The 49,240-nt window shown below is 70.9% G+C and carries 55 protein-coding genes; 24 read left to right on the top strand and 31 right to left on the bottom strand.

Features of this window, described 5'->3' with window-relative positions; genetic code table 11:
* Positions 1-212: 212 nt before the first annotated feature.
* From dnaN to AB0C21_RS10040, 3 genes are all read right to left on the bottom strand, one after another.
* A complete protein-coding gene (gene dnaN / locus AB0C21_RS10050) occupies positions 213-1,367 on the bottom strand; it encodes a DNA polymerase III subunit beta (RefSeq protein ID WP_500203660.1) in 1,155 nt (384 codons plus the stop codon).
* A 73-nt stretch (positions 1,368-1,440) separates the two neighbouring features.
* Positions 1,441-1,950, bottom strand: coding sequence for a methylated-DNA--[protein]-cysteine S-methyltransferase (locus tag AB0C21_RS10045; protein WP_500203659.1), 510 nt, complete (start codon positions 1,948-1,950; stop codon positions 1,441-1,443).
* A gap of 10 nt (positions 1,951-1,960) precedes the next feature.
* Entirely contained in the window at positions 1,961-3,433 is a 1,473-nt protein-coding gene (locus AB0C21_RS10040; protein WP_500203658.1) for an AlkA N-terminal domain-containing protein, read from the bottom strand.
* A 178-nt stretch (positions 3,434-3,611) separates the two neighbouring features.
* Between AB0C21_RS10040 and AB0C21_RS10035 the strand changes: the two genes are divergently transcribed.
* Positions 3,612-3,974 (top strand): nuclear transport factor 2 family protein, encoded by a 363-nt coding sequence (locus AB0C21_RS10035; protein WP_149262848.1) that lies wholly within the window; start codon positions 3,612-3,614, stop codon positions 3,972-3,974.
* Between the two features lie 59 nt (positions 3,975-4,033).
* Here AB0C21_RS10035 and AB0C21_RS10030 read toward each other — a convergent pair whose 3' ends face one another.
* Together AB0C21_RS10030 and AB0C21_RS10025 are read right to left on the bottom strand one after the other, a co-directional pair.
* Positions 4,034-4,789, bottom strand: coding sequence for an SDR family NAD(P)-dependent oxidoreductase (locus tag AB0C21_RS10030; RefSeq protein WP_149262847.1), 756 nt, complete (start codon positions 4,787-4,789; stop codon positions 4,034-4,036).
* 9 nt (positions 4,790-4,798) lie between these two features.
* Complete coding sequence (locus AB0C21_RS10025) at positions 4,799-6,187, bottom strand: MFS transporter (protein WP_500203657.1); 1,389 nt, start codon at positions 6,185-6,187, stop codon at positions 4,799-4,801.
* Between the two features lie 245 nt (positions 6,188-6,432).
* On the opposite strand from AB0C21_RS10025, the gene AB0C21_RS10020 reads away from it, so the two are divergent.
* Together AB0C21_RS10020 and AB0C21_RS10015 are read left to right on the top strand one after the other, a co-directional pair.
* Positions 6,433-7,083 carry a DUF4097 family beta strand repeat-containing protein gene (locus tag AB0C21_RS10020; RefSeq protein ID WP_500203656.1) on the top strand — a complete coding sequence of 217 codons (651 nt, stop codon included), beginning with the start codon at positions 6,433-6,435 and terminating at the stop codon, positions 7,081-7,083.
* Between the two features lie 26 nt (positions 7,084-7,109).
* Entirely contained in the window at positions 7,110-7,967 is an 858-nt protein-coding gene (locus AB0C21_RS10015) for a helix-turn-helix domain-containing protein (protein ID WP_500203655.1), read from the top strand.
* Here AB0C21_RS10015 and AB0C21_RS10010 read toward each other — a convergent pair.
* Together AB0C21_RS10010 and AB0C21_RS10005 are read right to left on the bottom strand one after the other, a co-directional pair.
* Positions 7,964-8,338, bottom strand: coding sequence for a DUF6086 family protein (locus tag AB0C21_RS10010; RefSeq protein ID WP_500203654.1), 375 nt, complete (start codon positions 8,336-8,338; stop codon positions 7,964-7,966). The two genes, AB0C21_RS10015 and AB0C21_RS10010, sit on opposite strands and share 4 nt — an antisense overlap.
* Positions 8,335-8,706 carry a YrdB family protein gene (locus AB0C21_RS10005; RefSeq protein WP_500203653.1) on the bottom strand — a complete coding sequence of 124 codons (372 nt, stop codon included), beginning with the start codon at positions 8,704-8,706 and terminating at the stop codon, positions 8,335-8,337. The genes AB0C21_RS10010 and AB0C21_RS10005 overlap by 4 nt, the downstream gene beginning before the upstream one ends.
* Before the next feature lie 17 nt (positions 8,707-8,723).
* On the opposite strand from AB0C21_RS10005, the gene AB0C21_RS10000 reads away from it, so the two are divergent.
* On the top strand, positions 8,724-9,845 hold the full coding sequence (locus tag AB0C21_RS10000) for a methyltransferase (RefSeq protein ID WP_500203652.1): 1,122 nt from the start codon (positions 8,724-8,726) through the stop codon (positions 9,843-9,845).
* 7 nt (positions 9,846-9,852) lie between these two features.
* Here the strand turns inward: AB0C21_RS10000 and AB0C21_RS09995 are convergent, their stop codons facing one another.
* Positions 9,853-10,707 (bottom strand): helix-turn-helix transcriptional regulator, encoded by an 855-nt coding sequence (locus AB0C21_RS09995; RefSeq protein ID WP_500203651.1) that lies wholly within the window; start codon positions 10,705-10,707, stop codon positions 9,853-9,855.
* Between the two features lie 148 nt (positions 10,708-10,855).
* Here AB0C21_RS09995 and AB0C21_RS09990 point away from each other — a divergent pair, with 148 nt between their 5' ends.
* Both AB0C21_RS09990 and AB0C21_RS09985 read left to right on the top strand, forming a co-directional pair.
* The gene (locus AB0C21_RS09990; protein WP_500203650.1) at positions 10,856-11,632 is read left to right on the top strand and encodes an alpha/beta fold hydrolase; all 777 of its coding nucleotides are present in this window, start codon (positions 10,856-10,858) and stop codon (positions 11,630-11,632) included.
* 92 nt (positions 11,633-11,724) lie between these two features.
* The gene (locus tag AB0C21_RS09985) at positions 11,725-12,513 is read left to right on the top strand and encodes an SDR family NAD(P)-dependent oxidoreductase (RefSeq protein ID WP_500203649.1); all 789 of its coding nucleotides are present in this window, start codon (positions 11,725-11,727) and stop codon (positions 12,511-12,513) included.
* On the opposite strand, the gene AB0C21_RS09980 is transcribed toward AB0C21_RS09985, so the two are convergent.
* Positions 12,500-13,627 (bottom strand): epoxide hydrolase family protein, encoded by a 1,128-nt coding sequence (locus AB0C21_RS09980; RefSeq protein WP_500203648.1) that lies wholly within the window; start codon positions 13,625-13,627, stop codon positions 12,500-12,502. The two genes, AB0C21_RS09985 and AB0C21_RS09980, sit on opposite strands and share 14 nt — an antisense overlap.
* A complete protein-coding gene (locus AB0C21_RS09975) occupies positions 13,620-14,003 on the bottom strand; it encodes a nuclear transport factor 2 family protein (RefSeq protein WP_500203647.1) in 384 nt (127 codons plus the stop codon). Before AB0C21_RS09975 ends, AB0C21_RS09980 begins: the two co-directional genes overlap by 8 nt.
* Positions 14,004-14,091: 88 nt before the next feature.
* Here AB0C21_RS09975 and AB0C21_RS09970 point away from each other — a divergent pair, with 88 nt between their 5' ends.
* The 3 genes from AB0C21_RS09970 (at position 14,092) to AB0C21_RS09960 (ending at position 15,662) form a co-directional block, all read left to right on the top strand.
* Positions 14,092-14,556 carry a MarR family winged helix-turn-helix transcriptional regulator gene (locus AB0C21_RS09970; protein ID WP_500203646.1) on the top strand — a complete coding sequence of 155 codons (465 nt, stop codon included), beginning with the start codon at positions 14,092-14,094 and terminating at the stop codon, positions 14,554-14,556.
* A 63-nt stretch (positions 14,557-14,619) separates the two neighbouring features.
* Positions 14,620-15,132: a GNAT family N-acetyltransferase gene (locus tag AB0C21_RS09965; RefSeq protein ID WP_500203645.1), complete on the top strand. Its 513-nt coding sequence runs from the start codon at positions 14,620-14,622 to the stop codon at positions 15,130-15,132.
* Between the two features lie 80 nt (positions 15,133-15,212).
* Entirely contained in the window at positions 15,213-15,662 is a 450-nt protein-coding gene (locus tag AB0C21_RS09960; RefSeq protein WP_500203644.1) for a DUF397 domain-containing protein, read from the top strand.
* A gap of 719 nt (positions 15,663-16,381) precedes the next feature.
* On the opposite strand, the gene AB0C21_RS09955 is transcribed toward AB0C21_RS09960, so the two are convergent.
* Together AB0C21_RS09955 and AB0C21_RS09950 are read right to left on the bottom strand one after the other, a co-directional pair.
* The gene (locus AB0C21_RS09955) at positions 16,382-17,491 is read right to left on the bottom strand and encodes a hypothetical protein (protein ID WP_500203643.1); all 1,110 of its coding nucleotides are present in this window, start codon (positions 17,489-17,491) and stop codon (positions 16,382-16,384) included.
* Positions 17,492-17,742: 251 nt separating this feature from the next.
* A complete protein-coding gene (locus AB0C21_RS09950; RefSeq protein WP_500203642.1) occupies positions 17,743-18,261 on the bottom strand; it encodes a hypothetical protein in 519 nt (172 codons plus the stop codon).
* A 344-nt stretch (positions 18,262-18,605) separates the two neighbouring features.
* Here AB0C21_RS09950 and AB0C21_RS09945 point away from each other — a divergent pair, with 344 nt between their 5' ends.
* Genes AB0C21_RS09945 through AB0C21_RS09925 form a run of 5 tightly spaced genes read left to right on the top strand, consistent with a single transcriptional unit; the run spans position 18,606 to position 23,145 of the window.
* A complete protein-coding gene (locus AB0C21_RS09945) occupies positions 18,606-19,757 on the top strand; it encodes a branched-chain amino acid ABC transporter substrate-binding protein (RefSeq protein ID WP_500203641.1) in 1,152 nt (383 codons plus the stop codon).
* An 8-nt stretch (positions 19,758-19,765) separates the two neighbouring features.
* Entirely contained in the window at positions 19,766-20,659 is an 894-nt protein-coding gene (locus tag AB0C21_RS09940; protein ID WP_500203640.1) for a branched-chain amino acid ABC transporter permease, read from the top strand.
* Positions 20,659-21,654: a branched-chain amino acid ABC transporter permease gene (locus AB0C21_RS09935; RefSeq protein ID WP_500203639.1), complete on the top strand. Its 996-nt coding sequence runs from the start codon at positions 20,659-20,661 to the stop codon at positions 21,652-21,654. The genes AB0C21_RS09940 and AB0C21_RS09935 overlap by 1 nt, the downstream gene beginning before the upstream one ends.
* The gene (locus tag AB0C21_RS09930; RefSeq protein WP_500203638.1) at positions 21,654-22,451 is read left to right on the top strand and encodes an ABC transporter ATP-binding protein; all 798 of its coding nucleotides are present in this window, start codon (positions 21,654-21,656) and stop codon (positions 22,449-22,451) included. The genes AB0C21_RS09935 and AB0C21_RS09930 overlap by 1 nt, the downstream gene beginning before the upstream one ends.
* Positions 22,435-23,145, top strand: a complete 711-nt coding sequence (locus tag AB0C21_RS09925) for an ABC transporter ATP-binding protein (RefSeq protein ID WP_500203637.1) — start codon at positions 22,435-22,437, stop codon at positions 23,143-23,145. The genes AB0C21_RS09930 and AB0C21_RS09925 overlap by 17 nt, the downstream gene beginning before the upstream one ends.
* Positions 23,146-23,206: 61 nt before the next feature.
* Here AB0C21_RS09925 and phoA read toward each other — a convergent pair whose 3' ends face one another.
* The 4 genes from phoA to AB0C21_RS09905 form a co-directional block, all read right to left on the bottom strand.
* On the bottom strand, positions 23,207-24,565 hold the full coding sequence (gene phoA / locus AB0C21_RS09920; RefSeq protein ID WP_500203636.1) for an alkaline phosphatase: 1,359 nt from the start codon (positions 24,563-24,565) through the stop codon (positions 23,207-23,209).
* A gap of 208 nt (positions 24,566-24,773) precedes the next feature.
* On the bottom strand, positions 24,774-25,619 hold the full coding sequence (locus tag AB0C21_RS09915) for a hypothetical protein (RefSeq protein WP_500203635.1): 846 nt from the start codon (positions 25,617-25,619) through the stop codon (positions 24,774-24,776).
* Positions 25,616-26,119, bottom strand: a complete 504-nt coding sequence (locus AB0C21_RS09910) for a SigE family RNA polymerase sigma factor (protein WP_500203634.1) — start codon at positions 26,117-26,119, stop codon at positions 25,616-25,618. Before AB0C21_RS09910 ends, AB0C21_RS09915 begins: the two co-directional genes overlap by 4 nt.
* A 103-nt stretch (positions 26,120-26,222) precedes the next feature.
* Complete coding sequence (locus AB0C21_RS09905) at positions 26,223-27,164, bottom strand: helix-turn-helix domain-containing protein (RefSeq protein WP_500203748.1); 942 nt, start codon at positions 27,162-27,164, stop codon at positions 26,223-26,225.
* An 82-nt stretch (positions 27,165-27,246) separates the two neighbouring features.
* On the opposite strand from AB0C21_RS09905, the gene AB0C21_RS09900 reads away from it, so the two are divergent.
* Positions 27,247-27,636 (top strand): cupin domain-containing protein, encoded by a 390-nt coding sequence (locus AB0C21_RS09900; RefSeq protein ID WP_500203633.1) that lies wholly within the window; start codon positions 27,247-27,249, stop codon positions 27,634-27,636.
* Between the two features lie 13 nt (positions 27,637-27,649).
* Here AB0C21_RS09900 and AB0C21_RS09895 read toward each other — a convergent pair whose 3' ends face one another.
* Both AB0C21_RS09895 and AB0C21_RS09890 read right to left on the bottom strand, forming a co-directional pair.
* On the bottom strand, positions 27,650-29,260 hold the full coding sequence (locus tag AB0C21_RS09895) for a serine/threonine-protein kinase (RefSeq protein ID WP_500203632.1): 1,611 nt from the start codon (positions 29,258-29,260) through the stop codon (positions 27,650-27,652).
* 252 nt (positions 29,261-29,512) lie between these two features.
* Positions 29,513-30,433 carry a LysR family transcriptional regulator gene (locus AB0C21_RS09890; RefSeq protein WP_500203631.1) on the bottom strand — a complete coding sequence of 307 codons (921 nt, stop codon included), beginning with the start codon at positions 30,431-30,433 and terminating at the stop codon, positions 29,513-29,515.
* A gap of 192 nt (positions 30,434-30,625) precedes the next feature.
* Between AB0C21_RS09890 and AB0C21_RS09885 the strand changes: the two genes are divergently transcribed.
* Both AB0C21_RS09885 and AB0C21_RS09880 read left to right on the top strand, forming a co-directional pair.
* Positions 30,626-30,907, top strand: coding sequence for a hypothetical protein (locus tag AB0C21_RS09885; RefSeq protein WP_500203630.1), 282 nt, complete (start codon positions 30,626-30,628; stop codon positions 30,905-30,907).
* Positions 30,908-31,095: 188 nt separating this feature from the next.
* Complete coding sequence (locus AB0C21_RS09880; RefSeq protein WP_500203629.1) at positions 31,096-31,530, top strand: hypothetical protein; 435 nt, start codon at positions 31,096-31,098, stop codon at positions 31,528-31,530.
* Here the strand turns inward: AB0C21_RS09880 and AB0C21_RS09875 are convergent.
* The 4 genes from AB0C21_RS09875 to AB0C21_RS09860 form a co-directional block, all read right to left on the bottom strand.
* Positions 31,527-31,955 carry an MmcQ/YjbR family DNA-binding protein gene (locus AB0C21_RS09875; protein WP_500203628.1) on the bottom strand — a complete coding sequence of 143 codons (429 nt, stop codon included), beginning with the start codon at positions 31,953-31,955 and terminating at the stop codon, positions 31,527-31,529. The genes AB0C21_RS09880 and AB0C21_RS09875 overlap by 4 nt on opposite strands.
* A gap of 93 nt (positions 31,956-32,048) precedes the next feature.
* Complete coding sequence (locus AB0C21_RS09870; RefSeq protein WP_500203627.1) at positions 32,049-33,062, bottom strand: CU044_5270 family protein; 1,014 nt, start codon at positions 33,060-33,062, stop codon at positions 32,049-32,051.
* Positions 33,059-33,613 (bottom strand): RNA polymerase sigma factor, encoded by a 555-nt coding sequence (locus AB0C21_RS09865; RefSeq protein ID WP_500203626.1) that lies wholly within the window; start codon positions 33,611-33,613, stop codon positions 33,059-33,061. Before AB0C21_RS09865 ends, AB0C21_RS09870 begins: the two co-directional genes overlap by 4 nt.
* 231 nt (positions 33,614-33,844) lie before the next feature.
* Entirely contained in the window at positions 33,845-34,237 is a 393-nt protein-coding gene (locus AB0C21_RS09860; RefSeq protein WP_149262814.1) for a nuclear transport factor 2 family protein, read from the bottom strand.
* Positions 34,238-34,354: 117 nt separating this feature from the next.
* Here AB0C21_RS09860 and AB0C21_RS09855 point away from each other — a divergent pair, with 117 nt between their 5' ends.
* From AB0C21_RS09855 to AB0C21_RS09845, 3 genes are all read left to right on the top strand, one after another.
* On the top strand, positions 34,355-34,921 hold the full coding sequence (locus AB0C21_RS09855) for a PadR family transcriptional regulator (protein ID WP_500203625.1): 567 nt from the start codon (positions 34,355-34,357) through the stop codon (positions 34,919-34,921).
* 274 nt (positions 34,922-35,195) lie between these two features.
* Positions 35,196-35,531 (top strand): hypothetical protein, encoded by a 336-nt coding sequence (locus AB0C21_RS09850; RefSeq protein WP_500203624.1) that lies wholly within the window; start codon positions 35,196-35,198, stop codon positions 35,529-35,531.
* Positions 35,521-36,102, top strand: coding sequence for a carboxymuconolactone decarboxylase family protein (locus AB0C21_RS09845; RefSeq protein WP_500203623.1), 582 nt, complete (start codon positions 35,521-35,523; stop codon positions 36,100-36,102). Before AB0C21_RS09850 ends, AB0C21_RS09845 begins: the two co-directional genes overlap by 11 nt.
* A gap of 13 nt (positions 36,103-36,115) precedes the next feature.
* Here AB0C21_RS09845 and AB0C21_RS09840 read toward each other — a convergent pair whose 3' ends face one another.
* Positions 36,116-36,517 carry a MerR family transcriptional regulator gene (locus AB0C21_RS09840; RefSeq protein ID WP_500203622.1) on the bottom strand — a complete coding sequence of 134 codons (402 nt, stop codon included), beginning with the start codon at positions 36,515-36,517 and terminating at the stop codon, positions 36,116-36,118.
* Between the two features lie 49 nt (positions 36,518-36,566).
* On the opposite strand from AB0C21_RS09840, the gene AB0C21_RS09835 reads away from it, so the two are divergent.
* Complete coding sequence (locus tag AB0C21_RS09835; protein WP_500203620.1) at positions 36,567-37,436, top strand: NAD(P)-dependent oxidoreductase; 870 nt, start codon at positions 36,567-36,569, stop codon at positions 37,434-37,436.
* A gap of 30 nt (positions 37,437-37,466) precedes the next feature.
* Here the strand turns inward: AB0C21_RS09835 and AB0C21_RS09830 are convergent, their stop codons facing one another.
* Together AB0C21_RS09830 and AB0C21_RS09825 are read right to left on the bottom strand one after the other, a co-directional pair.
* Entirely contained in the window at positions 37,467-37,913 is a 447-nt protein-coding gene (locus AB0C21_RS09830) for an NUDIX domain-containing protein (protein ID WP_500203619.1), read from the bottom strand.
* A 183-nt stretch (positions 37,914-38,096) separates the two neighbouring features.
* Positions 38,097-41,996: a replicative DNA helicase gene (locus tag AB0C21_RS09825; RefSeq protein ID WP_500203618.1), complete on the bottom strand. Its 3,900-nt coding sequence runs from the start codon at positions 41,994-41,996 to the stop codon at positions 38,097-38,099.
* Between the two features lie 338 nt (positions 41,997-42,334).
* On the opposite strand from AB0C21_RS09825, the gene AB0C21_RS09820 reads away from it, so the two are divergent.
* From AB0C21_RS09820 to AB0C21_RS09810, 3 genes are all read left to right on the top strand, one after another.
* Positions 42,335-43,660, top strand: a complete 1,326-nt coding sequence (locus tag AB0C21_RS09820; protein ID WP_500203617.1) for an MATE family efflux transporter — start codon at positions 42,335-42,337, stop codon at positions 43,658-43,660.
* 282 nt (positions 43,661-43,942) lie between these two features.
* On the top strand, positions 43,943-45,355 hold the full coding sequence (locus AB0C21_RS09815) for a hypothetical protein (protein ID WP_500203616.1): 1,413 nt from the start codon (positions 43,943-43,945) through the stop codon (positions 45,353-45,355).
* A 53-nt stretch (positions 45,356-45,408) separates the two neighbouring features.
* Entirely contained in the window at positions 45,409-45,597 is a 189-nt protein-coding gene (locus AB0C21_RS09810; RefSeq protein WP_117397984.1) for a hypothetical protein, read from the top strand.
* Positions 45,598-45,752: 155 nt separating this feature from the next.
* On the opposite strand, the gene AB0C21_RS09805 is transcribed toward AB0C21_RS09810, so the two are convergent.
* From AB0C21_RS09805 to AB0C21_RS09780, 6 genes are all read right to left on the bottom strand, one after another.
* Positions 45,753-46,619 (bottom strand): peptidoglycan recognition protein family protein, encoded by an 867-nt coding sequence (locus AB0C21_RS09805; RefSeq protein WP_500203747.1) that lies wholly within the window; start codon positions 46,617-46,619, stop codon positions 45,753-45,755.
* Between the two features lie 269 nt (positions 46,620-46,888).
* On the bottom strand, positions 46,889-47,335 hold the full coding sequence (rplI, locus tag AB0C21_RS09800; protein ID WP_500203615.1) for a 50S ribosomal protein L9: 447 nt from the start codon (positions 47,333-47,335) through the stop codon (positions 46,889-46,891).
* An 18-nt stretch (positions 47,336-47,353) separates the two neighbouring features.
* On the bottom strand, positions 47,354-47,590 hold the full coding sequence (rpsR, locus tag AB0C21_RS09795) for a 30S ribosomal protein S18 (RefSeq protein WP_019631633.1): 237 nt from the start codon (positions 47,588-47,590) through the stop codon (positions 47,354-47,356).
* 77 nt (positions 47,591-47,667) lie between these two features.
* Entirely contained in the window at positions 47,668-48,213 is a 546-nt protein-coding gene (locus AB0C21_RS09790; protein WP_500203614.1) for a single-stranded DNA-binding protein, read from the bottom strand.
* Between the two features lie 37 nt (positions 48,214-48,250).
* Positions 48,251-48,541, bottom strand: a complete 291-nt coding sequence (gene rpsF / locus AB0C21_RS09785) for a 30S ribosomal protein S6 (protein WP_131877633.1) — start codon at positions 48,539-48,541, stop codon at positions 48,251-48,253.
* A 379-nt stretch (positions 48,542-48,920) separates the two neighbouring features.
* Positions 48,921-49,097 carry a hypothetical protein gene (locus tag AB0C21_RS09780; RefSeq protein WP_160161101.1) on the bottom strand — a complete coding sequence of 59 codons (177 nt, stop codon included), beginning with the start codon at positions 49,095-49,097 and terminating at the stop codon, positions 48,921-48,923.
* Positions 49,098-49,240: the final 143 nt, after the last annotated feature.

Raw genomic sequence — 49,240 nt, 5'->3', positions numbered from 1 at the left:
CACAGCCGCCAGGCGAGCGCAGTGGGCCGGGACTGTGGAAAACACAGCCGCCAGGTGGGCGACGTGGGCCGGGACTGTGTGAACACAGCCGCCAGGCGAGCGCAGTGGGCCGGGACTGTGGAAAACACAGCCGCCAGGTGGGCGACGTGGGCCGGGACTGTGTGAACACAGCCGCCAGGTGGGCGACGTGGGCCGGGACTTTGGAACACGGCTTAGCTGGTCAGGCGGACGGGCATGGCCAGGTAGCGGTAGCCGGTGTCGGCGCCTTCGGCGGCGGCGTCGGACTCGTCGTCGTCCTTCTTGTCGGGGATGGCGGTGAGGAGGGCGGCCTTGGTCGGGCCGGAGCATTCGAGGCGGGCGTACTCGGTGTCGATGCCCGCGAGGCCGTCCAGCAGGTACTGGGGGGCGAACGCGATGTCGATGTCCTCGCCGTCGAGGCGGACGCCGAGGCTCTCGTTGGCGCGGGCGGAGTCGCCGGTGGCGGCGCGGACGCGGACCTCGTCGGCGGTGAAGGCCAGCCGGACCGGGGTGCCGCGCTCGGTGACGAGGGCGGCCCGCTTGATCGCCTCGACGAACGGGGCGACCCGGATCTCGGCGACCGAGGTCCAGGTGCCGGTGAGCCGCGACCGGTAGTTGATGTACTGGTCGTCGAGGAGGCGGCTGGTCATGCTGCGGCCGCCGCCGGAGATGCCGATGAGGGTGTCGGCGGTGCCGCCGAGGCCGATGGAGACGTCGGCGCCGCGCCTGATCGCCTTGGCGGTGTCGGCGAGGGTGCGGGCGGGGACGACGACACCGGCGGTGAAGTCGGGGTCCGCGGGGGACCAGGTCAGCTCGCGGGCGGCGATGCGGTAGCGGTCGGTGCAGGCGAGCCACATCGTGTCGCCCTCGATGTCGATCCGGACGCCGGTGAGCATGGGCAGGGTGTCGTCTCGCCCGGCGGCGGGGGTGACCTGCGCGACGGCGGCGGCGAACAGCTCGCCGGGGACGGTGCCGGCGACGGCGGGCGGCTCGGGGAGGGTGGGGTAGTCCTCGACGGGGAGCGTGAGGAGGCCGAACTCGGCGGGGCCGCAGCGGACGACGACCTCGGAGCCCTTGGTGAAGACGTCGACGGGCTCGTTCGGGAGGTTGCGCACGATGTCGGACAGCAGCCGCCCGGGGACGAGGACGCGGCCCGGCTCCGCCACGGCCGCCTCGTCGGTGGCGTGGGCGGACACCTCGTAGTCGAACGCGGCGAGGGTGAGCCCGCCCCCGTCGGTGACCTCGATGAGCATCCCCGCGAGGATGGGGAGCGCGGGACGTGCCGGCAGCGTCCGCGCGGCCCACGCCACGGCGTCGGCGAACGTCTGGCGGTCGACTCGGAACTCCACTCGATCAGCCCTTCTCAGGTCGGACGGCCTTCACGAGCACGGTAACCCCCGCCTCGGACATTCCTCCGGCGGGTCAGAACAGCGCGTTCTCGGAGGCCCTGGTCTTGCGTTCGAAGTCGAGGAGGTACCGCTTGCGGTCGATGCCGCCGCCGTAGCCGGTGAGGGACCCGGTGGACCCGACGACTCGGTGGCAGGGGACGATCACGCCGACCGGGTTGCGCCCGTTGGCGAGGCCGACCGCGCGGGACGCGGACGGGCTGCCGATCTCGACGGCGAGTTCGCCGTAGGTGACGGTCCGACCGTAGGGGATCTCCTGGAGCGCCGCCCAGACGCGCTGCTGGAAGGGCGTCCCGTGGAGGCGGAGCGGCAGGTCGAACTCGGTCAGTTCGCCCGCGAAGTACGCGGCGAGTTGCTCGGCGACGGTCGCGAAGGGTTCGTCCCCGGGGTCGCCGGGTGCGCCGAAGGTCTCCTGGGACGGGCGGTGCCGCTGCATGTCCATGTAGAGCCCGGACAGGGCACCGTCGGTCGCGACCAAGGTGAGTGGCCCCACGGGGCTTTCTATGACGACGTGCGTTGTTTCCACGGCGGTTCCTTCAGTTCGCGGGGAGCAGGTTGATGGGGTGGTCGAGGGTGGCCCACAGGTACTGGACGGCGTAGGCGCGCCATGGCCGCCATTGTGCGGCGCGCCGGGTGAGGGCCGCAGGAGTTGCGGGGAGGCCGAGCGTCGCGGCGGCGGCCCGGATGCCCAGGTCGCCTGGGATGAACGCGTCCGGGTCGCCGAGGGCGCGCATGGCGATGCTCTCGACGGTCCACGGACCGAAGCCTGGGAGGGCCGACAAGCGCGCGCGGGCCTCGTCCCAGTCGCTCCCTACGCCGAGGTCGACCTCCCCTTTGGCGAGGGCGTCGACAAGGGTCGTGAGGGTGGTGCGGCGGGTCTTGGGGAAGGCGAGGGTCTCCGGGTCGAGTTCGGCAAGGGCGGCAGGGGTCGGGAACAGGTGCGTCAGCCCGCCGCCCGGGTCGTCTATGGGGTCTCCGTAGGCGATGACCAGGCGCGCCGCATGGGTTCGGGCCGCGGCCGTCGACACCTGCTGGCCGAGGACGGCGCGGACGGCGAACTCGGGGGCGTCCACGGTGCGGGGCACGCGCCGCCCAGGGGCCTTGTCGATGAGCGGGGCGAGGACGGGGTCGGTGTGGAGCAGGTCGTCCACGGCGACGGGATCGGCGTCGAGGTCGAGCATCCAGCGGCAGCGGCTGATGGCGATGGGAAGGTCGCGCAGGTCGCTGAGGCTGAGCGTGCAGGCGACGTGGTCAGGCTGGGGGAGCAGGGTGGCGATGCCGTGCCCGTGGGGCAGCCGCATGGCGCGGCGGAACGAGCCGTCCCGCCATTCCTCGACGCCTGGGACGGCGGTGGCCGCGAGGTGCCCGAACAGGTTGTCCGGGCATAGCGGGGCCCGGAACGGCAGCCGCAGCGACAGCGCACCGGACCCGGCCGGCGGGTGCCCCTTGGCGACGCGGTCGCGCAGTGCGGACGGAGTGAGGGCGAACACCTCCCGGACGGTGTCGTTGAAGGCGCGGATGCTGGCGAACCCCGCCGCGAACGCCACGTCGCCCATGGGAAGGGCCGTCGTCTCGATGAGCAGCCGCGCCGTCTGCGCGCGCTGGGCCCGTGCCAGGGCGAGTGGACCAGCGCCCAGTTCGGCGCTGAGCTGACGCTCGATCTGGCGCGTGCTGTAACCCAGCCGTGCGGCGAGCCCGGGAACGCCCTCCCGGTCGACGACGCCGTCCGCGATGAGGCGCATCGCCCTGGCCACGACATCCGCGCGGTGGTTCCACTCGGGGGAGCCTGGGGACGTGTCGGGACGGCACCGCTTGCAGGCACGGAACCCCGCCTGCTGGGCGGCGGCGGCGCTCGGGTAGAAGCGCATGTTCTCCGGCTTGGGCGGCACCACGGGGCAGCTAGGACGGCAGTAGATCCCCGTGGTCACGACCCCGGTGAAGAACCATCCGTCGAAGCGGGCGTCCTTCGACTGGACGGCCCGCACGCACCTTTCCACGTCCTCGTGCATGCCTCCAGCATCACCGATGGTCAGGGGGATCCACTGGCGAGAATCCGACATCATCGTCGCGGTCCGGGCCGCCGGAGGCGCGGGCATGACCTCCCAGGTAATCGATCTTCCGTCACGGACCCGGCAGCGTAGGGGTCATCGGGGCGACGAACCCGAACGATCAGACGGGAGTCATGACATGAGCGATGTGCAGCAGCGGGTCGAGCGCTACCTGGCCGTGTGGAACGAGACCGACCCGGCCGCCCGGCGCGCCGCGATCGACGAACTGTGGACGGAGAACCCGGTCTACGTCGACCCGCTCGGCGTCGCCGAGGGGCGGGACGCGATCGACGCGTTCGTCGGAGCCGCGCAGCAGCAGTTCCCCGGCCTGGTGTTCCGCGGCGCGGGGACGGTGGACGCCCACCACAACGTGGCCCGCTTCACCTGGGAGCTCGGCCCCGAGGGCGGCGAGGCGATCGTGGTCGGCTTCGACGTGGCGACGTTCGACGACGAGGGCCGGTTCGACCGGGTGACGGGGTTCCTCGACAAGGTCCCGTCCTGATCTCTGCCTGCGATGGGGGGCCGGCGTGCCGGACGCCCGCGACGTCCGGCACGCCTCGTTCAGAGTTGCCGCAGCGCTCCCCCGTCCACGGCCCATTCGGCGCCCGTGACCTGGGCGGCCAGCGGTGACAGCAGGAAAGCGATGACCCGTGCGACGTCCTGGGGCGTGCCAAGGCGTCCGGTGGGGAGGCGCCGTTCGTCCTGGACGAATCGCTGGATCGCCTCCTCCACCGGTAGGCCGTACTGGTCGGCCAGCTGGTCGGCGAACCCTCCGGGCTCGTCCCAGAGGCGCGTACGGGTGGGGCCGGGCGCGACGACGTTGGAGCGTATGCCGCACCGGCCGAACTCCCCCGCCAGCGTCTTGGACACCGACAGCAGCGCCGTCTTGGACGCCGCATAGTCGACCAGCGGCGTATCGGGAAACCGTGCGGCCTCGCTGGAGACGTGCACGATGCTTCCCGCACCCTGGTCGATCAGCGCGGGCAGCGCGGCTCGGGCCATGCGCACGGCCGCGTGCAGGTTCAGTTCGAACGTCGCGTGCCATTGGGCGTCGGTGACGTCGAGGAACCCGATCCGGGATTCGAGGGCGCCGGCGTTGTTGACCAGGCCGTCCAGGCGCCCGTGCCGTTCCAGGGCGATGTCCACGACGCGTTGGGCCGCCTCAGGGCGGGTGAGGTCGGCGGCCACGTCGACGGGGGAGCGCGCCACCCGGACGGCGTGGGCGCCCTCGCGGGTGAGGAGGTCGGCGGTCGCCTCACCGATCCCGGCGGACGCTCCGGTCACGATGTAGACCCTGCCTTCGAGTTCGAGATCCATGGCGTCCCCCTAGGACCGGCGCAGGAACGCCCCGGCGAGGGCCGCGCCTGCAAGGACGATCGCGACGTTCACCGCCGTCGCCGTGTGGACGCCGCCCAGGACGGACGCGTTCGCGGTGGCGACGGCGCTCATCACGGGGATGCCGAGCGTGATCGCGACCTGCTGCGTCATCGTGGCGAGGCCGGTCGCGAGGCCCTGCTCGCCGTCCGGCAGCCCCGACGTCGCGATCCCCATGAACGCGACGATGGCGACGAGGTTCCCGAATCCCCCGATCGCGGTGGCGACGAGCAGCAGGCCCAGGCTTCCGCGCGTCTCCCCCAGGCCCAGCAGCGCGGCGGTCGCGGCGGCCTGCAGGACGAGCCCGGACACGAGCGTCCCCCGGCCGCCGAGCCGGCCCATGATGCGGGGCGCGGCGACGCCTCCGGCGAACGTCCCGGCGCCGAGGACGCCGAGCGCCAGCCCGGTCGCCAGCGGCGAGAAGTCCAGGACCTTCTGGAGGTAGATCGTCATCAGGAACACCAGCGACGTCTCCGTGGCGAACGCCACGAACCCGCCCACGTTGCCCCAGGTGACGGTGCGCCGGGTGAGGACGTTCAGCGGCGCGAGCGGAGCCGGCGAGCGCCGCTCGACCAGCACGAACGCGACGAGAAGCAATGCGGCGGCGGCCAGCGTGCCGAGCGCGGCGGGGGACCCCCATCCGGCCGACCCGGCGGAGGTGATCCCGTAGACGAGGGCGAGGAGGCCGCCGGTCACGGTCACCGCGCCTGGAACGTCCAGCCTCGCCCTGTCCCGGGACCGGCTCTCCGCGACCACGGCGGGCGTGACCGCGAAGATCAGCACCGCCACCGGGACGTTGACCAGGAACGCCCAGCGCCAGCTCAGCAGGTCGGTCAGCAGCCCGCCGAGGATCGCGCCGACGGTGAACCCGGCCGACATCAGCGCGCCGCTGAGCCCGAGCGCCCGCGTCCGCATCGGCCCCTCCGGGAACGACGTGGTGAGCAGCGAGAGGGCGGCAGGCGTGGCGATCGCCGTGGCCAGGCCCTGGAGGACGCGTCCGGTGAGCAGCACCGCCGGGGACGTGGCCAGCCCGCCGATCAGCGAGCCTCCGGCCAGGAGCGCCATGCCCAGGAGCAGCATCCGGCGCCGTCCGGCCAGGTCGGCCACACGACCGAACAGCAGCGTGAACCCGGCGGCGGGCAGGGCGAACGCCGTGGCGATCCATTGCAGCTCGTCCAGTCCGAAGCCCAGTCCGCGGCCGACTACGGGCAGCGCCACGTTCAGGATGGAGAAGTCGATGGCGAGCATGAACTGCGCGCCGAGCAAGAGGGTCAGAACCAGCTTGTGCCGTGACGACATCCGCTCTGGAGGAGCGGACACGGCGGTAGTGAGTGCGGTCATGGCAGAGACCCTCGTCGCGCCGGCCCCGCCTACCCAGTCCCCGCCCGTTCGTACCACTCCCAGTGGCAGGCTCAGCGACCTCGGAGGGAGAACCAACCTGGCTCCCTGGCGTGACGGCCGTCCGGCACCCGTCTCCTTAGGCTCAGCAGCGTCCAGCCAGACCGACCAGGAGGATTCCCTTGCGTGGCAAGCTTTCTGCCCTCGCCCTAGCCGCGGTCGGCGTCACCGCACTCACCGCATGCGACGTGGCATTCGCTTCCACCTACGAGGACGACGCCACGCTGAAGGGCAAAATCACCGCTGTGCGCCTGGACGACATCGGATCGGGCGGTGTGACGCTGCGCGGTGGCTCGTCCAAGACGTCCCTGCACCGCACCATCAAATATCGCGGTGACAAGCCGGACGGGCCAACGCACCGCATCGAGAACGGCGTCCTGACGCTGCGCGGCTGCGGCTCCCGCTGCTCGGTGAGCTACACGCTCGAACTCCCGGCCGGCCTCCCGATGTCGGGCAGCACCTCGAACGGCTCCATCACCCTGTCCAAGGTGGGCGCGGTGGACGTGTCCACCCACTCGGGCTCGGTCCACCTGGACGGCGTGGCGGGGCCGGTCAAGGCCAGGACGTCCAACGGCAAGATCCGGGGGAGCGGCCTCAAGGGCGGCATCGAGGTCGAGACGTCCAACGGCTCGATCACTCTGACGCCCGGATCGCCGCAGAACGTCCGCGCGAAGACGTCCAACGGCGACATCACGCTCACCATGCCGCAAGGGCGCTACCGCGTCAGCGCCGACACCAACAACGGCGACCGCAAGCTCGGCGTCCCGAACGACTCCTCCGCCCGGTACCTGCTCGACCTGCGCACCAGCAACGGCGACATCACCACCAAGACCGCCTGACCGGCCGGGCCGATAGCCTCGGCTGCATGGCGCGCAACGGTGAACTCGGCGAGTTCCTCAAGTCGCGGCGGGGGCGGCTGCGTCCCGACGACGTCGATCTCCCCACGTACGGGACGCGGCGGCGCGTGCCCGGGCTGCGGCGCGAGGAACTGGCGCAGCTGGCCGGAGTCAGCGTCGCGTACTACATCAGGCTGGAGCAGGGCACCGCCGACGGCGTGTCCACCGAGGTCCTTGACGCGATCTCGCGGGCGCTAAGGCTGGACGGCGACGAGCACGCCCACCTGCACCGGCTCGCGCACCCGCCGCGCCGCGCGCCCATCACCGCGCCTCCCCGCCTGCGCGCCCCGCTCCAGCACCTGCTCGACTCGTTCACGCACGCGCCCGCCTACGTGGTCGGGCACTACACGAACGTGGTCGCGTGGAACCGGCTCACCGCGGCCGTGTTCGTCGACCTGGCGAGCGTCCCGCCGGACGAGCGGACCTGGTCCCACCAGATCCACCTGAACGCCGACTACAAGGCCCGGCTCGGCGACAACTGGCCCACGGTGGCCCGGCGCAACGCCGCCTACCTGCGGTTCCGTTCCGGTCAGGACCCGGACGACCCGCACCTGCGCGCGGTCATCGACTGCCTGCGCGAGCGGAGCCCGGAGTTCGGCCGCCTGTGGTCGGCCCACCACGTCACGGACCTGACGCACGGCGAGGCCCGCATCGACCACCCCGAGGTGGGACGGCTCGTCCTGCCGTTCGAGACCCTGCACCTGCCCGGCGACCCCGACCTCAGCCGCCTCATGCTCTACGCGGCCGAACCGGGCTCCCCCTCAGAGAGGGCCCTGCGCAAGCTGGCCGAGACCTCCACCCACCTCTCCAGCGCGGACCTCACCTAACGCGGCATGGCGGCTGCGGCCTCATGCGCGAGGTCGGTGAGGCGGCGGACATCTGGGTCGTCCGCCAGCTCCGTTGCCGCCGGAACGGGCCCTCCGGCGTTCTCCGCGACCGCGAGCGCCGTCGCGACGAACCCCTCCATCAGCGACCTGAGGATCCTGTGGGAGGACCTCGCGTAGTACCGGACGAGCGCGTCGGTGAACGCGGCGAACACCGGAACGTCCACCTGGCACTCGTCCGCCTCCATCGGCCCGAGACCGGACGGGACGCCGAGCATGCGGGCGTGCGCCGCCGCCGTGTCCAGGAAGAGCCCGGCGACCCTGGTCGCAGGGTTCCACAGGACGTCGTCGCCGTTCTGGAAGTACTGGCTCATTGGGCGGCTGTGTGGAAGTGGGCGTCGCGGTCGGCGGTGGCTAGGGCCGTGTTGAGCAGGGCCACCACCGCGAAGGTGATGCCCGCCGTCGGGTGGCCGACGCCGTAGAGGGCTAGGGCGCCGGCGCCGAATACGGCGGCCTTCACCAGCAGGACGAGCGGCAGCGCGATTTTGAAGCGGGCCCGTGGCGCGGCGAACATCCCCCACAGGACGATCGCGGCGGCCGGTGCCGCGAGGCCGAGGACGATGTTGACCAGGACGTTCCCGGTCGCTGTGAAGCCCCACCACGCGAGCGCGGCGATGGCGACGAGTTCCAGCAGGAAGGCGAGGCCTTCGTTAAGGGCATGCAATGGCCCGGGTAGACGCACGCCGATACGGTACCCCTGTGGACGAGATCTCCTGGCGGGAGGACGGCCGGGACCATCGCGTCCGCTGGCGGTCGGAGAGCGGGGCGCCGCCGCCGCGCCGCGTGGTGGTCGCCGACGACGAGACGCGTGCGGACGACGCCTACCGCCTGGCCTGCGAAGGCACGGCGCTGCTGTGGCGCGGCGACTTCCAGAACGCGCGGCAGCTCCTCAAGGCCATGTCACGCCGGATCGATCGTCCACCGCGGCGACGTAGGAACAAGCCCGAACCGGAGCGGGCGCAAGCGTTCCACCTCTACCGGCAGGCACGCGCCCAGCGCGCGCGGACGCTCGGCATGCTCCTCATACCGTTCGACCCCGGTCACGTGATTCCGCTGCGGCGCGCACCGGACGTCCAGGACGCCTGTACGGAGGCCTACGGGCCGGACGACCAGCCCTACGTCGCCTCACTGCGTGAACTGCTCGGCCTGATCGGCGCTCACGAATGGCGTGAGAAGGGCGTTCCGATCCCCGCGCTGGGCGGCGACCGCGTCCATCCGCACTACGGCGTCTTCTCGCCCATCAGGGGCGAGTACGTGGACCTGGTGGGCGAGGCACCGCTCCCGGCTACGAAGACGGCGTTCGATGTAGGAACCGGTACGGGTGTCCTGGCCGCGGTCCTGGCTCGTCGGGGCGTCGAGCACGTTGTCGCTACTGACCAGGACCAGCGCGCGCTGGCCTGCGCCCAAGAGAACGTCGACCGGCTCGGTGTGAACGTGGAGGTCGTCCAAGCCGACCTCTTCCCGGAAGGGCGCGCCGGTCTGGCCGTCTGCAATCCGCCCTGGGTCCCGGCCAAGCCGAGCACGCCGCTGGAGCATGCCGTCTACGACCCGGGCAGCCGGATGCTGCGCGGTTTCCTGTCCGGTCTCGCCGACCATCTGGAGCCGGGCGGGGAGGGCTGGTTGATCCTGTCCGATCTGGCCGAGCACCTGGGGCTTCGCACGCGCGACGAACTCCTGGAGATGATCGCCTCGTCCGGCCTGCGGGTCGCGGGCAGGCTCGACACCTCCCCGCGCCATCCGCGCGCCGCCGACCCCGACGACCCGCTCCACGCGGCCCGCGCCGCCGAGACCACGTCGCTGTGGCGGCTCACCGCGGGGTGAACGCGGGTCAGACGTGGCTGCGGTGCGCGGTCTCGGGGCCGATGACGCGCAGCAGGTCGAGGGCCTCGATGCTGTCGGTGCCGGGCGGCGGGGTGAAGACGAAGAGCCGCTGGTCCTCGGCGGGGGTCAGCAGCGCCTCGGTGTCGAACTCGATGGGGCCGATCTCCGGGTGCACGACCTTCATCCGGCTGGTGCGCGGGACGGCGACCTCGTGCCGCTCCCAGAGCCGGCTGAACTCGGCGCTGGCCGCGTGCAGCCGTCCGACCAGCGCTGACGCGGCGGCGTCGTTGCCCCGGCGCGCGACGGCCGCGCGCAGGTTGGCGACGTGCCGTCGGCCGTGCTGCTCGTGCTCCTCCGCCGGGTACGCCTCCCGGACGAACGGGTCGGTGAACCACCGCCACACGATGTTCCGATCGGGCTCCTCCACCGTGCAGACGCACCCGAAGAGGGCCTCGGCCAGGGCGTTCTGCGCCAGCAGGTCGCCGAGGTCGCCGATGATCTGCGCCGGCGTCTCGTGCAGGCGGTCCAGCAGGTAGAGCATGCTCGGCCGGACGTACTCGCCCGCGAACGGCCCGGCGGGCGGGCGGTGCCCGGCGAGGACGTGGAGATGGTCGCGCTCGTCGATCGTCAGCCGCAGCGCGCGGGCCAGCGCGCCGAGCAGCTGGGTGGACGGCTGCGGGCTGCGGGCCTGCTCAAGGCGCATGTAGTAGTCCGCCGACATCCCGGCGAGCTGGGAGACCTCCTCCCGGCGCAGCCCCGGCGTGCGTCGCCTGGGGCCCGCCGTCAGGCCGACCTCCTGCGGGCGGAGCCGCTCGCGGGAGCGGCGGAGGAAGTCGGCGAGCTCCTTGCGGTCCATCTCCATGCACCCATGATTCCGCGCCGTCCCGGATGTCCGTAGAGCTGAGACTGGGACCGGTTGTCCTAGCCAGAGTGGTCCGCTCCTCATCGCGGCGGGGCGCTGGCAGCGTCGATGACGTCCGGAAACGACAGCGACCGAAGGACGGCCGACCATGCCGAAGCTCACCGTTGGAAACACCACCGTCCCCTACCGCGTCGAGGGCTCGGGGCCCGCCCTCGTCCTCGTGCACGGCGTGGGACCCGGCTCCTCCATGTGGGACCTGATGCTCGACCGGTTCACCGATCAGCACACCGTCCTGCTGCCCGACCTCGGCGGCAGCGACCTCGCCGAGGACGACGGCTCCCCGCTGACCATGGAGGCGCTCGCCGGGCAGGTCAACGCCGTGATCGAGGACGCCGGCGCGGGCCCCGCCGACGTGGTCGGGTTCTCGCTCGGCGCGCCGACCGCCGCGGCGGCCGCGGCGCTGCGCCCGGACCTCGTCCGGCGCCTGGTGACCGTTGCGGGGCTTTCCCACTCGGGGGACGAGTACATCCAGCAGCACATGTCCCTCTGGCTCGGGCTGGCCCGCGACCCGGAGAGTTTCGGACGTTTCGCGACCCTCACCGCGCTCAGCGGCACGTTCCTCAACCAGATCGGCCACGACGCGGTGGAGCAGCAGCACGCGTTCATGGGCCGGCCGGACGACCGGCTGCGGCAGATCGAACTCGTCAAGCGGCTCGACATCCGGCCGCTGCTGCCCCGGATCACGGCGCCCACGCTGGTGATCGGGGCGACCCGCGACCAGACCGTCCCCGTCGGGAACCACCGGGAGCTGTTCGCGAGCATCCCCGGCAGCGAGTACACCGAGCTCGACACCGGCCACGTCGTCATGGCGGAGCGGCCCGACGAGTTCGTCAAGCTCGTCCGGGACTTCCTCGACCGCACCTGACCTCGCACGCCGGGCCGCTCAGCCGGGTGCCCCGGATACCGGGCTGGGCGGTCCCTGGTCACCGTGCGCGCGCCCCGAGCAGTATGGAGAGCATGCGTCCCATCGACCAGCAGACCATCCTCATCACGGGCGCGACCGACGGGCTCGGCCGCGCGCTCGCCGCCGAACTGGCCGCCGAAGGCGCCACGGTCCTCGTCCACGGGCGGGACGACCGCCGCGGTGAGGCGACCCTCAAGGAGATCGGCGGCAGCGCCTCCTGGTACCGCGCCGACCTGTCGTCGCTCGCCGAGACCCGCGCGCTCGCCGAGGCCGTCCGCGCCGACCACCCGCGGCTGGACGTGCTCGTCAACAACGCGGGCATCGGCACCGACGGCCCGCGGCAGGAGAGCGCGGACGGCCACGAGCTGACGTTCCAGGTGAACTACCTGTCCGGCTACCTGCTGACCCGGCTGCTGCTGCCCACCCTGACCGCCTCGGCGCCGGCGCGGATCGTCAACGTCAGCAGCCTCGGCCAGCAGGCCATCGACTTCGACGACGTGATGATCACCCGCGGGTACAGCGGGATGCGGGCGTACTGCCAGAGCAAGCTCGCCCAGATCCTGTTCACGATCGACCTCGCCGCCGAGCTGGCCGGGACGGGCGTCACCGCGAACGCCCTGCACCCGGCCACCTACATGCCGACCAAGATGGTGTCCTCGCCGATCAGCACCCTGGAGGAGGGCGTACGGGCGACCCACCGCCTCGTCACCGATCCCGCCCTGGACGACGTGTCCGGCCGCTTCTTCAACGGGCTCCGGGAAGCGCGCGCGGACGCCCAGGCCTACGACCCCGACGCCCGCGCCCGCCTGAAGGCACTCTCCGACGAGCTCACCTCCCCCTGAACCGGCGGAAGAACGCCTGGACGTCGGCGGTGAGCAGCTCCGGCGCCTCGACGGCCGGGAAATGCCCGCCGCGCTCGAACTCCGTCCAGTGGACGACGTCGTAGACGCCCTCCAGGCGCCGCCTCACCGGCCGGACGAGATCGTGCGGGAACACCGCGATCCCGATCGGAACGGGGCACGGAACCGGCGGGCCGCCCCGCGCGGCGTTCGCCTTGTGCAGCCTGGAGGAGGACCCGGCCGTGCCGGTGATCCAGTACAGCATCACCGTCGTCAGCAGGCGGTCGTCGTCGATGCCGCTCGCCGGGTCCGTCCACTCGGTGACCTTGTCGGCGATCCAGGCGAGCTGGCCGACGGGGGAGTCGGTCAACCCGTACGCGACGGTCTGGGGACGGGTCGTCTGCATCTGCCAATACCCGGCCGGGTTCGCCAGATACTCCCTCTGGCTCGCCAACCTCTCCTTGTCATCCGGGGACAGATCGTCTTCCTCGTCACCTGGGGGCGACCCCATGAAGTTGAAGTGGACGCCCACGACCCGGTCAGGCGCCGCCGCTCCCAGCGCGTTCGAGATGGGCCAACCCCAGTCGCCGCCCTGCGCGCCGTAACGCTCGTAGCCGAGCCGTTCCATCAGCGTGGCCCACGCCCGCGCGATGCGTTTCACGTCCCATCCGGCCTCGCGGGTCGGTCCGGAGAGGGTGAACCCCGGAAGGGACGGGATCACGAGGTGGAACGCGTCCAACGGGTCGCCGCCGTGCGCGCGCGGGTCGGTGAGCGGCCCGATCACGTCCAGGAAGTCGGCGACCGTGCTGGGCCAGCCGTGCGTGATGATCAGCGGCAGCGCGTCCGGCTCCGGCGACCGGATGTGCAGGAAATGGATGTTCGTCCCGTCGATCTCGGTCGTGAACTGCGGGAACGCGTTGAGCTTCGCCTCCTGCGCCCGCCAGTCGAAGGCCGTCCGCCAGCGCTCGGCCAGCTCCTTCACGCGGGCGAGCGGGATGCCGTGGTCCCAGCCGATGCCGGGCAGCTCGTCCGGCCACCGCGTCCGGTCCAGCCGCGCGGCGAGGTCGTCGAGGCCGGCCTGCGGAACCTCCAGGCGGAACGGCGTGATCTCAGACATTCGCGGCCTCCCAGATCGGACGGGCCTCGACCCGCGTGAGGCGCCAGCCGTCCGCCGTCCGGGCGGCGCGCAGTTCGTAGCGCTCACCGAGCATGCGCAAACCCTCTTCGCGGGCGAAGACCACCAGGAGGTTGGCGCTGATCGCGGCCTGGTCGCCGTCCACGTCGATGAGCGGGTCGGTGATGAAGTGCTGGGTCGGCACGGTGTGGTTCTTGCGCGCCTGCGCGACGAGCGCGTCGACGCCCTTCGCGACACCGCCCAGGGTGTGCGCCTCGGCGTCCTCGGCGAAGATGCCCCGCCCGTCGTCGGGGCACTTGTCGTCCAGCCACCGGCCCAGACGGCTGGCGAGCGCGGACAGTTCTGCACGGTCGTCCATGACTCCTCTTTCGTTGGTTGCGCCAACGTTGGTGCAGCCAACAGTAGAGGATTGTTGGCCCCACCAACAACCCCCTAGACTGATCCGCATGACGACGTCCGACGCCCGGACGCCCGCGCGGCTCCGGCGCACCCCGAGCTGGCTGATCAATCTCGTCTCGACGCACAGCCACCGCCTGGTCGCCGACGGATTCGCCGCGGCCGGCGCCCGCGGCTACCACTTCCGGCTGCTCACCGCCCTGCAGGAGTACGGCCCGTCCAGCCAGGCGGACCTCGGCCGCCGCTCGGGCATCGACCGCAGCGACGTGGTCGCCGCCGTGAACGAGCTGGCCGCGAAGGGCATGGTGGACCGCTCCCCCGACCCGTCCGACCGGCGCCGCAACGTCATCACGCTCACCCCGGAGGGCTCCCGCCACCTGGCTGAACTGGACGAGGTCCTGACCCGCATCCAGGACGACCTGCTCGCCCCGCTCACGCCGGACGAACGCACCCGGCTCACGAAACTGCTGGCCCGCGTCGCCGACCACCACGCGGACAACCGCCGCTCCGGATAAATCGCTGGCGTTCGTTGGATAATCCAACTTAGAGTGGTCGATCCCCGACCAAGGAGCCGCCCCATGCCACCTGCGATCCGCCTCGCCGAACTGCCGCCCGCCGCGATGAAAGCCCTGCTGGAAGACGACCTGGAGGGCGCCGGCGCGGTGGCCGGGGTGCCGCTCACCGACTACTTCACCACCGACGAGGCGAAGTACCTGTGGCGCTTCCGCCTCGCCCAGCTCGACCGCGACCCGTCCCACGCGCCCTGGACCGCCCGGGCCGCCGTCGCCGAACCGGAGGGCGTGGTCGTCGGCCACGCGGGCTTCCACGGCGCCCCTGACGAGAACGGAACCGTCGAGATCGGCTACTCCGTCGACCCGGCGCACCGCCGCAAGGGCTACGCCCGCGCGATGCTCACCGCCCTCCTGGACCGCGCCGCCGGCGAACCGTCCGTCAAGACCGTCCGCGCCACGATCAGCCCCGACAACGAGGCCTCCCTGGCGACCATCGCAGGCCAGGGCTTCACCCACGTAGGCGAACAATGGGACGAAGAAGACGGCCGCGAATTGATCTACGAACGCCCCGCCCGCTGACCCGGCAACGCGTCCGCACGGGAGGAATACGGCGCCATACTCCGCCCAGAGCAATGTTTGTAGATGGATCGTAGGCAGCAGTGTGCAGCACACGCCCTCCCCCGCCCCTCTTGCTGCGCGTCCGCGCCAGGAGGGGTCATCTGCTCTCCTTCAGCAGGGCGGCGGCCCGGCGCGCGGCCCTCGGGTCTGCGACGACGAGCTCGCCGACCGCTTTCCCTCGCTCAGCTCGCGAACCAGATCCCGTTCGCCGCGTCCACGATCGGCGAGATCGAACCGGGCGAGGCCACTTGCGATCGGGTCTTTGCCGAGGAGTGCGATCGCGTGCTCGATTCGCGCGACGCCTTGTCCCACCTGCACGACGGCCTCTTCGCAAGAGCAGTCACAGCGGAACCCAGGGCGGGAGTGGGTGCGTGGAGGTCGGCCGCCTCCCCGGAACCATCGCCTTCCGCGACTCCAAGGATCCGGATGGTCCGCAACTCCACGTCACCCGGGACGCCTTCCGTCTGATCCTCGCGACCCTCAAGGGCTGACTTGCGCGCCCGGAGGGGGTCGGGGGAACTGTCCGCGGATTCTGGTACCCGCACCGCCGCGTCCATCGGGTAGGAGAGAGAGCGCTGTTCCGGCGAGGGCTCCGTTGTCAGGGAGTTCTTGCGGACGACTGGCCTGGTGGCGAGTCCAGCCCGGATCGGTCGCGGCAGTCACGCAGCCAGGCTCGCCACGCGAACGCACTTCGTACTGGTATCAGCACCCAGGCAGCGAGTGCGAAAATCCTCCACCCCCACCCACGTGGTCCTTCGGGGGGATAGACCGAGTCTGTCGACCCGGCATCAATAGCAGGTCTCCTGGCACCCTTCGTGAGATCGCCTCTGCCGGCGTCCTCCAAATAGACGTCATATTCGCGACGCCGCCCGTCGTCGCCGACGAATTGGCCGTACCAGCGGCAGTCTTCCTGAAATTCCAGGTACTTGGCGGTGAACGTTCCTGGGGTGCCATGACCGAGCTCTGCCCGCAGGTCCGGCGCAAGCTGGAGGAGAATGATGCCACCTAGGATCGGTCCAGCGATCCCGAAGAGATAACGCAGCACGGCGGACGCATCACGTTCGCGATCCGGACAAGGCCGGTCACGCCCCCCGTGACAGGCCCTGCCTCTTCGCCTAATTCGGTCGCTTCCAGGTGGCTCGGCTCATGATCCGGGTGCCGTTCCACCTGGCGAGTCGCGTCCCCTTGAGCGCTGCGCGCGGGCGGGCGGTCAGCAGGACTGATCGATGTCGAGGACCCCCACCTCGTCGCCCCGGACGAACAACACGTAGGCGTACTCGTCCTCGCCGTCGTCCTCCTCGGCGGGGTCTGGCGGCGGCCACTCGGTGGGCAGGTATCCGTTCACCGCGACGAGCGCGCCGCCCAGACGACGCTCGATGACGTCGACCAGGTCGTCGACGAGGTGAGGCACGAGGTGGTCGGCCGGAATCTCGGGCAGCTCGTCGATGCCGTCCCACGAGCCGTCCCAGAGGTCGACGAGGGAGAGCCGGGCGGTGTTGCGGAGCGACGTCCGCAGCTCGGAGAACGTGGTCGGACCGAACGTCGGTTCTTCGCCGGCGTGATCCTCGGCGTCCTCGCGGGTGGCCGACCAATGGCGAGTGGCGGCGGCGAGGCCGTCGCCGTCCTGTGTCTCGCCTTCGGGGAGCCTGCCGATACGGAACCGGAAGTCCACCGGGTTGTTGTTGTTCACCATCAGGTGCTCGCTCAGCAGCGTGGCGAGACAGGCGATCCGGGTGCGGAGGGCGCCGTCCGCACCGTCGTCCGCGATGACCGGCGGCCGTCGCACCGCCGGCGCCGGCTCGAGGGTGATCCGCACCGTGCTTCCGTAGTGGTCGCGGTGCAGCAGGTGCAGGGCCGGGTCGTCCTCGGTCGTGGTGAGGCGAAGCAGGTCGCCGTATCCACCGACCGCCTCATGCGCCAGGTAGCGCACCAAGGACGTCTGGCGCGCGTCGTGGACGTGGGTCGCCTCGGCGAGGAGCGAGACCAGTTCCTCGGAGGATGTGGAGCGGTCGTCCTTCGATGACGTGCCGGTGCATGGAACCGCGCCCGAGACCTCCGGCAGGTCAGCGATCGCGGCGAGCCGCTCGGGCGGAGCCGGCCATGGTTCGTCGCGGGGGTCTCCGGCCTTGCCGAGCACGAGCGTCGACGCCCACCCGGGCGCGGTTTCCGGTGTCCACGCGGCGAGCAGCCACAGGGCCGAGACGAGCACCCACTGCGGGTTCGACGGCCGCCGGCCGTCCGGCCGGTTCGCCGGATCCGGCTGCCGGTGCCACGCGTCGGTGAAGGCCGTCGTCAGCTCCACCCACACCACCTCCGTCACGGCTCGCGTGTCGACTCCCGCGCGACCCGAGCGCCGCCACGGACCCGGCGACCTTATCCAAGATCACCGTCACTCCGGTCAATGGCGAGACCGCCCGTGACGGCGCCCCGGCGCCGACGCGGATGGCATACCGCCTCAAGGGCTGACCGGCGCATCTCGGGCGAATTGCGGGAGTTGTTCTGCGGGTCCCGCCGCCTGCGCACTTGTTGCCGCAGATTTGGTGGGCGGGCCGGTTACCGACCGATCTGCCGTCAAAAGGCCTTTGCGGCAGGGTGGCCTGGAGGCTCGTCCAGGTCGGGGTGGTTGCGGCGATCGCGCAGCCAAACTCGCCACGCGAGTGCGCTTGTCACTGCCATCACTGCGCTCAGGACGAGGACAAAAAACCAACGCCACCAGGTGCTCGGTCCCGCCAGGGGATGGACCGCAGCCGGTGAGCCGGTGTCGATGGCGGTCGCCTTGGCGCCCTTCGTGAGGTCGTTTTTGCCGGCGTCCATCAGATAGACCTCAGAGGGGCGACGGCGCCCGTCTTCGCTGGTGAACTGGCCGTACCAACGGCAGTCGTCCTCGCATTCCAGGTGCTGCGCGGTGAACGTCCCTCGGGTGCCATCGCCGAGCCGTGCTTCCAGGTCCGGCACCAGTTGCATGAGGATGATGACCAGGAAGGCCAGCGAAGTGACCGGCAGGATGTACCGCAGCTGGAACGAGTCGCTCTTTCGATGAAAATCCAGTTTTCGAGGGATAAGCCACCTGTCCAGCTCCGAAACCCCCATGAGCCTGAGACGTCGGCGGTGTCGCCGCGGTTTACCAGCGCCGTTCGGCCTGGATGCCGGCGTTAGCGATATGGAGAAGGCGCGCAATGCCGAGTCCTCCCGTGCAGGCGCTCGGCGGCGGATGGAGCGCGGTGGTGAGGCCCTCGCAATGGGGGTGCTTCCCGTCCTGAGGGGTGCGCTGAACGCATGACCCGGTGACCAGGGTCCCGGCGGGCAGGGCTGTGACCTGGGCGTTATGTCTGGCCTGCCTCTTGACGTGGAACGTTCTGGACAGTGCAATGTCACACGTCATGTGTACAAGGTCACATCGGGGCGGCGTTCGCCGCGTCGGGAGGGGAGACCCGATGAGAAGAATCGCGCTGGGCTGCGTGCTCGGAGCGGCGGCCCTGGCGGTGTCCGCCTGCGGTCAGGGGCTGCTGGGCTCGGACGACGCCGAGGACTCGGGCCCGATCACGATCGGCATGGCGATCCCGCTTTCGGGGTCCAGCGCCGACATCGGGCCCTACATGAAGAACGGCGCCCAGATGGCCGTGGACGAGATCAACGCCCGGGGCGGCATCGGCAAGCGCAAGCTGCGGCTCCGGGTGGAGGACGACGCCTGCGACCCGAAGACCGCGGTGGCGGCGGCCAGCAAGCTGGTGGCCGCGAAGATCGCCGTCTCGGTGGGCGGCTACTGCTCGGGGGCGACGCTGCCGACCCTGCCGGTGTTCGACCGCGCGAAGATCCCGATGATCATTCCGGCGGCCAACTCCACCGAACTGGTCGCGCAGCGGCTCAGGCACGTCTTCCTGATCAACGGGACGGGCGACCAGCAGGCCGTGGCGGCGATGAACTGGATGACCAAGAGCGGGCCGAAGAAGGTCGCGGTCCTGCACGACAACACCTCGTACTCCAAGGACATCGCGACGCGGACGGCGGCGGCGCTCGACAAGCCCGGCGGCCCCGACAAGGCCACGCTGGACGCCGTCAACCCAGGTGAGAGCGACTACTCCGCCAACATCACGAACGTCCTCAAGACCCACCCGGACTTCATCTACTGGACCGGCTACTACCAGGAGGGCGGCCTCCTGCTGCGGCAGTTCCGGCAGGCCGGGTACACGGGCGGGTTCATGGTGGGGGACGGCTCGGTCGACGCCAAGCTCATCAAGATCGCCGGAGACAAGGCGGCGGACGGCGTCTTCGCGACCATGACGCAGACCCCCGACACGATCGAGGGCGCGGGCGGCTGGATCGGCTCCTACAAGAAGAAGTTCGGCAGCGATCCCGGCCCGTATTCCACCCAGTCCTACGACGCCGTCCGGGTCGCGGCCGAGGGCATCGCCAAGGCCGGCGGCACCGACGGCGACAAGATCGCGAAGGAGCTGGAGGCGATCAACGGCTTCCCGATCTTCACTGGTCCGCTGAAGTTCACCCCGCAGCACACGCTCAGCAACGGCGGCTTCGTGATCCTCGTGGTCAAGGGCGGCGCCTTCACGCTGCGCGACGCCCTGAAGTAGGCGCGTCCATGGCACAGCTGATCTGGAACGGGCTGTTCGTCGGCTCGTTCTACGCCCTGGTCGCCCTCGGCTACAGCATGGTCTACGGGATCATCAAGCTGCTCAACTTCGCGCACGGCGACCTGTACATGCTCGGGGCCTTCACCGGGTTCGCGATGCTCGGCGCGATGGGCGGCCTGGTGCACTCCTCCTCGCTGGCGGCGCTGCTCATCGTCCTGGTCCTCACCATGGTCACCACGGGGACGGCCGGCCTGGTGGTCGAGCGGGTGGCCTACCGGCCCCTGCGCGGCATGCCCCGGCTGTCCCTGCTGATCACCGCGGTCGGCGCGTCCTTCGCGCTGGAGTACGGCACCCGGATCGCGGCCGGTCCGAACCCGCGGGTCTACCCGGTGCGCCTGGACGGGGCGTCCTTCACCGTCCTCGGTGCGCGCGTGACGATGCAGCAGCTGCTCCTGATGACCGTCTCCGTGGTGCTGATGGCGGGGCTGACGGTGCTCATCGGACGGACCCGGCAGGGCCGGGCGATGCGGGCCATCGCGCTCGACCCGAAGGCGTGCCTGCTCATGGGCGTCAACGTGGACGCCGTGATCGCCCGCACCTTCTTCATCGGCTCCGCGATGGCGGGCGCCGCGGGCGTGATGGCCGGCGGCTACTACGGAAAGATCGACTTTTTGATGGGGTTCATCATCGGGCTCAAGGCGTTCACCGCCGCCGTCATCGGCGGGATCGGGAACGTTCCCGGCACGATGCTGGGGGCGCTCGTGCTGGGACTGCTCGAGTCCTTCGGCACCCACTGGGTGGGCGGCGAGTGGCGGGACGTGTTCGCGTTCGGCTTCCTCATCCTCTTCCTCACCGTGCGGCCGACCGGGCTGCTCGGCGAGCGCGTCACGGAGCGGGTGTGATGGCGGCCGTTCCCGAACGCGCGGCGAAACGCCGCCCGACGACGCTCTCGCGTCTGCTGGAGAGCCGCCACCTCGGGTGGGCCGGCCTCGCCGTGGGGCTGGCCGCCCCGTTCGCGATCGCCACGCCGTACGCGATGAACATCATGACCAGCGCGGTGATCTTCGTGATGCTCGCGGTCGGTCTGAACATCGTGGTCGGCTACTGCGGGCTGCTCGACCTCGGATTCGCCGCGTTCTTCGCGGTCGGCGCCTACACCAGCGGCCTGCTGGCCACCCGGCTGGACTGGCCGCTGGTGGCGACCGTCCCCTTCGTCATCGGCGCCACCGTGATCGCCGGCATCGTCATCGGCGGTCCCACGCTCCGGCTGCGCAGCGACTACCTCGCGATCGTGACGCTCGGCTTCGGGGAGATCGTCCGGATCGTCGCCAACAACCTGGACGTCACCGGCGGGCCCTCCGGCATCTACGGCATCCCCGGCCTGTTCGGCGACCATGTCGCGAACCCGGTGGTGTTCTACTACGCCGCGCTGCTGATCGTCGCGGTGGCGGTGCTGCTCGCCGCCCGGCTGGGACGGTCCCGGCTCGGGCGCGCGTGGCGGTTCGTCCGGGAGGACGAGGACGCCGCCGAGGCCATGGGCGTCCACACGTACCGGGTCAAGCTGGCCGCCTACATCGCCGGCGCGGTCTGGGGCGGGCTCGCGGGCGTGCTGTTCGCCGCGCAGCTGTCGGCGATCTCCCCGGCCAGCTTCACCTTCCTCCAGTCGGCCCTCGTGCTGATGGCGGTCGTGCTCGGCGGCATGGGCTCCACCCCCGGCGTCGTCCTCGGCGCCGTCGTGATCAGTCTGCTGCCCGAGATGCTCCGCGGGCTGGCCGACTACCGGTTCTTCGTGTTCGGCGTCCTGCTGATCGCCATGATGATCGGCCGCCCGCAGGGGCTCTGGCCGCACCGGTCGCGCGAGACCGCCCGCATGGCGGCCCGGTCGGGAGGTGCCTGATGCTGGACGTGCGAGATCTCCGGCTGGCGTTCGGCGGCGTCCAGGCGGTCGGCGGGCTCAGCTTCCGGGTGGACGCTGGCGAGATCGTCTCGATCATCGGCCCGAACGGGGCGGGCAAGACCTCCGCCTTCAACTGCGTCACCGGCTTCTACAAGCCGACCGGTGGCCGGATCGTCCTGGACGGCACCGACATCACCGGACGGCGCCCGTCCGCGATCGCCGCGCGCGGACTGTCGCGGACCTTCCAGAACCTCCGCGTCTTCGGCGAGCTGTCGGTGCTGGACAACGTGCGGGCCGGGACCCACCTGTGGCTGCGGCAGCGGATGTTCGACGTGCTGCTGCACACGCCCCGCTACCGGCGCAGCGAGCAGGAGGCCACCGACGAGGCGCACAAGTGGCTCGACTTCACCGGGCTCCGCGGCGACCGGACGGGCCTCGTCCGGCACCTCCCGTACGGGGAGCAGCGCCGCGTGGAGATCGCGCGGGCCCTGGCCCGCCGTCCCGCCCTCCTGCTCCTGGACGAGCCCGCCGCCGGGCTCAACCACGGGGAGAAGGCGGAGCTGCTCGACCTGATCCGGAGGATCAGGGAGCTCGGCATCGCGGTCGCGCTCATCGAGCACGACATGGGCCTGGTCATGGAGATCTCCGACCGCGTGGTGGTGCTCGACCACGGCAAGGAGATCGCCGACGGCACGCCCGCCGAGGTCCGCGCCGACCCGGCGGTGATCGAGGCGTATCTCGGGCGCGACGCCGCCCCGGAGGAGACCGAGGAGGTGCGCGGTGCTCGAAGTGACTGACCTGACGGTGAAGTACGGCGGCGTGACCGCGCTGGACGGCCTGTCGCTCACCGTCGGGGAGGGCGAGACGGTCGCGCTCCTGGGCAGCAATGGGGCCGGTAAGACGACGACGCTGTCGGCGATCTCCGGCCTGGTCCGCCCGTCCGGCGGCGACATCAGATACGAGGGCGCGTCGGTGGCGGGGTCGGCGCCGTCCGCGATCGTGGCGCGCGGCGTGGTTCACGTGCCCGAGGGGCGGCGGATCTTCAGCACCCTGACGGTCCACGAGAACCTGCTGCTCGGCGGGTACCTGGTGCGGGACGGCCGCGAGCTGGCCAGGCGCATCGACCGCGTCTACGGGCTGCTCCCCCTGCTGGCCGAACGGCGCGGGCAGGAGGGCGGGACGCTGTCGGGCGGCGAGCAGCAGATGCTGGCCATCGGCCGCGCCCTGGTCGCCGGGCCCCGGCTGCTGATGCTGGACGAGCCGTCGATGGGCCTCGCCCCGCTCGTCGTGGCGGCGGTCATGGAGGTCATCCGCGACGTCGCCGCGGACGGGACGGCGGTCCTGCTGGTCGAGCAGAACGCGAGGGCGGCCCTCGGGATCGCCCGGCGCGGGTACGTGATCGAGAACGGCCGCTGCGCCCTGGAGAGGCCGGCGGCCGAACTCGCCGTCGATCCGCGCGTGGTCGAGGCCTACCTGGGCGGCGCGGCCTGAAGACGGCATCAAGGCCGGTCACACGAGTGTGACCGGCCTTGAACGCGCGCCCGGGGATCGGTTACCGGATGGCGAGGGCGCGGGTGAGGGTGCGGAACAGGTCGGTCTGGTCGGTGACGCCGAGGACGCTCGCGGCCTGCGGGCCCTTGGCGGCGATCCGGACCTGGGTGCCGGTGTGCTCCTGCGACTGGCCCGGCGTGTTGGTCGCGTAGTTGAGCTTCATGGGGGCGCCGTCGGCGGTGATCAGCGTGGCGGTCTGGCCCGGGCTCTGCGCCTCCAGCGGGATGATCTGGCTGGTGTGGCCGTGGTCCGCGGTCACGACCACCAGGGTGTCGGGGTGCCGGCGGGCGTAGTCGAGCGAGGCCCGCACCGCCTTGTCGAACTCGGCCGTCTCACCGATCTGGCCGCAGGGGTCGGCTGCGTGATCGCGCTTGTCGATCGAGGCGCCCTCGATCTGCAGGAAGAAGCCCTTGCGGCTGTGCTTGGTCTGCGCGTCCAGCAGGCCGATGGCCTTGGACGCCATGGTCGACAGGTGCGGGCCGCCGAAGGAGCCGTTCGGCGTGCACCTGGACGGGTCGGTGCCGCCGACCTTGGCCGCCGGACCGGTCCACTCCTGCGGCATGTTGCCGTCGGCGAACAGCCCCAGCAGCTTGCCGCCGGGCTTGGCCGCGTTCAGCCCGCCCTCGTCGGTGACGACGGTGTATCCGGCGGCCTTGGCCTGGTCGATCACGGTCCTGCCGGCGAAGGGCCCCGCCTTGACCGTCTGCGCGAAGCGGGCCTTCCCGCCGCCCAGGTAGAGGTCGGCGCCCGTCTGCACCTGCTGCTCGGCGATCGAGCCGGGCCCGCCGTTGACCTTGTCCTGCGCGGGGCACTTGGCCATGTCGGCCGGGCCCTGGCAGCCGCGGTCCGCGACGTGCGCGGCCAGCACCGCCGGGGTGGCGTCGCCGAGTTCGGCCGTGGACACGTCGCCGGTGCGCAGCCCGGCCCGCTTGGCCAGTTCCAGGACGGTCGGGACCGGCTTGCCGTCCGGCGTGACCGAGATGGCCCCGTTGTAGGTCTTGTGACCCGTCGCCCAACCGGTGCCGCTGGCCGCCGAGTCGGTCACGTAGTCGATCTGGCGCGGGTCGGCCTTGTTGACCGAGTACGTGGTGTACGCACCGGTCAGCGGCAGCGTGTCCATGGCGAGCCGCCCGGCGGCGCCCTTGACGTAGTTGCGGGCGGCGGTGATCTCCGAGTCGCCCATGCCGTCACCGATCAACAGGATGACGTTGCGCGCCTTGCCGCCCTGCACGGCCTGCCGGACCTCCTGGGTCCGGTCGCCGCCGGACGCGTCCGCGAGCCCCGAGCCGAGCGCGGCGGCCACCGCCCCGGTGGTGAGGACGACCGCGGCCGTCCGCCGTATCTTCGCAGCCGGATTCATCGGGCTGACCTCCTGGCTCATGAGTGACGAACAGGCACAGACCACCAGGTCGAGATGAGGCCGACGCCCGTCGATCACGACGAACATGTGAACGGTCGGCGAACGGTGGCGCGACGCGGTCGACAGCACCTCTCGCCGGGTGGACGCCGAAGGCGGACCCGGGCCTTCGCACCGGGGCCGCCTTCGTCCGGAGACGCCCGCTTCGCCGCTACAGGGGCGGACGCGTCACATGCACCGGCGTCCCGTAGTCGGAGAACTCGGTGACCGAGGTGAAGCGGACCGGGTCCCGGTCGGCGATCTCGGGATGCGGGCTGGTGATGACGGTCGTCTGCACGATCTTCTGGATCTTGCGGGTGGCGAGCCCGACCGTCACCGTCCCGGTGATCCGCCGACCGGCGGGCGACCCCTCGGAGGGACGGGCCGCGTGGGAGAAGGCGTAGGTCCGCACCTCCGCCGCCCCGCTGCCCGACCGGCCCTGGGACACCACCTTTCCGAACGTGGCCAGCATCCGCAGCGTCCGGCCGACGTCGGCGGTCAGCTCCTGCGGGCCGGTCGTGCCGCGCGTCAGCCCGTTCAGCCCGTGGTCGAGCTTGCGCCATGTCCTGCCGCGCTGCACGTAGGTCTCGTCGCCGATGAAGCGCTGCTCCATCGGCACCGATCCAGGGCCGCGCAGGTAGCCGCGCCGGTTGGGGGCGTCGAAGGCGCCCTGGTAGGTCTCCACGGTCTCGCGCCGGCCGCGCGAGCTGAGCGTCCACGTTAGTTTCACGTGGAACGTCGAGCCCGCCGTGGCTTGGGTCGCCGCGGCGAGGGTGACGTCGCCGCCGGGTTCGGTCTTGATCGTGCGGTCGGCGTCGTCGCCCGGGACGAGGTTCCCGCCGACGGTGGCAGCCGCCACGACCAGCGCGACCGCGCCGGTGCCGAGCGCTCCGGCGGCCGTGCGGCGCCTGCGCTTGGCCCGCCGGCCGCGGTGCATCACGGTCTCGATCGGCGCGTCCGGGATCGGGTGCGCGTCGGTCGCCGACCGCAGCATCTGGGTCAGCCGGTCCTCGCTCATCGTGTGATCTCCTCGGTCTGTGAGAGGGCGAGCGTCGAACGGAGCCGTTTCATCGCCCGGGAGTGCTGGCTCTTGACGGTGCCGACGGAGCATCCGAGAAGGTCGGCGGTCGCCGCCTCCGTCAGGTCGGCGTAGTGCCGCAGCACGACGATCGCGCGCTGCTGGCGGGGCAGGACGAGCAGCGCGCGGCGCAGCTCGTCGTCCGGCTCCCGCTGGGAACTGGAACGCGCGTCGAGCCGTTCGGGGGCGTCGGTCAGCAGCTCCCGCCGCCTGCGCCGCCACCAGCTGACGTTGCCGTTGACCAGCATCCGCTTCAGGTAGGCGTCCGGGTCGCCGTCGGCCACCCGGCGCCAGCGCACGTACAGCTTCACCAGGCAGTCCTGGAGGAGCTCCTCGGCGCGGTGGGCGTCGCCGGTCAGCAGCGTGGCCAGGCCGTAATGGCGTTTCCACGCGGCGGCCGCGAACGCGGCGTACGCGGTGTCCTGCGTCGGTTCACTCACGCCCATTGAACGCCGCAGAGCGCGCGGATGGTTGGCAGGATCGTCCGGCGAATCCGCTGGCATGATCTCGTTCCCGGCATCGGGGGCAGCGGGGCGCCGCGGCTCAGCGCTCGGTGTTCGACGCGGCGAAGCGGGCCCGGTAGGCGGACGGGCTGAGGCCGGTCTGGCGGCGCACCTGGACGCGCAGGTTGGCGGGGGTGCCCAGGCCGCTGGCGCGCGCGACGGCCTCCAGCCGGAGCTCGCCGTTCTCGATGAGCCTGCACGCCAGCGCGGCCCGCTCGGCGTTCAACCAGGCCAGCGGGGTCGTGCCGAGCTCGGCCCGGAAGCGGCGGTGCAGCGTGGCGGCGCTGGTAGCGGCGCGGGCGGCCAGGTCGGCGACGGTCAGGGGCAGATCGAGCCGCTCCCGCGCCCAGGCCAGAACGGGTGCGAGCGAGGTGTCCGGGATCGCGGGGACGGGACGTTCGACGAACTGCCGCTGGCCGCCGTCGCGGTGCCCGGCGAAGACCAGGCGGCGGCCGACCGCGTTGGCGATCTCCGCGCCGTGGTCGCGGCGCACGAGGTGCAGGCCCAGGTCGAGCGCCGCGGCGCTGCCCGCCGCGGTCAGCACGTCGCCGTCGTCCACGAACAGCACGTCGGGTTCGAGCCGCACCGCCGGGAAGCGGGACCGGAAGAGATCGGCCCAGCGCCAGTGGGTGGTCGCCGGGCGGCCGTCGAGCACCCCGGCGGCCGCCAGCGTGAACGCGCCGGTGCAGAAGCTCACGAGCCGTGCGCCACGGTCGGCGGCCCCGCGGATCGCGGCGAGGACCCTCTCGTCGGGAGTGTTCTCGGGGTCTGGGCGATTGGGGACGATCACGGTGTCCGCGGTCTCGACCGCCTCCAGCCCGGAGATCCCCGACATCGTGAACATGCCCGCGTGCATCACCACCGGGCCGGGCGCGCAGAGCGTGAAGTCGTACCAGGGGACGTCCAACTCGGGCCGGCGCAGGCCGAACAACTCGGTCGCGACGCCCATCTCGAACGGGTTCGAACCCCGGTCGACCATCATGACCACGCGATGCGAGGATCCTTGCGGCATATGCGATTCCTAGCACTCACGCTGGGGCACGGCCAGCCGTGACAGTGGAGGGATGAACGAACCGATCGATCTGCACTCCGCGCTGGCCTCCTTCTCCGACCTCTGGAGCCCGCGCATCGTTTCGCAGGTGAACGACTACGACGTCCGCGTCGCCAAGGTCGCCGGGGACCACGTCTGGCACGCCCACGACGACACCGACGAGTTCTTCCTGGTACTCGACGGCGAACTCACCATCGCGCTCCGCGACGGGAGCGGCGAACGCGCCGTGACCCTTTCCAAGGGCTCGGTCTTCGTCGTGCCTCGCGGCGTGGAGCACAAGCCGTCCGCCCCGGGCGGCGCGTCGATCCTCATGTTCGAGCCGACCGGGACGCTGAGCGTCGGCGACCGGCACGACGACGTCCCGGACCACGTCGACGCGACCATCGGGCGGGCCCTCGGCTAGCACCCGGAGCGGGTCACGGGCCGGTCTGGGGGCTCCAGCGCGGTCCCGCGTGTTGGGCCAGGGCGGTGATGAAGGCGTCGTGCTGGTGCTCGTACATGGGGCCCAGGACGCAGACGGGTCTGCGCTTCCCCTGGCCCTTCTCCAGGTCGGGGATCGACACGTCGAGGCCGATCCACCCGGCGGGGCGGAGCTGGGTGTGCGGGCTCCCCTTGCGAAACCGGACGCGGAGGGTGTCGCAGCGGTGGTACCGCCCGGCCGCCGTGCGTTCGAGCGAGACCGTCTCGATCTCGTTCCAGAGGAATGTGCGCCGCCCAACGGGGCCCGTGGACGGGGTGGCGCACCGAGGATCCGTGGTGGTGATGCCGCGCGAGTCGATGCGGAGGGACCATGGGCGGCGGTGCGCCAGTCCGCGGGAATGCCGGTACCAGGCCGGAGTGCGGAAGGCGAGATAGATCCCGTACAGCACGGCGCCGACCCCGCAGAAGAAGGCCGGGTATGCGGCAATGAAGGCCGCGAACCCCCAAGGATCGCTCGTCGAATCGTCTCCCCACTTCACTGCCAGCCAAATGATCAGCAGCGCGAGGACGACGAGCGTCCCGACAACGATCCAGCGGGGGCCCGGAGCCTTTTTGAGTGCTTCCGTATAGGAGGAAGGGGGCTCCTCTCCGGTCCAGCCGATCTCGAACCCGTCTCCGGCCTCCGGTGGAGCCTCGCGCGCGGTGACCTTTGCAGACGGGGACGGTGAGCCCTGCGCGCCGGCCCCCACCCGCTGTTCGCCGCGGTCCGGAACGGTCGCGAACCGCGCCTGCTGGAGGCGTTCCAGAACGGCCTGCGCGGTCGGGGGACGCCGGTCCGGGTCGCGTTGCAGCAGTTCCGACACCAGCCCGGTGAGGACCGGCGGAACGTCGGGACGCAGGGCGTTCAGCCGGGGCGCTTCGCCGTCGATCTTGCGGCGGATGACGGAAAGGTCGTTGGCACCGGTGAACGGAGGCTCCCCGGCGAGGAGCGCGAACAGGACGCCGCCCAGGGCGTAGAGGTCGGAGCGTTCGTCGCCGCGCTGGTCGAGGAACTGCTCCGGCGCGCCGTACGAGGCGGTGCCCGCCGGCGCGAGCATGGTGGTCGGGGCGACGGTGAAGGTGTGCGCGTGGGAGAAGCCGGCGATGCCGAAGTCGACCACCTTGACCCGGTCGTCGGACGTCAGCATCACATTCGACGGTTTGATGTCGTAATGGACGACCCTCGCCTTGTGCGCGGCGGCCAGGGCCGCGCAGATCGCCTGCGCGATGTCCAGCGCACGCGTCGACTCCATGGGTCGCCCGCCGCGGATGTGCGCGGCGAGTGTGGCGCCCTCCACCCGCTCCATCACCATGAACCGCAGGCCGTCGTGCACGCCCCGGTCGTAGAGGGCGACGACGTTGGGGTGGTTGATCTGCGCGGCGGCGACCGCCTCTCGCTCGAAGCGGTGCAGCAGGTCGGGAGAGGTGTCGGCGTCGTCGGGGAGGAACTTGACGGCCACGTCCCGGTGCAGGTCGCGGTCGCGCCCCGCCCAAACCTCGCCCATCCCGCCGCGACCGAGACGTTCGACCAGCTCGTACCTGCCCGCGATCAGCGTGCCGCGATCCACCCGCCGCCCCTCACGTGCGCACCCCTGCCGTCCTGATCATTGTCACGCACCCTTCCGCCTCATGCAGACGATTCTGTTCCTTTGTTCGCCAGGGGCACGCCTCCAGGGACTGCCGTGAGCGGCCGCTCCATCGGCCGGAGCAGAACGCTCGCCTCGGCCACCGGAAGGCTTGCCGGCTCTGTTGCGAGACCGCCGCCAGGTCGGGGCGCTCAGCATCACGTGCTCCCGATCAGGGCACGTACCCGCGTTCCATCAGGTCGCCGCGCCGCTCTTCGCGTCGGGCTGGTCGGGCAGGAGGCGGCGGTGGGCCATGGCGAGGAAGGCGCGGCCTGCCGGACTGGCGTGGTGGGGACGGGCGGCGAGGATGATCCGGCGTTCCAGTGAGGGCCGGGCGAGCGGCACCTGGGCCAGTGCGGGCGGCCCTTGGAGCGCGGACTGCGGGAGGACGGCCAGGCCGATCCGCTGGAGGACGAGCTGCCGGACGAGGGTGAGGTCGCGGGTCTCGGCGACCACGTTCGGGACGAACCCGAGACGCTGGCAGGCGGCCTCGATGTTGGTGCGGAGCTTGCCGCTGCGGGGCGCGGTCACGAGGGGTTCGTCCCGCAGGTCGTGGAGGGTGAGCGACTCCCGGGCGGCGAAGGGGTGGTCGGGGTGCAGGGCGACCACGACGTCCTCACGGGCGATCACGTGCGGGGTCATCTCTGCGGCGAGCGGGGTGTCGGCGGGGCCCTGGCCGACGACCGCCACGTCGAGTTCGCCGGTGGACAGGGCGGCGATCAGGCCGTCCGTCTCGTCCTCGCGGAGGGTGAGGCGGATCCGCGGATGGCGCCGGTGGAAGGCGCCCAGCAGCGCGAGCACGCGCTGGTCGGGCAGCGGTTGCACCAGACCGACCGCGAGGCTGCCGGTGAGCAGGCCCGACAACGCGGCGATCGACTCCTTGGCGTTGGCGGCCTCGGCGAGCATGGCGCGGGCGTGCGGCAGCAGTGCCTCCCCGGCGGCGGTGAGGGCGACGGAGCGGCGGTCGCGCCGGAAGAGGGGCTCGCCCACCTCGGCCTCCAGCCGGCGGATCTGCTGGCTGATCGCGGGCTGCGCCACCTGGACGCGCTCGGCCGCGCGGGTGAAGTGGCGTTCCTCGGCGACGGCGACGAAGTACCCGAGCTGTCGCAGTTCCATAAACAAACGCTATTACAGCAAGCGTAAGCCTGTCTTGGACTTATCACTGCTGGCCGCCCTAGCGTCGGTGACGTCGAACGAACCGACCGGAAGACGAGGAACGAGCATGGGCAAGCTGGTGGTGTCGGAGATCCAAGGCCCCGAGGGCAGTCCCGTACCGGCCACGTACGCCGTCCGGCAGGGCGGGCAGCGGTGAACGCCCCGGTCCGGGTCCGGCTCGCGATGACCCTCGCCGCGTGGCTTGTGGCGTTCGCCGTGGTCATGCTGCTGCTCGCGCTGTTCGGGGACATGCTCGCCGCGCTGCCGATGGCCGGCCGCGCCGCGGTCATCAGCGGTGTCCTCGTCACCGTCATGGTCAACCTGGTCATGCCGAGGCTGGCCGCCCTGGTCGACCGGTGGGCCGCCCCCGGACCGGAGACGGCCCCGGCGGGCGGCGCGACCGAACCCTCCGACCGCGAGCCCGTCCACTCGTGAGAGGCCGGAGGGCCTGGAGGTCGACCGGCCCGGGGCGGCGGTTCCGGCCCACGGGTCGGGGCCGCCGCCCCGCCACGTCCACCGCTTCCTCGATCATCCGGAGGCGGGAAGAATGTGAGCGAAGCCGGAGGCAGCCGGTTCGAGTCCGGTCCGCGCTCCGGGAGTCCACGGGAACCGGAGGAGACGCGATGGCGACGATGCCGCCGAACCCGGCGTTGGAAGCGCTGGACGTGCTGGTCGGCGAGTGGACGGCCGAGGTTCCGCAGTTCGGTGACGCGCAGGGCAGGGTGACCATCGACCGGTCGGAAGGCGGCGCCTTCCTGCGGATCCGGTCGGAACCGCCGGCTCCCGCGCCGACCGCCGTCCAGCTCGTCGGTCCCGACGACTCGTCCGACCTCTACACCGTCCTGTACTACGACACGCGCGGCGTCTCCCGCGTCTACCGGATGACCTTCGACGGCGGAGTCTGGAAGATGTGGCGGGACGCCCCAGGGTTCGCCCAGCGCTTCACCGGAACGGTCAGCGCCGACGGCCGCACGATCCAGGCGGCCTGGGAGAAGTCCTTCGACAACCAGACCTGGGAGCACGACTTCGACATCACCTACACGAAGGTCGCCGGCTAGGGCTCCAGGCCGGGATGGTCGCGCAGCCAGGCCTCCGCGCGCCTGCGCGACGCCTGCGACAGCCACGCGTCCTGGACGACCTCCGCGAGCTCCCGCCGCGTCAGCTCACCGAGGCGGCTCGCCCGGATCAGCACCGAGCGGTGGCCGTTGAAATGGGGCGTCGTGAAGAACGGCGACGCCTCGTCCTGCACGAGCGCCTCCTTGTCGGACTCGGAGGGCACCCAGAAGACGATCACGTCCGGGTAGCGCTCGTCCGTGATGGGGTCGACCGCGTCGGGGCGAGGGGTGCGGAAGAACACGAACGACTTGCGTCCCACCTGGTAGACGGGATTCCCGCTCTTGCCGTGCTCGACCGTGACATGAGGCATCGCCTGTGCCAGCTCGTGCACGTCCTCCACCCGGGCAGGACGATCGTCTGCCTGCATGCCGGGCAGCGTACTCCGGTCCGCTGTCCCCGCCATGGAAGGCGCAAGCCCCGCCGCGGCGCGTGCCGGTCGGCGGGGCCCACGCGTTGACGGTCAGGGCTTCTGGCCGGGCTTGTCGACGACTCCGATGGCGACGCGGACCATGATGCGCTGCACGGTCCCCGCCCTCAGCGTCCTCCTGGGCTCGCCCTCGGACTCGAACGTCCGGTCTTTGATCGTCACCGCCCGTTCCCCGAGGTAGGCGTAGGTGCGCGGGTCGAGCAGCATCTCCTGGTGCAGCCAGCCGTCCACCGTCAGGCCCAGCGCGATCGCCGGCCGGCCGTCGGCGTCCACCTTGCCCTCGACCAGCGTCACGCCCGGGATCCGCTTGATGGCCCGGAAGATCGCCGCCTCCTGCGCAGGGGAATGGACGCTCTCACGCAGGATGGTGGCCAGGATCTCGTAGGTCAGCTCATCGCCGCCGCCGCCCGCGCCGACTTTCCGCAGGAGCGCATCGGGATCGCTGGGCAGTGGGTCGTACCTGGCCGCGGCGGCCGAGTCCACCGTTTCGTACCCGAGCTGCACCCTGCCGTCCTTGAGCGCCGCGTCCTGCTTGCCGTCGACCCGCCGCCAGGAATCCCAGGTATCCGTCTTGTACGGACCGCCCCAGGCGACCCCGCCCGCATTGGCCGACGTCGTCAGCCGCATCCTCGTGTAGATCCACTGGTGGGGGCGGGGTGTGCGGAAGTGCCCCTTCTCGGCGGCCGCGGCGGCCCGGTCGAGCACGTGCGCCGCCTCGGCGACCGAACTCAGCGAGACGACAGGGGGTGTCGGACCGGGAGGTTCCTCCTCGCCGCCTCCGAGGACGCCCGCACCGGCGACGGCCGTCACCGCCAGTGCACCGACGGCGGCGAGCCGGACGCTCAGTCCCGGCAGGCGGAGCCCACGGCGCCGCCGCTCCGTTTCCCTCCGGGCCGACGGCCCGGCGTCCACGGCATCGGACGGGTCCAGTGCCGTGACGGCCTCCGCCAGGTGGCGCGCGCCCGGTCGGTCGGCGAACCCGGCCAGCGTCTCGTCGTGCACGCGGGCCATCGACCGCACCAGGTCATCGGTGGAGTGGTGCTTCATGCCAGGGACCTCCGCTCGCCGGTGGGACGCTTGGTGACCGCGGGCGCCACCTCGGCCTGGGCCGAGCGCAGCGCGCGGGAGAAGCGCTTGCGCGCCCGGTGCAGCCGGACGCGCGCGGCCCCGACCGAGCAGCCGAGGACCGCGGCGACGGCGGAGTGGTCGAGCCCCTCCCAGGCGACCAGGCCGAGCACCTCGCGGTCGTCGTCCGACAGGTGGCCGAACGCCTCGGCGATGGCCGACGCCTCCGCCGGATCCGAACCGACCGCGGCGATCTCGTCGCGGAGGTCGTGGCGCAGGCTCGTGGTGCGCCGCCGGCGCTGCGCCTCCCCGCGCCAGTGGTTGGCCAGCACCCGGCGCGCGACGCCGTACATCCACAGGCGCGCCCGGCCGCCGGGCGGGATGTCGTCCAGCCGCCTCCACGCGATCGTGAAGGTCTCCGCGACGACGTCGGCGGCGTCGTCCGGGGACGGGCACCGGCGCAGCACGTACCCCAGGATCGGTTCGTACGTGGCGGCGTAGACGTCCTCGAACCTGGCCTTGCGGTCATCCATCGAAGCCCCGATGGCGTGGTCTCTCCAGTCGCACGTGGCCCTCCTTGACTGCGGGAACACCCCGTACGTGTCGAGAGGGACGCCGGTGTTACCGCCCAGGGGGCCGCGGCTCGGGCACCGGCCCCGCCGCCGGTTCGCGCGGGCCCGCGGACGTCTTCGACCGAGCAGGACGATCTTCTGCCCGGATGCCCGCAGCGTAACGCCGGATCATCGGCCGCGCCCGCGAGGCGTTCAGGAACTGAGGGCCTCGCGCTCGATCCGCTCGAACTGCGCGGCCATCGCCTCGGCCAGCGCGGTAGCCCCCGACAGCGGGCGCACCATCACGGTGAGGTCGTCGATCAGCCCGTCCTCGTCCATGTGGAGGAAGTCGCACCCGTGCACCTGGCGCCCGTTCACGGTCGCCTCGAACATGAGGGCGTGGTCGCGGCCGTCGGCGCTCGCGATCTCCCGCACGTAGCGGAGGTCCTGGAACACCCGCGCCGCGCCCCGCACGATCGCCGCCGTGATCGCCTTCCCGTGGTACGGCTTGAACGCGACCGGGCTGGTGAACACGGCGTCGTCGGCAAGCAGCCCCTCGATCGCCGCCGTGTCCCCGGCCTCCACCGCTCGCCGGAACGGATGCATCCGACACCCCCGAGTATCCAACTTGTTGATTAGGTGCAAATTACACTAGCCATGTCGTGGGAGGTCGTCCACCGGTCGGGGACGTGGCGGCGATCACGGGCCGATACGCTCGGGACCATGTCGTTGCGGAACGCGGTGCTGGCCACGCTTCTGGAAGGCGAAGCGTCCGGGTACGACCTGTCCAAGAGCTTCGACGCCGGCGTGGCCAACTTCTGGATGGCCACCCCGCAGCAGCTCTACCGGGAGTTGGACAAGATGGCCGCCGAGGGTCTGATCCAGGCGCGGGTCGTCCAGCAGGAACGCCGTCCCAACAAGCGCCTGTTCTCCCTCACCGAGGCCGGCCGCCGCGCCCTGCACGACTTCACCGCGAGGCCCCCGCGCCCCGGCGCGATGCGCGAGGAGCTGATGGTCCAGGTCCAGGCGGTGGACGCCGGGGACGTCGAGGCCGTCATGTCCGCCCTCCGCGAGCGCCGGACCTGGGCCGAATCCAAGATCGCCCGCTTCGAGCGGCTCCAGGCGCGCTTCCTGAACGGCCGCACCGAAGAGGAGTACCTGGCCACCGCCGAACGGATCGGCCCCTACCTCACCCTGATGCGCGGCCTGGCCTTCGAACGCGAGAACCTCCGCTGGTGCGAGGAGACTTTGACCGTCCTCGACCGCCGCACCAGCTCCCTCAAGCCCTAGCCCTGGACGTACCGGGCGAAGTGGTGAAGGAATCCTTGCGGGCGCGGACGCGGGCGCGGGCGTGGTGCAGTGCGGCGCCGACGGGCATGCCTGTGTAGGGCGTCCAGATGTGGGGACGCCAGGCCGCGCTCCGCGCTGAGCCGCGGTTCGGTGACCGCCCGGTCGCCGAGCCCGGACACATCTCGATGCTCAGTTCTCGGCTGCATGTCTTGTTCGGCGGGGCGCCGATCGTCTTGTAGATGAGGGCGGACGAACCGGCTGCGAAGGAGGAGCCATGCCGGACGAGGACGTGAAGCGGGCAGCGCACCGAGCCCTGGTGGATCGCGTGCTGAAAGGGGAGGGCCGGGCGCCTGCGGACCAGCGGGCACGCGCCTTCGGCAACGATGGGCTCGCCCCGCCGCTGGACACATTGATCGGCAAGGTCGTCGACACCCCGGCCCAGGTCACCGAGGCGGACCTGGCCGCGGCGAAGGCGTCGGGCTGCACGGAGGACCAGGTGTTCGAGCTGGTGGTCTGCGCCGCGGTCGGCCAGTCCGACCGGCTGTACGAAGCCGGGCTGGCCGCCCTGGCCGAAGCGACCGGCGAAGGGAGGCCGGGCCATGCGCCTTGACATCCTCGACCACGGCTACGACCGGCGAACCAAGCTGCTGTTCGCGCTCATCCGGCTGCTCTCCAGGCATCCGGTGCCGGACGCCGCCAAGCTGGTCTTCTACCGGCCCGACTTCTACGGCACCCGGGCGAAGGAGTTCACCCACGAGGCGATGCGCGGGCCGTCCGACTGGTCGGTGGGCGACCGGGAGTTGATGGCGGCCTACGTGTCCCAGGTGAACGAGTCGGCATTCTGCGTCGCCGCGCACACGGCGACAGCGAGCCGGGCGTACCAGGACGAGTCCCGGGTCGCGGCGGTGCTGGCCGACCTGGACTCGGCCCCCGTCGAGGAGCCGCTGCGGGCGACGCTGCGGATGCTCGGCAAGCTGACCCGGGAGGGCGAGGTCGGCGCCGACGACATGCGGGACGTGCTGGCCGCCGGTGTCTCACCCCGGCAGGTCGAGGACGCGCTCGCGGTCTGCGCCGCGTTCACCGTCACCGCCCGCCTCGCGAACGCCTTCGGATTCGAGTTGCTCACCCCGGAGGACTTCGAAGCCGGAGCCGGCTACCTGCTCAAGCGCGGCTACCGGTAACCCGGCGGGCGCCTCAGGCGGGAAGCGGCTCCACGCAGGCAAAGAGCGGAAGGCTCTCGCCGTCCGTCCGCTCGGCCGCGTCGATGTAGTCGGCGAGAGCGCCGCGGGACCGGGCGAGCCTCTCCATCTGGTCGTCGATGCGCCGCAACCGCGTCCGCATCGCGGCCAGCAACTCGGGACACCCGAGCAGCTCCGGGGCCTCCCCGACCGCGCAAGGCAGCAGGTACGCGATGTCCTCAGAGGACAGACCCGCGTCGAGCAGATGCCGGATCTGCTTCACCCGCACCACGGCGCCCTCGTCGTACTCGCGGTAGCCGTTCGCGCCGCGGTCCGCCTCCAGCAGGCCCTGCGCCTCGTAGTAGCGCAGCTGATGGGCCTTGACGCCCGTCCGGCGGCTCAGCTCTCCGATCCGCATCGCATCCTCACTTGACCTTCAGACCGGTATCAACGTTGACGATGCTGCCATGAGCGACAACACCGACATCCCTGTGACGATCCTCGGGCTCGGCCTGATGGGCCGGGCACTCGCCGGCGCGTTCCTGAAGGCCGGGCATCCCACGACCGTGTGGAACCGCACGGCCTCCAAGGCCGACCGGTTGGCTGCCGAAGGCGCACGTCCGGCGCCGACGGTCGGCGACGCACTCAAGGCCGGCCCCCTGAACATCATCTGCCTCGCCGACTACCAGGCCGTGCACGAGGTGCTCGACGCGAACGAGCTGGACGGCACGACCCTGGTCAACCTCACCTCCGGCAGCTCGGCCCAGGCTCGCGAAACCGCCCGATGGGCCGAGCAGCGCGGCGCCCGCTACCTGGACGGCGCGATCATGGCCGTCCCGCCGGCCATCGGGACCGCCGAAGCGGTAATCCTCTACAGCGGGCCGCAAGCGGACTTCGAGGCGCACGAGCCGACACTCGGCGCGCTCGGCACCGCCACCCACCTCGGCGCGGACCACGGGCTGGCGTCCCTGTACGACGTGGCCGGCCTGGCCATGATGTGGAGCGTGCTGAACGCCTGGCTCCAGGGCACCGCCCTGCTCGAAACGGCCGGTGTCGACGCCGCGACGTACGCGCCGTTCGCACAGCAGATCGCCACCGTCGTGGCCGGGTGGCTCCCCGGGTATGCCGAGCAGGTCGACCAGGGCTCCTTCCCCGCCGAGGTGTCGGCCCTGGAGACCGACGCGCGGGCGATGGCGCACCTCGTCGAGGAGTGCGAGGCGACGGGCGTCAACGCCGAACTCCCGAAACTGTTCAAGGCAATGGCCGACCGCTCCATCGCCGCCGGGCACGGCCACGAGCAGTACCCCGTCCTGATCAAGGAGTTCACCACCCCCTGATCCACCAGCGGTCGCGGCCCGCCTGCCCGCTCAAGGCCGGGCCGCCCCCGCCTCACCACCGAGCAGCCCCTGTCCTCGGAGCCGCTGGAGCGCTTGGATAACGAAAGGCGGAACCCGCAACCCCGCCAGACGCGGCAGCGAACAGAACTCCAACTTCACGCCCTCGGTCAGCGGAATCGTCGCGGGATCCCCATGCCAGAACCCGGTGAAGAACACAACGCGATCCCCCTCCGAGTCCTTGGGGAACTCCAGCCGTTGCGTCAAGGCGATGCTGAGCCCCGTCTCCTCTTGAAGTTCCCTGGACATCGCCTCAGCGGGGGTCTCGCCCGGTTCGGCGAGACCGCTGGGCAACGACCAGTACCCCGGCCACGCGATGCCAGGGAGATCATCTCGCAGGTGCATGAGGATCCGCCCGAGGCCGTCGGTGATGATCGCCGCCACTCCGAACGGCTCGTCCCGCAGATCGCCGCCGCCCATCAGCCTCACCCGTTAACGGATCGGAAGTCTCACCCCAGGAGAGCACGCCACCGCTGTGAGCGACATCGCCACTGGGGAGAGGTCGCCGGACTACGCGACGGTGAGCCAGGCCTCTCTACGGCAGGCGCCGGGATTCGGCTTCCCGGGCGTTCGTGTGGAGCGCACCTGTGCTGCTGGGCCGTGTTACTGGGCCATGTCCACGAAGCGGCTGTAGTGGCCCTGGAAGGCGACCGTGACGGTGGCGGTGGGGCCGTTGCGGTGCTTGGCGACGATCAGGTCGGCCTCGCCGGCGCGCGGCGACTCCTTCTCGTAGGCGTCCTCGCGGTGCAGCAGGATCACCATGTCCGCATCCTGCTCGATGCTGTTGTGGAGAGCTATGCCGTTCGCTACAAAGTTATGAAGCCCCATAACAGTAGCGTCATAGACCTCTTGCTGTCCGAGGCTCTCGATCTCGACGATCTCGTCCCAGAACACGTCGTTGGTGCAAAGCAACTCCAGTTCGGCGCTATTGAGCACGGTTGCCACGCGGCTGAGGCGTTCGCGGCTGGGGGCGCGCTTCCAAAGGGCACTGCCGCAGAATTGCGTGCCGATCGCGGCGGCGAACTCCCGGTGAGTCATCCGCCGGTCCGTGATGAGCTTTCGGACATCGTCCCAAACCTCAGTTGGGATGGTGTCGCGGTTGGTGTTCGACCGAAGGTTACGAAGTTGCTGGGCCGCCTGCGCGGCGATGATGCCCCGCGCACCGTGCACCCGTACGGCCTCGAAAAACGCGAGTTGGTTCTCCGCACCGTACAGGTAGAGCTGGTATCCAGGCCGGTAGGTGCCCTTCGTGACGCGTTTGACGCGGGAGAGGATGCCGAACCGCAGAAGTAGCCTGGACACGTCGTCCACCAGCCGCCTACTCGTCGACGCGTAGTACACAGTGCAACGCTGGCGCTTGGCGTCCCAGTGAACGCAGCCGTCGGTGGCCCACAAATGCCTGAGGAACAGCGCCACCTGCTCCTTTGGCAAGCCGAACACAGGCGCAGGCACGAACTTCTCATGCGAACGCTTCCCGAAGAGCCCCAAGTCGTCGAGCCACTCGGCTATCGGATTGCGGCGGCCGTGGGTCAGTCGATAGGGGGCCGGCAGACGGAGCGTAGTGACTCGGGCGGCCTCGTACTCGTCTCTTACTGCCTTGATGCCGAAATGCTCGGCCGCGCGGACGACCGCCTCAAGGCACGCCTCATCCTTGCTGGCGTATCGGATGGGCTGGCGCTTGACGAAGGACCCGTCACCAATGAGGTGCGCCAAGAGGATCACGCGCGCTTCAGCCCACGCGACAGGCTCCATCGGCGGGGGCACATGTCTGGCGGCGGCGACGCGCGAGCCGGGAGACAACTCGCCTAGCGGCTTCCAGCCGCCGTAGGTGAGGAACGGGTGGTTTGCGGTCGCCTCAACCTCCTTGCCGGACGCCAACCTGACGCGGAAGACCTCCTTGCGTCCACTGGAGAAGGCGTGCGTCATGGTCCGCGGGACGTACTTCAAGCGCTCATCGAGCGCCCACACGGGGACGTCTCGAGCACCGCTTTCTACTAGCTCGCCCATCGTGACTTCTTCGTTGGTGTCCGCTCGCATGATCCGCGTCGAGGCCGTGACGCAACCCGATTCGCGAAGGTCGGACACCATGGGCTTCTTGTCGGTTCGCTGTTCGGGGCCTCGGTTGAGCTGGGAGAGCGCGATGACCGGGACGCCCAGTTCCTTGGCGAGGAGCTTCAGCGAGCGGGAGAACTCCGAGACCTCGACCTGGCGGCTCTCGACGCGCTTGCCCGAGGTCATCAGCTGCAGGTAGTCAATGATCACCAGGCGGAGGTCGTGCTGCTGCTTCAGGCGCCGGCACTTCGCGCGGATCTCCATCATCGACATGTTCGGCGAGTCGTCGATGAACAGCGGCGCCTCGGCGACCTCGCTCATGCGCCGGGCGAGGCGGGTCCAGTCCTCGTCCTGCATGGTGCCGGACCGCATCGCGTGCAGCGCCACCCGCGCCTCCGCGGACAGCAGCCGCATCGTGATCTCGTTGCGGCCCATCTCCAGGCTGAAGAACGCCGAGGTCAGCCCGTGCTTGATGGACGCGGCGCGGGCGAAGTCGAGGGCGAGCGTCGAGTTGTGCGTGGGGATGCAGGAGCGCCCCGCCAGGTACATGTGGTCGTCGTTGTCGACCTGGACGCACCGGACGGGCACGCTCTCGACCGGGCGCACGTCCACGATGTACCGCACCTGCGCCTTCGGATGGACGGACTCCCGCTGCCGAGCCGCCTTGCGCGGCAACCGGAACACCGTCTCCGCAGGTGTGAAGTTGATCCGGTAGAACGTCGATGTCTCCTCGGACCGCCCCTTCACACGCTTGGTCCGCATCGTCGCGCGGTAGCCGAGGCTGAGGATCAGCTCGTGCGCGTCATCGGCGAGCCGCTTGTTCACGAAGCCGAGTTGGACCTGCCCGATCTCCGAGACATGGCCGTCCGTGTCGAGCATCCCCGCGAGCAGCGCCCGCCGTTGCGCCTCCGAAGCCCGCAGGTAAGGCGCAGGAATGTGCTTGTTCCGCCAGAGACCGAGTGCCTTGATCTTTGTGGTGACGCCGGGCAGACCGAACCGCCCAGACGTCCTGCGTCGCACGACCGGCTGCCCTGCCGCTTCGATCTCCTTGAGGATCTCCTCGTCGAAACAGGTGAGAGAGCCGCTCCGGCTGTCTCCGTCACCGAGCCACGCGCCCAGGACATACGGGGCTATGGGCAGGTCCACATTCGGGAGTTGGAACGGTGCGGCGACCTCGACCGCGTGGTTGGGGCGGTTGTCACCGTCGCAGCGCAGCGTCGCGGCGATCTCTTCGGTGGTCTTGATGGGACGGTGCTGCGCCGTTGTCGTGGCATTCTTCGGGCGCACCGCGCGCCCGAGCAGCCCTCGGTAGAGGCTCGTGCACTCGTAGCGGGGCCGGCGCTTGGAGAGGCTCACGTCGGCTTCGCCGCGATGCCCCAGCTCACGCGTGACCGCGTAGAGCGCATGCTTGAACTCGGCGCCGACCTTGGCCACCGCTTCACCATGGGTGATGAGTTGACGAGGCCCTTCGTTGGCCTCCGCCGTCGCCCAGCGGACGCGATTGACGGCCACCCGCGGCCAGTAGCAGGCCGTGCTGTTCTCGCTCTTCTGGCGACGGGCGGCTCGGGTCGTCGTCCGCCACTGATGCTGGGCGTCCGCGACGATCACTTCGCCGTCGGAGAACTCGATCTCGTAGCACGGACGGCCGTGCATGACGTCGGTTGCGGCCACGACACGAGTCGGTTTTCCATCGGCTCCGATCAGATAATCACCGACAGACACTTCTCCCATCGTGGTCCAGCCAAATGGGGTCGGAAGAGGCGTGTCTAGACTAGTCGCCTTGCCCATCGCGGGCCGGGCAGCGACCACTATCATCTGGCCGGGGTGCAGGCCGTTGGTCAGGGCGTCGAGGTCGGCGAAGCCGGTGGGGCAGCCGACCATCTGGCCGCCGCGGCTGCCGATCGCCTCGATCTCGTCCAGGGCGCCGGGCATGATCTCGCTCAGCGCGACGTAGTCCTCGCCGGCGCGCTTCTCGGCGATGGCGAAGACCTCGGCCTGGGCGCGGTCGAGCACCTCGTCGGCGTCGGCGCCGTCGGCGGCGTAGCCCATCTGGACGATGCGGGTGCCGGCCTCGACCAGGCGGCGCAGGACCGCGCGCTCGTGGACGATCTTGGCGTAGTACCCGGCGTTGGCCGCCGTGGGCACCAGGGAGATCAGGGTGTGCAGGTAGGGGGCGCCGCCGATGCGGCCGATCTCGCCGTTCTTGGTGAGCTCGCCGGCGACGGTGACCGCGTCGGCGGGGTCGCCGCGGCCGTAGAGGTCGAGGATGACGTCGTAGATGATCTGGTGGGCGGGCCGGTAGAAGTCGGGGGTGCGCAGCATCTCCACGACCTCGGCGATGGCGTCCTGGGAGAGCAGCATGCCGCCGAGGACGCCCTGCTCGGCCGAGATGTCGTGCGGGGGGGTGCGCTCGAACTCATGCTCCTGCGGCCCGATATCCGCCACGCTCACCGCCGACACCCCCTTCATCTGGCCCGCCGGCGGCCCCGTCCGCCCATCGCCGACCGTTCACCTCACGTCTATCTGACGCGTCCGACATTCTCCCGAGCCCGCGCCGCCGCGGGCAAAGCGAGCTGTGGACAAACCTGTGGACGGCCTGTGCAGACACGCGGGTCAGGTTGTGCACGACCTGTGGACAACTCTGTGGATTCTCCGTGGACGATGCCCGTGTCACCTCGCTGAACTGCGGTAACGTCGTCCACCGGGTGTGCGGGAAAGAAAGTCGGCCGACCGGGGCGATGTAAGGCTCTTATTTTATTTGTGAGTTACACGCTGGTACCCTCGGCGCGGTGACGACTCCCCGGCGGCTCGCGTCCGCGCACGACCGCGAGATCCTGCGCCTCGCCGTGCCGGCCTTCGGCGCGCTCGTCGCGGAACCCCTCTTCCTGCTCTCGGACTCGGCCATCGTCGGGCATCTCGGCACCGCTCAGCTGGGCGGGCTCGGGGTCGCCGGCCAGGCCCTGAACACGCTCGTCTACCTCTGCGTCTTCCTCGCCTACGGGACGACCGCGGGCGTGGCGCGCCGGGTCGGGGCGGGCGACCTGCGGGCGGCGATCAGGCAGGGCATCGACGGCATGTGGCTCGCGGTCGCCATCGGCGCCGCGCTGATCGCGGTGGGCTGGCCGCTGATCCCCTGGATCGTGGACGCCTTCGGCGCGTCCCCGGGTGTGGCGCCCTACGCCGCGACGTACCTGCGGGTCAGCCTGTTCGGGATCCCGTCGATGCTGGTCGTCCTGGCCGGGACGGGCGTGCTGCGCGGCCTCCAGGACACGCGCACCCCGCTGCTCGTGTCGATCGGCGGCTTCTCGCTGAACCTGCTGCTCAACGTGGTGTTCGTGATCGTGCTCGGGTGGGGCATCGCCGGATCCGCGTGGGGCACCGTCGTCGCGCAGACCGGCAGCGCCGCCGTGTACGTGGCCGTGGTGCTGCGCGCCGCCCGCCGGCACGGCGCCCAGGTCCGTCCTGACCTGGACGGGTTGCGCACCTCCGCCACGGCGGGTCTCGGGCTGCTCGTCCGGACGGCGGCGCTGCGCGTCGTCCTCATCGTCGGTACGTCGATCGCGGCGCGCATGGGGGACCCGGAGATCGCCGCGTACCAGGTCGGGTTCCAGGTGTGGACGCTGCTGGCGTTCGCGCTCGACGCCATCGCGATCGCCGGCCAGGCCATCACCGGGCGCTATCTGGGCGCGTCCGACATCACCGCCACGCGGGCCGTCACGCGCCGGATGGTGTGGTGGGCCGTCGGCTGCGGCGTCGCGTTCGGCCTGACCATCCTGGTGGTCAGGCCGTGGCTGCCCGCCCTGTTCACCGCAGACGGCGACGTCCGGGACCTCCTGCTCGCCTCGCTGCTCGTCGTGGCGGTGCTGCAACCGGTCGCCGGTGTGGTGTTCGTCCTGGACGGCATCCTGATCGGGGCCGGCGACGGCGCCTACCTCGCCGTGACGACGCTGGTCGCGACCGCGGTCTTCCTGCCAGCCGCCATCGCCGTCTACCGGACGGAAACGGGCCTGGTCGGCCTCTGGTTCGCGATCGGGCTGTGGATGCTCACCCGGATGATCACGCTGGGCCTGCGGGCCCGCGGCGACCGCTGGATGGTCACCGGCGCCGTCCGCTGACACCGGAAAGATCATCTGATGCCGAAATGCTCGCCTTCCTCCGGACATGCGGAGGTAGACGCCCGAGCAGGAGGTATCCCCTTGTCCCTGAAGAAGACGGCCGTGGGAATCGGTCTCGCGCTCACGCTGACCGGCACGGCATCCGTCGCCGTGGCCCCGGCCCACGCCGATCCCGGTCCTGTGCGGCCGCGGGATGCCCGCGCCACCCCGCATGACGGTTATCGCGCAACGCGCATCCAAGGCGAGCGGCCACGTCCTGTCCGTCCGCTCGCTTCGGCGCGGTTGGCCAAGGGGGAGCAGGTCTCCATCACGGTCCTGGACCGCGACGGGAAGGCCCCCGAGGAAGTGTTCGTCACGCTGGCCCCGCTGGACGGCGGCGACTGGCTGGGCGGCACGGTGGTGAACGGACGCCTGGAGAGCGAGGTGCCCGCCGGCCGTTACGCGGTGATGGCCTGGGTTCCGACCGGCACGTCCAACACCCTCGTTTACCTGCCGGACGTCCAGCCCGGCGACCTCGTCCTGGACGCCCGCGAAGGCCGCCCCATCCTGCCCCGGATCGACCGCGCGGACGCCGGGCTGGCCTCCGCGGGCATCACGGTGACGCAGCGGATCGGCGGCGAGCAGTCCCTCATGACCTTCAATGACGGCGTGGAACTCTACGTGACGCCCACCGGCTCCGCGCCGGGACTCGCCCTCCGCGCGCAGGCCATCATGACCAAGAAGGGCTCCACCGAATCCAGCCCCTACGTCTACAGTCTCGCGAGCCTCACCGAAGGACGCCTGGACGAGCCGTTCGCCCAGCCGATCCGGACGGGCGACCTCGCGGCGGTCCGCACCAGGTACGGCGCCGAAGGACGTCCCGCCTGCGGCGGCGGACACGTCGGCGTCGACTGGGGCGACGTCGGCATCGGCTCCTGGGTCGGCGTCGGCTCGCTGCCCACGACCCGCACCGAGTACTTCACCCCGGGCTTCACCTGGTCGCTCGACTCGGGCGTCACCACGCCGGACTGCTCGTACGACAGCGTGGACGAGCGCTCCCGGTCGCTGACCCCGCCGCGTGCCGGGAACTACACCCAGGCGTGGAACATCGGGCCTTTCACATCCGGCCATGGCATGGCCATCTGGTCGACCGCAGGCCAAGAGCCCTCGATCGCGGTCCCGATGCTCTCGACCTGGGACAGCAGGAGCGCGCTCGGGCCCTACGCCGGGACGACCGGCCGCTCGGTGCTGCGGGACGCGCAGGACCGCGTCGTCTACCAGAGCGACGAGCCCGGCGCCGCCTACGACTGGCCGGCGCCGCCTCCCGGCGACTACTCGCTCACCTTGGACGCGACCCGGCAGGCTCCCTGGTCGGAGCACACATCGACGGAGCACACCGTCCTGCGCTTCACGGTCCGCGACGACAAGCCGGTGTCGCTGCCGGGGATCCGTCTCCGCACCCCGCTGGACGACCAGAACCAGGCCCGGCCGGGAGCCCGGCAGCCGATCACGCTGAACGTCCCCGGCTCGACCGCGGCTCCTTCGCTCCAGTTCTCGGTCGACGAGGGTCGCGCGTGGCGGAAGGTCACCGTCCGCAAGTCCGGTGCGAACTGGACGGCGACGATCCGCAACCCGTCGGCCGGGCAGGTCTCCCTCCGCATGACCGTCCCCGGCCTGGTCGACCAGACCGTGATCGGTGCGTACACGATCGGTTAGCGCGTTTCTAGGATCGCCCCCGCCCCGCCGGCCACTCCCGCTACTATTCGAACATGTGTTCCACACACGGCGAGCGGATGGCCCGGCTGACTCAGGCGATCGACGACCTGGCGGCGGAGGGCCTCACCGGTCTGCCCCCGGAGACCCTGGTCGAACGGGTGGCGGGCATCTGGTCGCTCGTCGAGGGCATCGACCCCGAGATCGCCCGCCGCCGCACCCGCTACACGACCCCTGAAACCTAGGGCCCTTCTCGAAGTGGCCTCGGCCACGCACCCGAACGCGTGACCTGCCCGGTGCAGCGAAGCCGAAGGCGAGCGGAACCGGGCAGGCCACGAAGCGATGCCGCGTTCGCCCGGTCCCGGTCACTCAGCGAGCCGGGGCTTTGGAACACAGCCGCTCAGTCCAGGTCGTCGAGGGACGGCAGCAGGGGCGGCAGGATCAGCCCGCCGTCGGAGTCATTCGGGCCCGTGGAGTCCTCGCCCGTCGTGTCGGGGCTCGTCGAGTGATGGCTCGACGAGCCCTCCAGACGGTAGGCCACCGAGCGCCGCAACGCGGGCAGTCGTGCGTAGAGGGCATCGCCGGGGCACAGGGTCTTGTTGTAGTCGCGGTGCCCGACGATGGCCTTGGCCGGGTCGAGATCGTACTTCCGGCACAGCCAGACGCAGACCTCGACCAGCGATTTCCACAGGGCGCCCGGCACCCGGCCGGACATGTAGGTGCCCTCGTTCTCGATGCCGATCGTGTGCTGGTTGTGGTGCAGGACCTGGGCGCCGATGGCGAGGTCGCCCGACCGGATGGCCCGCAGGCTCCGGTTCCGGCCCTCCATCACGATGCCGCCCCGGCTGATCGTGAGCTGCTGGCCCGCGTCGTCCCAGCGGTTCCGGTTCATGTGGATGTTCTGGATGGTCCGCGACAGGGCGAACGCATGGGCGAGCGAGCGGCCCCGCGAGTTCGTCGTCGCCGTGTGGTGCACGACGATGTGGTCCGGCGCCCTGTCGACGACCTTGGCCGGGCGCCTGGGCGGCCTCGCATGCCACTGCGCCCGCGTGTACACGTGCGGGGCGTCGGCCGTGAAAAGAACGCGCTGGTCGACCCCGTTGTACGATCCGGCTGCAAGCTCCTCCGCCATGGCTTCATTCTGGCGGGACGTCCCGAGGGGCAGCATCTCCACCAGGCCGGCCCCCATGACGCCGCCGATCAGCGCCCGGCGCGTCAGTGCCCCGGCCCCGCGATGCGGCTCGTCCGCACCCTCCCCCGAATGCATGCTCACCACCGCCCCCTTCGTCCCGCGACATCGTGGTCACGGAACGTAATCGCCGCAAAGGCGATCACTCAAACGCACGCCGGTTCACGGACGTTTCACGGGAAACCCAAACATCAGCGGCCACGCAAAACGTGGACAGACTCCACAACCAGGGACCCGCCACGTCGGGGTCGTCGGCGGTGGGGGTGTGCGTGAGGGCGGGAAATTTCGGGGAGTACGACGACGACCCCCGGCCCTGGGTGGGCTCGGGGGTCGTCGGGTGGTGCGGGTCAGGCCTCGAGGACGTTGACGTCGATCGTGGCGTTGACGTCGCTGTGCAGGCGCACGCTTACCCGGTGGGTGCCGACGGTCTTGATCGGGTTGCCGATCTCGATGCGGCGGCGGTCCAGGTCGGGGCCGTCGGCGGCGCGGACCGCCTCGGCGATGTCGGCGGCGGTGACGGCGCCGAACAGGCGGCCGTTGCTGCCGGTGCGGGTGCGCAGCGTGACGCGCAGGCCGCCGAGGCGGTCGGCGACCTCACGGGCGTGCTCGACGGTCGCGATCTCGCGGGCCGAGCGCGCCTTCTTGATCGAGTCGACCTCCTTCTCGGCACCCCGGGTCCACTTGATCGCGAACCCGCGGGGGACGAGGTAGTTGCGGCCGTAGCCGTCGCGGACGTCGATGACGTCACCGGGCTCGCCGAGCCCGGAGACCTGCTGGGTCAGGATGAGCTTCATGATTCTTTACCCCCTGCCTCAGCGCGCGGTGCTGGTGTACGGCAGCAGCGCCATCTCACGGGCGTTCTTGATCGCCGTGGCGACGTCCCGCTGGTGCTGGGTGCAGTTGCCGGTCACCCGCCGGGCACGGATCTTGCCGCGGTCGGAGATGAACTTCCGCAGCAGGCCCGTGTCCTTGTAGTCGACGTAGGAGATCTTCTCCTGGCAGAAAACGCAAACCTTCTTCTTCGGCTTGCGGGGAGGTGGCTTCGCCATCGTGGTGCTCCTTTGGGAGAGCCCCGCTCACGCGGGAATGGACGTGTACTCGTTGTTGCGTGGTCGTGCCGGAGGCCTTAGAAGGGCGGGTCGTCGGAGAATCCGCCGCCGCCCCCGCCGCCGGTGGCCCAGGGGTCGTCGGCCGGAGCGCCGCCCTGCTGGCCGCCGCCGAAGCCGCCGCCCTGCTGGCCGCCCCCGAAACCGCCGCCGCCCTGACCGCCGCCGCCGCCGAAGCCGCCGCCACCGCCGCCACCCTGCCGCTGGGTCTTGTTGACCTTGGCGGTGGCGTTGCGCAGCGACGGGCCGACCTCGTCGACCTCGACCTCGAAGACGGTGCGCTTCTCACCCTCGCGGGTCTCGTAGGAGCGCTGCTTGAGGCGTCCCTGCACGATCACCCGCATGCCGCGCTGCAGGGTCTCGGCCACGTTCTCGGCGGCCTGCCGCCAGACGTTGCAGGTCAGGAACAGCGCCTCCCCGTCCTTCCAGTCGCCCGACTGGCGGTCGAAGAACCGCGGGGTCGAGGCGAGGCGGAACGACGCGACCGCCTGGCCGCTCGGGGTGAAGCGCAGATTCGGGTCCTCGACGAGGTTCCCGACGATCGTGATTACGGTGTCGCCTGCCATGGGGCTCGCTCCGGCTGGTGTGAGGGCTGAGCCGGGCTCAGTGGACCTCGGGGCGGATGACCTTGGTGCGGAGGATGGACTCGCTCAGGTTGAGCTGCCGGTCGAGCTCCTTGACCGTGGCAGGCTCAGCCGACAGGTCGACCACCGCGTAGATGCCTTCGGACTTCTTCTGGATGTCGTACGCCAGGCGCCGGCGGCCCCAGACGTCGACCTTCTCCACGCTGCCGCCGCCGTCCTTGACGACCTTCAGGAACGGGTCGAGCGCCGCACCCGCGGTGCGCTCGTCGATGGCGGGGTCGAGAATGGTCATGAGTTCGTAACGACGCATGCTGTGTCCCTACCTCCTCTGGACTGATGCGGTCACGGTCTCTCCGTGACAGGAGGGCTCTTGCGTCCGCCGCGGCGGCACCGGCCCGGATCGCCGGGCGGACCTGCCGCGAGACCGATACAGGCTACCAACACTGAGACGTGCACAAGCCGGTTCCCGGAGCGGAGCGCCAGCGGAGTGCAGGGAAACGGCTTGTGACCCGCTTCTCCCGGGGGTGTGGGGGTCGCCCCCCACACGAGGCCCTGCCGGTTCCTGCAGCGGAGCGCAGGGAATCGGCTCGTGCCCCGCCCTTCCGGGGGTCTGGGGGTCGCCCCCCAGAGGCAGCCGGTGCCGGTTCTCGGAGCGGAGCGCCTGCCGCCGGTGTGCGCCATGGTGCTCGTCAGTGCCTTGCCTTGGGTTGGGCGGCCCGGGCGGTACAGCGGCGGCGTTCCAGTTCGGCCATGATGTCCGCCATGCGGGCTCGCATGCGGGCGGCCTGGGTCGTCAGCATCGACAGCTCCTCGACGAGCTCCGCGTCACCGATGAGCCCCAACTCCGCTTCCCTCACGGTCTGCACCTCCTGCTCCTCCCCGCTTCCCCTCGGGGGCGGACCCGAGCCGGTGTTCTCGAATCCGTGTTCGACCGTACCGGGTGCCGCCGACATTCCGTGCCCGGTCCCGATTGATCTTCGTCTCGGCTGGGCATTCCTTTACCCGCATG

The organism is Spirillospora sp. NPDC049024 (assembly GCF_040649235.1).
Lineage (GTDB): Bacteria > Actinomycetota > Actinomycetes > Streptosporangiales > Streptosporangiaceae > Spirillospora.
Note: the sequence above shows the minus strand (reverse complement) of the source record. Positions and strands in the feature narration are given on the sequence as shown.

Excerpts from the sequence above, each read along its gene's own strand:
- AB0C21_RS09900 (WP_500203633.1), top strand. The coding sequence starts at position 27,247 with ATGAACGAACCGATCGATCTGCACTCCGCGCTGGCCTCCTTCTCCGAC.
- AB0C21_RS09855 (WP_500203625.1), top strand. The coding sequence starts at position 34,355 with ATGTCGTTGCGGAACGCGGTGCTGGCCACGCTTCTGGAAGGCGAAGCG.
- AB0C21_RS09865 (WP_500203626.1), bottom strand. The coding sequence starts at position 33,613 with ATGGATGACCGCAAGGCCAGGTTCGAGGACGTCTACGCCGCCACGTAC.
- AB0C21_RS09975 (WP_500203647.1), bottom strand. The coding sequence starts at position 14,003 with ATGGACGACCGTGCAGAACTGTCCGCGCTCGCCAGCCGTCTGGGCCGG.
- AB0C21_RS09970 (WP_500203646.1), top strand. The coding sequence starts at position 14,092 with ATGACGACGTCCGACGCCCGGACGCCCGCGCGGCTCCGGCGCACCCCG.
- AB0C21_RS10015 (WP_500203655.1), top strand. The coding sequence starts at position 7,110 with ATGGCGCGCAACGGTGAACTCGGCGAGTTCCTCAAGTCGCGGCGGGGG.
- AB0C21_RS09875 (WP_500203628.1), bottom strand. The coding sequence starts at position 31,955 with ATGCAGGCAGACGATCGTCCTGCCCGGGTGGAGGACGTGCACGAGCTG.
- AB0C21_RS10035 (WP_149262848.1), top strand. The coding sequence starts at position 3,612 with ATGAGCGATGTGCAGCAGCGGGTCGAGCGCTACCTGGCCGTGTGGAAC.
- AB0C21_RS09890 (WP_500203631.1), bottom strand. The coding sequence starts at position 30,433 with ATGGAACTGCGACAGCTCGGGTACTTCGTCGCCGTCGCCGAGGAACGC.
- AB0C21_RS09995 (WP_500203651.1), bottom strand. The coding sequence starts at position 10,707 with ATGGAGATGGACCGCAAGGAGCTCGCCGACTTCCTCCGCCGCTCCCGC.
- AB0C21_RS09880 (WP_500203629.1), top strand. The coding sequence starts at position 31,096 with ATGGCGACGATGCCGCCGAACCCGGCGTTGGAAGCGCTGGACGTGCTG.
- rpsF (WP_131877633.1), bottom strand. The coding sequence starts at position 48,541 with ATGCGTCGTTACGAACTCATGACCATTCTCGACCCCGCCATCGACGAG.
- AB0C21_RS09790 (WP_500203614.1), bottom strand. The coding sequence starts at position 48,213 with ATGGCAGGCGACACCGTAATCACGATCGTCGGGAACCTCGTCGAGGAC.
- AB0C21_RS09860 (WP_149262814.1), bottom strand. The coding sequence starts at position 34,237 with ATGCATCCGTTCCGGCGAGCGGTGGAGGCCGGGGACACGGCGGCGATC.
- AB0C21_RS09980 (WP_500203648.1), bottom strand. The coding sequence starts at position 13,627 with ATGTCTGAGATCACGCCGTTCCGCCTGGAGGTTCCGCAGGCCGGCCTC.
- AB0C21_RS09810 (WP_117397984.1), top strand. The coding sequence starts at position 45,409 with ATGTGTTCCACACACGGCGAGCGGATGGCCCGGCTGACTCAGGCGATC.
- AB0C21_RS09965 (WP_500203645.1), top strand. The coding sequence starts at position 14,620 with ATGCCACCTGCGATCCGCCTCGCCGAACTGCCGCCCGCCGCGATGAAA.
- AB0C21_RS10025 (WP_500203657.1), bottom strand. The coding sequence starts at position 6,187 with ATGACCGCACTCACTACCGCCGTGTCCGCTCCTCCAGAGCGGATGTCG.
- AB0C21_RS09850 (WP_500203624.1), top strand. The coding sequence starts at position 35,196 with ATGCCGGACGAGGACGTGAAGCGGGCAGCGCACCGAGCCCTGGTGGAT.
- AB0C21_RS10010 (WP_500203654.1), bottom strand. The coding sequence starts at position 8,338 with ATGAGCCAGTACTTCCAGAACGGCGACGACGTCCTGTGGAACCCTGCG.
- AB0C21_RS09840 (WP_500203622.1), bottom strand. The coding sequence starts at position 36,517 with ATGCGGATCGGAGAGCTGAGCCGCCGGACGGGCGTCAAGGCCCATCAG.
- AB0C21_RS09945 (WP_500203641.1), top strand. The coding sequence starts at position 18,606 with ATGAGAAGAATCGCGCTGGGCTGCGTGCTCGGAGCGGCGGCCCTGGCG.
- rpsR (WP_019631633.1), bottom strand. The coding sequence starts at position 47,590 with ATGGCGAAGCCACCTCCCCGCAAGCCGAAGAAGAAGGTTTGCGTTTTC.
- AB0C21_RS09940 (WP_500203640.1), top strand. The coding sequence starts at position 19,766 with ATGGCACAGCTGATCTGGAACGGGCTGTTCGTCGGCTCGTTCTACGCC.
- AB0C21_RS09870 (WP_500203627.1), bottom strand. The coding sequence starts at position 33,062 with ATGAAGCACCACTCCACCGATGACCTGGTGCGGTCGATGGCCCGCGTG.
- rplI (WP_500203615.1), bottom strand. The coding sequence starts at position 47,335 with ATGAAGCTCATCCTGACCCAGCAGGTCTCCGGGCTCGGCGAGCCCGGT.
- AB0C21_RS09930 (WP_500203638.1), top strand. The coding sequence starts at position 21,654 with ATGCTGGACGTGCGAGATCTCCGGCTGGCGTTCGGCGGCGTCCAGGCG.
- AB0C21_RS09830 (WP_500203619.1), bottom strand. The coding sequence starts at position 37,913 with ATGGGCGGCGGCGATCTGCGGGACGAGCCGTTCGGAGTGGCGGCGATC.
- AB0C21_RS10030 (WP_149262847.1), bottom strand. The coding sequence starts at position 4,789 with ATGGATCTCGAACTCGAAGGCAGGGTCTACATCGTGACCGGAGCGTCC.
- AB0C21_RS09915 (WP_500203635.1), bottom strand. The coding sequence starts at position 25,619 with ATGAGCGAGGACCGGCTGACCCAGATGCTGCGGTCGGCGACCGACGCG.
- AB0C21_RS09905 (WP_500203748.1), bottom strand. The coding sequence starts at position 27,164 with ATGATGGTCGACCGGGGTTCGAACCCGTTCGAGATGGGCGTCGCGACC.
- AB0C21_RS09845 (WP_500203623.1), top strand. The coding sequence starts at position 35,521 with ATGCGCCTTGACATCCTCGACCACGGCTACGACCGGCGAACCAAGCTG.
- AB0C21_RS09835 (WP_500203620.1), top strand. The coding sequence starts at position 36,567 with ATGAGCGACAACACCGACATCCCTGTGACGATCCTCGGGCTCGGCCTG.
- phoA (WP_500203636.1), bottom strand. The coding sequence starts at position 24,565 with ATGAATCCGGCTGCGAAGATACGGCGGACGGCCGCGGTCGTCCTCACC.
- AB0C21_RS10040 (WP_500203658.1), bottom strand. The coding sequence starts at position 3,433 with ATGCACGAGGACGTGGAAAGGTGCGTGCGGGCCGTCCAGTCGAAGGAC.
- AB0C21_RS09990 (WP_500203650.1), top strand. The coding sequence starts at position 10,856 with ATGCCGAAGCTCACCGTTGGAAACACCACCGTCCCCTACCGCGTCGAG.
- AB0C21_RS09985 (WP_500203649.1), top strand. The coding sequence starts at position 11,725 with ATGCGTCCCATCGACCAGCAGACCATCCTCATCACGGGCGCGACCGAC.
- AB0C21_RS09950 (WP_500203642.1), bottom strand. The coding sequence starts at position 18,261 with ATGGGGGTTTCGGAGCTGGACAGGTGGCTTATCCCTCGAAAACTGGAT.
- AB0C21_RS09935 (WP_500203639.1), top strand. The coding sequence starts at position 20,659 with ATGGCGGCCGTTCCCGAACGCGCGGCGAAACGCCGCCCGACGACGCTC.
- AB0C21_RS09805 (WP_500203747.1), bottom strand. The coding sequence starts at position 46,619 with ATGCATTCGGGGGAGGGTGCGGACGAGCCGCATCGCGGGGCCGGGGCA.